Raw genomic sequence first — 49,459 nt, forward strand, 5'->3', positions numbered from 1 at the left:
CCGTCAGGCAATTGATGAGCGTGGATTTCCCGGCTCCATTAGGCCCGATCAGCGCATGGATGGTGGCGCCGTGTACGTCGAGATCGACGCCACGGACCGCAACCAATCCGCCGAACCGGACCGTGAGCCCTCGGCAGGAGAGAACTGGCTCGGCCGAAATTTGCGGGTTCTGCGTCATGCCATCACCAGCGACGGCCTTGCCCGGGCAGCGATCCCCTGGGGCCGATAGAGCATGAGCCCGATCAGTATGAGCCCCAGCATGGCATAGCGGCTCTCCGGGAAGGCCTGCACGATGGGCCACTCCTGCGCGACCTGAAGAAAAGTGACCCAGATGAAAGCCCCCACGAAAGGCCCGACGAAAGTGCCGAGCCCGCCGAGTACGATCAGCATGAGCAGTAGAATGTTGTCGAACAGCGTGAAGTTGAACGGGCTGATATATTGCTGGAAATGCGCAAAGAATACGCCGGTCATTCCGCCGATCAGACCGCCGGTCGAATAGGCCAGCAACTTATAGCGCCGGGTATCGATGGCCATGGCTTCCGCCGCCGTCTCGTTATCGCGGATGGCGACCCAGGCACGGCCGACATAGGATCTCACCAGTCGCGATGCGATAACGAGGATAAGCGCGCAAAGCGCTATCGCCAGCAATCCCAGCGAACGCGGCCTGTCGAGTGAGAAGCCGAACAGCGAGGGATTCGGGATGCCGCGTATCCCCATCGGCCCGCGGGTGAGGCCGACCCAGTTGGTGGTGACGATCCGGATCATCTCGCCGAAGCCCAGCGTCATGATCGCGAGGTAGTCACCACGCAGCCGCAGGGTAGGATAGCCCACGAAGGCGCCGAACAGTCCAGCAAGGAGGCCTCCGGCGACGAGGTTGACATAGAAGAGCCACCAGGCCGTCGCGGGATCGATCCCGTAGGAATTCTTGAGGACGAGGACGAACAGGATAGACGAGAAATACGCGCCTACCGACCAGAACGCGACATAGCCCAGGTCGAGCAGGCCGGCGAAGCCGACGACGATGTTGAGGCCGCTCGCCAGCATTCCGTAGATGAGAGCGACGATCACGACGCGTAGCCAATAGTCGGAGATCGGCAGGAACATCACTGCCACCGCCGCGACCAGCAGAAGGGCATTCCGGTGAGTCGGCGATGGCAGCACTCGATCCGCGATCGCAGCCAACCGGTCAACGAAAGCGGTTACTTTGCCGCCCTGCCGGCCGCCCATCAGGCTGCCGTCGCTGGTTTCGTTCAGCTCGGGACGTCCCAGGATGCCCTGCGGCCGGAAAAACAGCAGCAGCACGAGGATGGCGAAGCCGATCGCGTCCTTGTAGGCAGAACCGGACGGCAGGTAGCCGGCGCCGAAGGTCTCGACCAACGCCAGCAGCACGCCGCCGAGGGCAGCTCCGGGGATGCTGCCTATGCCGCCTAGCACCGCCGCGATGAGCGCCTTTAGGCCCGGCAGGAACCCCATGGTCGGGTGCGCGAAGCCGTAGGCGAGACAATAGAGAATGCCTGCCAGCGCTGCCAGGCCCGATCCGATGGCAAAGGTCAGCGCGATCACCCGATTAACCGGGATGCCCACGATATAGGAAGCGTCGGTATCGCTCGCGGTGGCGCGCATCGCGCGGCCGAACCGGGTCTGGTAGACGAGCAGCGTCAGCCCGATCATCGTGACGACGGCGACGGCGACGACAATGAGTTCGACCAGCGAGACATACACACCTCCGAACAACACGATCGGGGTGTCGGCGCCCACGGCAGATTCCGGAAGTCCGAGTTCTTCAGGGCCCCATATCGTCTGGGCGAGACTTTGCAACAGCACCGAAACCGCAATCGCGGTGATGAGCGGCGCAAGCCGGGGCGCCGTCCGCAGCGGACGATAGGCGATCCGTTCTATCGCCACGCCCATCAGAACGACGCAGACTATGGCAATCGGAGCCGCCAGGAAGACGGACAAAGCGGGCATGGGGACGTCGAAGCCGAACAGCCTAGCGCTAGGCAGCATCAACGTAATGGTCAGGAACGCCCCGAACATGAACAATTCGCCAAAGGCGAAGTTGATGAGGCGCACCACCCCATAGACGAGCGTATAGGCAACCGCCGCAAGCGCGTAGATCGCTCCCAGCATGAGGCCATTGGCAAGTAACTGGCCGAAGAAGATCATAGGGTCTCCGTCGTCTTCTGCCTCGTGCAGACGGGCAGGATGGGCACGGCGCGCTGGCTCGGGCCAGCGCGCAGCAGAGAGCTCAGTTGGAAACGGGGACGAACTTGCCGCCGCTGATCTTCAGGAAGTAGATGGAACCTTTCCGATCTCCATCCTCGTCGAAAGAGGTCGGGCCGGTCACGCCTTCGAGGCCTTTGATCTCGGCAAAGGCCGAATTCAGGGTTTCCCGATTCACCTCTCCCTTCGCCTTGGCGATCTTCACCGCATCGTCGAGCGTATACGCAGCGTCATAGGCAAGCGCCGCCCACGCATTGGGATCCTGGCCGAACTTGGCGCGATAGGCCTCGAGGAACTTGTCGGTGGCGGGCGACTTCAGGCTGGTATCGTACATTCCGTAAAGGACCATCCCCTCGACGGCATTACCGGCCAATTGGATAAGCTCGGGATTGAGCGACCCGTCCGTGCCGAGTAGGGCCGCCTCAAGCCCCATCCCCCGTCCCTGCGCCGCGATCTTGGCGGCTTCCGTGTAGAAGCCTCCGATAAAGACGGCATCGGGAGCGCTCTGGCGGATTTTGGCGATCTGGGTCTTGAAGTCTTTCGTGCCCAGCAGATAGCTGTCGGTCCCGATCACCGACGCGCCGGCTGCTTCCGCTGCCTTGGAAAAAGCCTCCGCGATGCCGAGACCGTAGTCGTCCTGCTGGTGAAGGACGTAGACTTTCTTATAGCCCGCCGTTTTCGCCGCATATTCGCCCATCAGCGCACCCTGCATCGCATCCGTGAGAAGATTGCGCCGGAAATAGGGGCTGGCTCCCGAGAGTTCCGGGCTGCCCACGGCCGATGCCAGGACAGGCAGCTTGCATTTATCGATGATCGGAACGGCCGCCAGAGCCACCGAACTGAAGGAATAACCCATGACGATATCGATGTCGGGATTGTCGCAGAGGTTTTGAGCGATCAGGACGCCCTCTTTCGGATCACCGCGGTCATCCATCGCAAGGATCGAGTAAGTCACGCCGCCGCGTTGGTTGAGGTCGTCGAACGCCAGGTCGAGGCCTTTGCGCATGTTGAGACCGAACGCGGCGAAATCCCCGGATAAGGCAGCGGTAAACCCGATCTTGACTTCCTCGGCCCGCACGGCACCTGCGACCAGCGTCAGCGACGCTGCGAGAGCAAGTGCGCACATACGTGAACTAAGCATGATTTTCATCGTCATAGAGACCTCCCATCTCCACAATCCGCCCCGGATCGTCGTCTGCTCAACGATCTTAACCTTCGCGGATGTCAGAACATTTTAATGTATTATTCCCCTAAGTGCAACTTAAATTTCCGATAATGAACAATCGCTTATTGGCGCTGCAACTCGTTGCACGCGCGCGCGATCCGGGAGAGCGCCTCATCCAGTTCGGCACGTGACGAGGCATAGGATGCCCGAAAAAAGGGGGACGCGCCGAAAACGCTACCGGGAACCACGGCGACCTTGGCGGCATTCAGCAGGTAGGCGCAGAAATCCCGGTCGCTGCCGATACGCCGACCATCCGCCGTGAGACGTCCAAGCATTCCCGCGCAACTTGCGAAAGTGTAGAATGCGCCCTGCGGACGGGGGCAAGCCAGCCCGTCGATCGCGTTGAGCGCGTCGACGACGAGATCGCGGCGCATACGGAAATCTTCACGCCGTTCGGCCAGGTAATCCTGAGGCCCGGTCAACGCTTCGATGGCCGCCGCCTGACTGATGGATGACGGATTGGAGGTAGATTGGCTCTGGACCACGGCCATGGCCTTGACCAGCGCCGCCGGCCCGGCTCCGTAGCCGATCCGCCATCCGGTCATCGCGTAGGCCTTGGATACGCCGTTGACGGTAAGGATACGGTCGCGCAACGCCGGCTCCAAACCCACCGGCGTGACGAAGCGGAAATCATCGTAGACGATGTGCTCGTAGATATCGTCGGCCAGCAGCCACACCTGCCTGTGCGCCAGGAGCACGTCGAGAAGCGGGCGATAGTCAGCTTCCGTATAGGCCGTGCCTGTCGGATTGGAAGGCGAGTTCAGCATCAGCCAGCGTGTGGCCGGCGTGATGGCGCGTTCCAGTTGATCGGCCGTCAGCCGAAAACCGTTGGCGGCGTCACAGGCCACCAGAACGGGTACGGCGCCGGCAATGCGGATGATGTCGGCATAGGACGTCCAGTAGGGCGTGGGGACAATCACCTCATCCCCGGGATCCAGCGTAGCCATAAAGGCATTGAAGATGACCTGCTTGGCGCCAGCCGCGACGCTGATCTCGTCCACCGAAAAATCGAGACCATTGTCGCGCCGGAATTTTTCCCGCACCGCTTCTTTCATGGCGGGAGAGCCGTCAAGCGCGGTGTATTTGGTTTCACCTCGCCGCGCGGCTCTCGACGCCGCCTCCTTGACCGCATCGGGCGTATCGAAATCCGGCTCGCCCGCGCCAAGGACGATGACATCGTGGCCCTGCTTGCGCATGGCGGCAGCAGATGCGCCGATCTGCAATATCTCGGAGACGCCGATCTCGGCGATGCGGGCTGCCGGCTTGAACGACCGGGCAGCAAAACTTGACTCGGTAAGCACCGCCAGCCCTCACTCGATATCGAAGGAGACGCCCTGTGCGAGGGGGAGTTCCCTGGAGTAGTTGATGGTGTTGGTGGCGCGGCGCATATAGGCCTTCCAGGCATCCGAGCCGCTCTCGCGGCCGCCGCCGGTCTCCTTCTCGCCGCCGAACGCCCCGCCGATCTCGGCCCCGGAAGTACCGATGTTGACGTTGGCGATGCCGCAGTCGGAGCCGTCGGCCGACAGGAAGCGCTCCGATTCCTGCAGGTCACGCGTGAAGATCGAGGACGAAAGCCCCGCCCCCACCGCATTATGGTTGTCGAGCACGGCGTCGAAGTCGGAATATTTCATCACGTAGAGGATCGGCGCGAAGGTTTCCTCGGTCACCGGGCCCTCCTGCTTCGGCATCTCCACCAGCGCCGGATGCACGTAGTAGGCATCCTTGTGGCCGTTCTCGAACCGCTCGCCCCCCGTCACCTTGCCGCCATGCGCCCTGGCGTCGGAAAGCGCCTTCTGCATGTTGTCGAAGGCGGCCTTGTCGATCAGCGGCCCGACCAGCGCCGAGCTTTCCAGCGGGTTGCCCACCGACACGCTCTGGTAGGCCTTCTTCAGCCGCGGCACGAGCTGGTCGTAGACGCTGTCATGCACGAACAGGCGGCGCAGCGTCGTGCAGCGCTGGCCGGCCGTGCCCATGGCGCCGAAGGCGATGGCTCGCAGCGCCATGTCGAGATCGGCCGACGGGCAGACGATGCCGGCATTGTTGCCGCCGAGTTCCAGCACCGCGCGCGCGAAGCGCCTGGCGAGCCGCGGCCCGACCTCGCGGCCCATGCGCGTGGAGCCGGTGGCCGACACCAGCGCTACCTTCGGATGATCGACCAGCACCTCGCCGACGGCGCGGTCGCCGACCAGCACGGTGAGCAGGTTTGCCGGCGCATCCTTGCCGAAGCGCGCGACGGCGCGGGCGAAGATCGCCTCGCAGGCGAGCGCCGTCAGCGGCGTCTTTTCCGAGGGCTTCCACACGACGCTGTCGCCGCACACCAGCGCAAGCGCTGCATTCCACGACCACACCGCCACGGGGAAGTTGAAGGCCGAGATCACCCCGACCACACCGAGCGGATGCCAGGTTTCCATCATGCGGTGGCCGGGGCGCTCGGTGGCGATGGTGAGCCCGTAGAGCTGGCGCGACAGGCCGACGGCGAAGTCGCAGATGTCGATCATCTCCTGCACTTCGCCCAGTCCCTCGGAAGGAATCTTGCCGACCTCGATCGACACCAGCCGGCCGAGCTCGGCCTTGTGGGCCCTCAACTCCTCGCCGAGCAGCCGCACCAGTTCGCCGCGCTTCGGGCCCGGCACCAGCCGCCAGGCCTTGAAGGCCTCGTGGGCGGCATCGATGGCCTTGCCGGCATCGGCCGGCGAAATCGTCTTCAGCGCCACGATCTGTTCGCCCGTCACCGGGCTATGGACCGCCAGATCGCCACCCGAAAGCGCCGCAGCGTCAACGCCAAGCTTCGAGAGAAGCGCCAAAGTTTCCTGTGCCAACATCTGCTCAATCCTCAAATGAATGTCTTGTCCCGTATCGCCATGCCAGTCGGCGCGAGTGGCGAGGTGCACTGTGTGCGGCCGCTGGCCCTGCTGCCATCCTGAAAGCCCGCTGTCCAATGCCGGAAACCGGCGAAGGCGGCTGCCGTCGACCAATGCGCCTAGCCCGCCAGCTCGACCTCTCCCAACCGTTCACGACACCGGGCAAGCGAGGCAGCCTCGATGCCACGGTAGTGCTCGAACTCATCGATGACCGCGGCGCCGAGCGCGTCTTCGAACATCGACCGGTTGGGGCTGGCCGCCAGTTCCGCGGATGAATCGTCGCCCAGATTCGACTGGAATATCCCCGCCGCACTTACGGGAAGAAAGTCTTCGTAGACGATTGGGTCGAAGTGGACGATGCCGGCAGCAATCAGCGCTTCGAGGCCGGCTCCACGATTGACATCACTGATCTGACTTTCATCCACACTGTATGAAAAATACCCCAGGCCCTGCCGGCGAATCTCATGCCAGTCGTCGGGGAAGGATTTGAACGCCTGCGACAACGCCTGGCGATAATCATCGACATTCGACCCGTCTGCCGCAGGCCGGACCACCGAGCGCGCCTCGGCCAGGAGCCGGTCGTACAGGGAGCGGCCCTTGGGGGTCAGCGCTATGCCGCGCTGCTCGATCTCGCCAAAGCGGGCGGTGTGCCGTCCTTCGACCATCCGGCCTTGTGCATCGGGAAACAGCACGGGCTCCTCGAGCGCCTTGAACGACGTCTGGCGCAACAGGATCGGACAGGCTCGCGAGGGCGGTCCCTCGATGACCGCCTTCGGCGTTATGCCATATTCCGGCATGAGCCGCTGCACGGCGTCGATATCGAGCGTCCGCGGCGTCAGATGGTTGATGTGCGGCCCCCTGAACGAAACCACATCGGCGATCAGCCGATGGGCATCATGCAGGCTGCGATACATCTCGGCGTCGACCGCGGCCCCTCGGTGCCAACGAAAGGTTTCCAATACCTCGGCGACGAAGCGCATGGCGTCGCCATCCCTCAATCCTCCGCCGGCCTCGGCACGGTCGAGCAGATCAAGCGCCTCGTCCGTGAATATCTGGCGATCGTCCAGCACTTTTCGGGCCCGCTCCCGCAGTCCCTTGTCCTCGATCAGATCGAGGCGCAGCAGAGAGGTGAAAACGCGAAACGGGTTCAAGCTTAGCGCCGCTGCGCCGACCGGGCGAAATGCTGTCGAATGCACGGGCACGCCCGCATCACTCAGGTCGTAGTAGCCGACCGGGTACATCCCCATTACCGCGAATATGCGCCGCATCGTTGCCAGTTCGCCCGGCGTACCCACGCGAATGGCGCCGTGACGTTCCTCGGAAATGCGGTCGAGAGAATCCGTCTTCTCGAGGCGGTCGCGCAATTCCGGCGAAGCCCTCAACGTCGCTTCGTTTACCTCGGCCACGAGTGTGAGAAGGGTGCCATAGGCAGGCACTTCCTTGCGATACATGTCCGACAGCGCCGCCGAAAAAGCAGCTCTTATTTCATCGCTGGAGAGGAATTCGGTTGGCATGACACCTGTGTCCCGGTGCGGGCTCGGCATGAAGGCGAGCCACTTGATGTTCGACGCTTGTCAGCTTCCCTGATCGAACCTACAATTTCCAACGCTGTTTCCAATTGAGTTGATGCGCAATTCACATGACCCTTCCACGCAGGCTCGTTCCGCAGATCGACACCCTTCAGGCCTTCGAATGCGCGGCACGCCATGGCAGCTTCACGCAGGCTGCCCGCGAATTGAGCCTCACCCAGAGCGCCGTCAGCCGTAAGATCAAGGATCTCGAGCTCCAACTCGGCTCGCTGCTTTTCGAGCGCGTGCGCCAGCGGGTGGTCCTGTCCGACCAGGGGCGGAAATTGCTGCCCGACGTCGTTCGGCTGATCGGGCAGGCCGAGGACACGATGATGCGGGCCATGGCGAACTCCCAAGCCGATGCCTCGCTCAGCCTTTCGGTGCTGCCCACCTTTGGTGCGCGCTGGCTGATGCCGCGTCTCCAGAATTTCCTGCGCGTCCAGCCCAACCTAGTCGTGAACATAGCTGCACGGGCCCAGCCGTTCGATTTCGACGAAGAGCCGTTCGACATCGCCATTCATTACGGCCAGCCCATTTGGGCCAAGGCCGTCTGCATCTATCTGTGCAGCGAAATCGTCGTTCCCGTGGCGGCGCCCGGGCTATCAACGGTGCAAAACGTCACCGACAGCCCTTTTGGCGATGCATGGCTGCTGCACCTCGCATCACGCGCCAAGGCCTGGTCCGAGTGGTTCGAGGCTGTCGGTCTCGCCCACCCGGCTCCTTATGCCGGACATCACTTCGACCAGTTCTCGATGCTGATCGAGGCGGCCATTGCTGGCATGGGAGTTGCCCTGCTTCCCCGCTACCTGATCGAAACCGAACTGGCGTCCGGGCGTTTGATCGTGGTGGACGATCGTCCCATCAAAACCGAAAACGCCTACTATCTCGTGGTTCCGGATCGCAAGAAGGAGAACCCCCTGTCGAAGGCTTTCTGTGCCTGGGCATTGGAGCAGGTGGGCCATCACGAGGGCGCATCGGATGGTTCCTGATCTTCATCAAGAGCGCCTCCGAGCCTTGTTCCCTGCACCGTGGCAAGTCGCTAACACTCGTTGATCGGATGCTACCGACGACGGGCACAATGGACCAGCTTGAACGATCTCACGGCCTCTGGAAGAAGACCGCGCCACCCGCGCCTGTAACGACCTCGCTTGAGGGTGATCGTTCGGTCGACGTCGCCATCGTCGGCGCCGGCTTTACCGGCCTGTCGGCCGCGCTCCATCTCGCCCAGCGTGGCGTCAAGGTGGCTGTCCTGGACGCCGAGGATATCGGCTTTGGCGGCTCCGGACGGAACGTCGGTCTGGTCAATGCCGGCATGTGGGTGATGCCGAACGATGTTCCGAAAGCGCTCGGAGTGACCCATGGAGAACGGTTGCTGAATGTGCTGGGAAATGCCCCCGACGAAGTCTTCGACCTGATTGGACATCACGGGATCGAATGCGAGGCGGAACGCCAGGGAACCCTTCACTGCGCGGTAGGCCAAAGCGGGTTGGAGGAAATCCGGCAACGTGCCGAACAATGGCAGGCACGGGGTGCACCCGTCCGGGTTCTGGACGCCGCGGAAACCGCTGCGAAGACAGGATCTGCCAGCTATTCCGGCGCGCTGCTCGACCTGCGTGCCGGCACCATCCAGCCGCTGGCCTATGTGCGGGGGCTGGCCAGCGCAGCGATGGCCGCCGGTGCCGAAATCTTCACCCACACGCAAGTGAAGGGCGTCCAACCCTCCAAGGCAGGATGGACTCTCGTTACACCAGGAGCGCTGGTCAAGGCCGACTGGGTGGTTATTGCCACCAACGCCTATACGCATGGTCTCTGGCCCGAATTGCGAAACGAGATAACCCACTTGCCCTATTTCAACTTTGCAACCGCGCCCCTCGACGCCCAACTTCTCAAGCAGATTCTGCCCGAACGCCAAGGCGCATGGGATACGAAAGAAATCCTCTCGTCGTTCCGCCTCGACCGGGCGGGGAGGCTCATCTTCGGCAGCGTCGGCGCCCTGCGCGGAACGGGTGCCGGTATCCACGAGGCTTGGGCAAGACGTGGTCTTCGCCGTCTGTTTCCCCAACTCGACGGGGTGAAATTCGAGTCGAGCTGGTACGGCATGATTGGAATGACCGACAACAGCCTCCCGAAATTTCATCGGCTCGCCCCGAACGTCGTCGCCTTCCACGGTTACAACGGCCGCGGCATCGGGACCGGAACCGTCTTCGGCCGGTTACTCAGCGACCACATCTGCGGCGCACCGGAGGCAGATCTGCCACTGCCGCCGTCGAAGCCGGCAACGCAGCGGTTCCGAGCGGGCCGCGAGCGCTTCTACGAACTGGGCGCTCAGCTTGCGCATTTCGTGTCGGGCCGGTTCTGACGCAGGCCGTTTCTCGATGTGCCAGGGCGGCGGTGCCGGAAATTAGCATGCGCCATTAGCGATCCGGGCGTGACACCGGCGGGCTTCCTACATAAAAGTCACCTATCGTGGAATTGGCGGGGCGACATCGGCGTTGCCCGCAAAAGGACAATCTGCTGCGCATGACGAGCGAACCGAAAACCAAGCTGCGCGAAAGCGGGCTCGATCGCGCGATCGATATACTGGAGTGCCTGCACGAGGCCGGCGAGCCGATGTCCATTGCCCAGATGTCGGAACGCTTGGGCGCTCCACGCTCCACCATCTACAACATCGTCAAGCGCTTCATCCGGTCCGATATCCTGGAGGATTACGGGCCGCGCGGCAGGATATTCTTCGGCCGGGCCGTCCACTTCTATGCCGCCGCCTATCTGAGGCGGAACGACCTCATGCGCCGGGCGCGCGACGAGGTCGATCGGCTGGCAAGCGAAATCGGCGAAACGTTCGAGTTCTGCACCTTGCAGGGCAACAAATACACCATCGCCTATGTACAGACGGGCTCGCGCATGTTCCGCATCAGCTCGGAGGTAGGCGTCAGGCTGCCGATCCCGTGGACGGCGTCCGGGCGCTTGCTGCTGGCCGGCATGACGCGCGAGGAAATCATCGCCCTCGTTCCGCCGGAGGATTTCATCCTGCCGGATGGCCGCAGCATCGGCGTCGATGCGTTCTGCAACGACGTGCTCGAGGCGGGTGCCGCCGGCTACGCCATCACATCGGGATTGATCGACAGTCTCACGCAATGTCTCGCCGCGCCGATCCGCGACGAGACAGGCAAGGCGATGGCGACATTGTGCGCGGTCGTGACCATCGACCGGAACCAGGACGAGGTAGAGGCGCTTGTCCGGCGCCTGACCGCAAGCGCCGACCGCCTGTCCCTCACCCCCGTTTCGCGCGCGGCCGAGTGATCGCTGCGCTTGATACGCGTCTCCCGGAAACGGGGAACCGCGTCGTTTTCCCAGAAGTCCGTCAGGCAGCGGAAGGAAGGATCGCCGTGCAGTCTATCTCCACCATGATGTCCACGAGCTGGCAGCCGACGGTGGTTCTGGCGGGGGGGTCATCGGCAAAGAAATTCCGGTAGACGGCATCGAATTCGGAAAAATTGGCGACGTCGCTGAGATAGGCGTTGATCTTGACCGCGTTCTTCAGTTCCGTACCGACACCCCGCAGGATCGTATCCAGGTTGCGAAGGGTCTGCCCTACCTGCCCGGCGAATGTCGCAGGCATTTCGCCTGTCCGGGGATCGACCGGCCCCTGTCCGGAAACGTAGACCAGGCCATTGGCGATAATCGCATGGGAGTAATGGCCTGCAGGCGCTACGGCCTCGTCGATCATCGCGGTCTTGCGCAAATTCCGTCTCCTTTGATTGTCTTGTCGGCGGGCAGTACCCGTCAGTTTGCCGGCGGCTGCAAGGTCCCGGCAGAATATGCGGTGGCCGCAGCAATGAAATCGAGCGGCCCCTTGCCGTCCCTGGCCGAAAGGCGCGGCGACGTGGCTGGAAGCGCGCCGGGATCCTTCAGCGCATGACCCGAGATAACGAGGGTAATCGGTCGTGGCAGGTCATGGTGGCCGATCAGCCTCCGCAGCGCTGCCAAGGGAGCCGCGGCGGCCGGCTCGGCGGCGATGCCTTCGTATCGGGCGAGATCGCTCATGGCGGCCTGTATTTCCGTGTCTTCCACAGCTACCGCAAAGCCGCCCGTACGGCGGATGTCCCGCAGGGTACGGGTCCCGTCGGCCGGATAGCCGCGCAGCGGATCGTTGATCGAGCCCGCGATACCGAAATCGGCGCCAGTCCATTCCTCCACGGTCTCGCGACCCGCCTCAAAAGCCCGGGCGATTGGCGCGCAGCCTGCCGACTGCACGCCCACCAATACCGGAAGCCGTGATATCTCGCCCCGACGCAGCAGATGTTCCGCGCCCTGCAGGATGCCGCCCAGCATCGGCCCGGCGCCGATGGGCACGATGATGGTTCCGGGGGCGCTGCCAAGTTGCCGGCAAAGCTCGTAGAAGATCGTGGCATGCGCCGCCGTCATGTACGGATTGGCATAGGTTGAGGTAAGATTAGCCCAGCGCGGCGCGGCCAGCCTGATGGCCTCGGCCATGTGATAGGCATCGCTGAAAGTGCCGTCCACCTCCACCAGCGTCGCGCCATAGGCTCGCGCATGCGCGACCTTGCTGGCGGGCGTGGACGACGACAGCGTGATGATGCAGGGCAAGCCAGCGCGTGCGGCGTAAGCGCTGACGGAAGTGGCGTTGTTGCCCGTCGAGGCGCAAACTACGCCTTCGGCGCCGAGGCCGAGTGCAGCCGACACAGCTACCGCGGCACCGCGATCCTTGAAGGATCCGGTCGGGTTCATCCAGTCAGCCTTGGCATGGACCGTGTCTTCACCGCAAAGGCGGGCAAGAGAAACCAGCGGCGTATTGCCCTCGCCCAGGCTGACGAGTTTGCCGCCGGCCGGCAGCAGTGACGCGATTTCGGAAAAACTCTTCCAGCTTTCCAGCAGTGCGGCCGCACCGTCATTCTCCGCGACCAGCGAGCCGCCGCAGACATGGCACCAGGGATCGAGATCGGCCGGGCGGCCAGCGCCGCACCACGCGCAAACCAGCCGCACTCTCTCGAGACCTTGTCCGCCGCTGAAGTTCACCGCGTCGCCTCCTGCCTGTCCGTCACCGGTGCAGCACGGCGCCAAGGAACGCCTTGGTGCGCTCATTGCGGGGATTTGCGAAAACCTGCTCGGGGTCGCCGTCCTCCACGATACGGCCGCCTTCCATGAAAAGTACGCGGTCGGCGACTTCGCGCGCGAAGCCCATCTCGTGCGTGACGATCAGCATCGTGGTGCCGGTCTCGTTCGCCAGGTTGCGCACGATCGTCAAGACCTCGCCCACCAGTTCGGGATCGAGGGCCGAAGTGATCTCGTCGAAAAGCAGGATTTTCGGCTCCATGGCCAGCGCGCGGGCAATCGCCACGCGCTGCTGCTGCCCGCCCGAGAGCTGGCGGGGGTAGGAATCGGCCTTCTGCCTCAGCCCCACCTTGGACAGGAGATCGAGCGCGTGGGCGCGCGCCTTTTCCTTCGGCAGGCCGCGCACATGCACCGGCCCGTCCATGATGTTTTGCAGCGCGGTCATATGCGGGAAGAGGTTGAAATGCTGGAAGACCATGCCGATCTTGCCTCGCACCGATCGCAGGTGGACGCCCCTGTCCTTGACCAGCTTGTCGCCGGCCCGCCTCAGCCCCAGAAGTTCCCCCTCCACTTCGATCGTGCCGGCCTCGGGCGTCTCCAGCGTCATCACCAGCCGCAGCAGCGTGGTCTTGCCCGACCCGCTGGGGCCGATAAGCGCGATACGCTGGCCGGCGCCGACATCCAGGTCGATCTCCCGCAGGATCTGGACGCTGCCGTAGGATTTGGAGACGCCGCGCAGGCTGAGGATCGGTTGACGGGATTCAGCGCCCATTGCGGTTCTCCGCGTTTATGCGTTTTTCGAGGAGCCGGACCAGAGAGGCCGAAGGCCAGCTCAGAACAAGGAAGATCAGCCCGACCAGCGTATAGGGCTCGAGGTAGCGGTAAGAGATGGCCGCTTCCGCCTGCGCCGTGCCGAGCAGTTCAAGCAAGGTGATGGTCGCCAAAAGCGGCGTGTCCTTGAACATGGCGATCAGGTAGTTGCCGAACACCGGAAGCATCGGCGGCACCGCCTGCGGCAGGATGAGGCGCGCCCAGGTATGGGAACGCGAGGCATTGAGCGCGACGGCCGCCTCCCACTGTCCTTTCGGCACGCCGTCGATGCCGGCGCGGTAGACTTCCGACAGATAGGCACCATAGTGCAGGCCCAGCCCGAGAATGCCGGTCGTCAGCGTATTCAGCGTCAGCCCGTAGAGCGGCAGCACGTAGTAGAGGAAATAGAGCTGGATCAGCAGCGGCGTGCCCCGGATGAAGGAGACCACTCCACGCGTCGCGTAGACGACGGGCGGAATGCCGGAGCGGCGCAGCAGTTCCAGCATAAGGCCGAGGATCATGGCGAGCAGCATGCCGCCAAGGGTGGCCTGAAAGGTGACCAGCGTGGCCTGCAGGAGCACGGGCAGGATCTGCCAGACATAATCGAAGTCGAAGCTCATCGCGCCGCCTCCTTCGCGACGGCGCCGGGCACCCGCCGTTCGGCCGCCTGCATCAGCCGGCCGAGCGCCAGGGCCATGACGAAATAGATGACGAGCAGCAGCGAGTAGACCTCAGTGACGTGGCCCTGGCCCTGCACCAGCGTCTTGCCGGCGAAGGTGAGGTCGCCGATGGTGATGAGCGACAACAGGGAGGTCGCCTTCAGGAGGTCGATCAGCAGGTTGCCGAAAGGCGGCAGCATGGCGGCCAGCGCCTGCGGGAAGACGATGCGGCGCATGGCCAACGCAGGCGAGTAGTTGAGCGCGACGGCCGCCTCGTGCTGGCCACGCGGCACGTTGAGCACGGCGGCGCGCACGACCTCCGATCCGTAGGAACCGAAATTGAGCCCCAGCGCCAGCACGCCGGCGGTCATCGGGGAAAGATCGATGCCCAGAAGCGGCAGCACGAAGAAGAAATAAAAGAGCTGCACCAGGGCGGACGTGCCTCGGAAGACCTCGACATAGACCAGCGCCACGCCCCGCAGGACGCGGAAGCGCGACAGCCGGACAAGGCCGACGACGACCGACACCACAAGGGCAACGGCCGCCGAAAACACCGTGGCCTCGAGCGTGACGAGAGCGCCGCGAAGGAGCGTGGGAAGAAAATCGACTAGCGTCATCGGTAATCCGAAGGCGACACGGCCTTGCAGCCGCGCCGCGCCATGATGATCATCAGGCCTGGCAGAGCTCGGCCGAAGTGACGTCCGCAGGCGGGACCTGCGCGGCCGTGAAGCCGTAGGGTTCCATCAGTTCCAGCAGCTTGCCGCTGTCCCTGATCTCGGCAAGCTTGCCATTGTAAGCCGCGACCAGTTCCTCGTCCTCGCGGCGGAACCAGGCCGAGCCGTAACCGCGCGAGGGCTTGCCCTTCTCGTCGAGTGGATCCTCGAACGGCTGTACCAGCTCGAGGTTCGCATCGTTGGTCTTGCGCAGCACGTCCTGCAGCGAAATGATGCTCATGGTGACGCCATCGACGCGACCGCCTTGCAGCCCGGCAATGGCAGAGGGCAGGTCGGGGAACAGCACGATCCGCGATGTCGGCACCTTGGCCGCCGCCAGGTACTGGGCGTTGATGGAACCGGCGAGCGTGCCGATCTTCACGCCGTCGTCCTTGGCGATGTCGGCATAGCTGTGGAGGTTCTTCGGGTTTCCCTTCTTCACCGCGATCGATTCCGTGACGACATATTGCGGATTGGAGGCCGCGACCTGCTTGCAGCGGACCGGGGTGACATAGAGCCCGGCGCCCAATATGTCGAAGCGCTTGGCCAACAGGCCGGGAATGAGGCCACCGAAGTCGGTCAGCACACCCTCCAGCTCCGGCACGCCAAGCTCCTTCATGATGTAGCCGATCACGTCCGGCATCAGGCCGGTCAGCTTGCCTTCCGGCGAGGCGAACGCGTAAGGCGCCTCGTTGGCGAAGCCGACCCGGATGCGGCCATCGCTTTTTGCCGCCGCCAAAGAGCTCGCCGCGTTCGCGACTGTCGACAACAAGCCGGTCGCACCGACGCAAAGGCCGCCGGCTCCCAGCAGCAGGTGCCTTCTGTTCAACACAAATTTCTCCATCCCATGCTCCTCAATCCCAACCAACCACCGTTTTATTGTCCACTGTAGTGTACATATATCTGTAGTAGTGGACTTCCTGAGGTTTAGCCACATTCAGATCGATGTGCAACCGTTTTCGGGCGCAGATGCGCAGCCCAGATACCCGACAGTCGAAATGCAGGCGCCAAGGCAGCTCAGCCCAGTCGAGGTCGTCATCAAAGGAGCGATTCAAGGTAATCCACGCCCGGCTCTCGTCCAGCGGCTCGCGATCTTTTGTCCCCCCGATATCCGCGATGGAGCTATCGAGGCGGAAAGCTGCCGCCTCGTCTCCGGGCTGATCAACAGCGCACCGGTCAGGATCTAAACGATGCCGTCTGGGCTTCGGACGGGGACGGCGTGCCATCGGCGTCCTTCCGCAAGCATCCCCTTGCGGGCCGGACGGGAACTGCGGCCGACGTCATGGCCACCGGTTACGATGACCTGACGGGCGGGTTATCGCCGATACGCCGTATAGGTCACAGGCGGCGCGGGGCTTTCCCCGCTTTCAGCGGCCGGCAAGCGAACGGAACAATTGGTACCGCTTTTCCAGAAGCAGGCAGAAGGCGGCCGTCACCACGATCACCGCCGTGCTCGCCGCGGCGACCGACGGCTCGGCCAGATTCTCCATGCGGGAGAAAATCACCACCGGCAGCGGGCTGGTTCCAGGCTGCACCAGGAAAACCGAGATGACGACGTTGTTCACCGATGCAAGAAACGCGAACAGGCCGCCGGAAACGAGGCCCGGGCGCAGGGATGGCAGGACGACGTGCCAGATCACCTGCGACGGCCGTGCGCCATGGATCGCCGCCGCACGCGGCAGAGACGGATCGCTGAGCGACATGCTGGCCAGCGCCGAACGCGTGACATAGGGCACGGAGATCACGGTGTGACCGATGATGAGGCCAAGCTGGTTGAGCAGGCCCATCTGCGTCAGCAGGACCAGCAGGGCAAAGCCCGTCAGCACCATCGGCACGCTGAGCGGCGAGGCGAAGAAGGTCACCAGGATGTTGCGCGCCCGGATCGGAATCTGGCCCAGATAGATCGTCGCCAGCGCCCCAACCGGAACCGAGATCAGAACCGTCGCAACGGCGACATAGGCGCTGATCCAGAAGCCGCTCATCATCTCGCGGTCGCCGATCATCACATCCCACCAGCGCAGCGACAGTCCCTGCGGAGGAAAGCTGAGATAGCCGGCGGAGGTGAAGGAGGCGCCGATGACGAAGAAGACCGGCAGCGCCAGGGCGGCATAGGCCAGGAGTGCCGTGACCGTAAGGAGCCGGTTCATCGCGGACGCTCCCACGGCATCGCCCGCTGGGCGGTCGCCGTCAGCAGCCACGAGGCGAACAAGGTGACGAGCAGCAACAGGATGCTGAGCGTCGCGGCACCGGGCCAGTCAAAGAACTGGACGGTATATTGATAGATGAGAAGTGGCACCACGTTGACCCGTCCGCCGCCGATGAGGAAAGGAATAACGAATGCCGCCATCGAGAGCGAGAACACGATCGACGCGCCGGCGACGATGCCGGGAAGGCTGAGCGGGAGAATGACCCGCCAGAGAACCTGGCTGTCCGTCGCCCCGTGGATGCGCGCAGCGCGCGACAGGCTCGGGTCGATGTTCTCCAGCGCCGCGAAGATCGTCAGCACCGCATAGGAGATGTGGCTGAACACCGTGACGACGACTACGCCCGTCATCGTGTTCATCATGCGGATGGGGCTGTCGATGATGCCCAGTTTCATCAGCAGCACGTTGATAACGCCGTTATTGCCAAGGATCAAAACCCAGGAGAACGAGGCGACGACGAGACTGATCATCAACGGCAGCAGCACCACGAGCGTCAGCCACAGGCGCGCGGTCCCGGACTTCACGCCATGGAGATGCCAGGCGAGGGGAAACCCGAACACGATGCACAACACGGTCGCGGCCGCGGAAATTCCGAGCGTGCGCGCCATCGTCCACATGTGGTCCGCATTGCCGAGGAAGCGGTCGAAATTGGCAAGCGTATAGCCCGCGCCCGTCAGCGTGACCGGATCGTAGGGCTTGAAGGCCAGCGCCAGCACCATGGCGATCGGCAACACGAAGAAGACGCCGAGCAGCATGAACATCGGCAGCGCGAGAACGGCCTTCCCGCCGGAGGCACGCAACCTGCTCATTCGCGCGCCTCGCTGGGGAAGACCATCCAGTCCGCCGGGGCCGCGGCGATGCAGACGGTCTCGTCCGGGGCCGGCAGCCGGTCCGTCGCTTCAACGATCATCAGCATCTCGCTATCGTCGGCCAGCCGCACGACGAGGCGCTGGTGCGAGCCGACAAAGGCGCTGGCGACGATCTTTCCGGTGAGGGCGCCTGCATCCGAAGCCGTCGCCGGGCGCAGGCGGCTCGGCCGGACGGCGAGGTGGACCTTCCCGCCAGAAGATACCGACGGCGGCGCCGCCGCCACGATCCGTTCGCCGGTCGCGAGCATGATCCGCGCCTCGCCGCCACGAACCTCGTCGAGAACGGCCTCGAGAAAGTTCGACTCGCCGATAAAGCCGGCCGCGAACCGGGTTGCCGGGCGCGCATACATTTCCTCGGGCGCCCCCGACTGCTCGATCCGCCCCCTGTTCATGAGCACGACGCGGTCGGACAGCGACAGCGCCTCCTCCTGATCGTGCGTGACATAGAGCGCCGTGATGCCGACGCTCTTCTGGATGCGGCGCAATTCCACCTGCATCTCACGCCTCAACTTCGCATCCAGGCTGGACAGCGGCTCGTCCATGAGCAGGACCTTGGGCTTGACCGCAAGCGCGCGGGCAATGCCGACTCGCTGCTGTTGGCCGCCCGACAGTTCTCGCGGATAGCGGTCCTCGAAACCCTCGAGGCGCACGAGTCGCAAGGCCTCGCGAGCGCTTTCGACGGCGTCGGCGCGCGGCGTGCCACGCATCCTGAGGCCGAAGCCGACATTATCGAGGACCGTCATGTGGGGAAACAGGGCATGGTTCTGGAAGACCATGCCCAGCCCTCGCCGATAGGACGGCAACGCCACCACCGAGGTCCCGTTCAGGCGGACGTCGCCGCTGTCGGGATACTCGAATCCACCGACGATGTTCAAAGTCGTCGTCTTGCCGCATCCGGACGGACCAACCAGGGAGATGAACTCTCCCTGCCGGGCCCTGACGGTCATGCCCTTGAGAACCTGAACAGAGCCGAAGGACTTATGGAGATCGTTGACCTCGAGAGCGGCGGTGTCACCCATTACGATACGATCCTCACTCAGCCGTCAGGACTGGATTTCGCGCTGCCAGCGCTCGCTGAGCTGAACCCGCTGGAGGTTGTACTCGCTCCAGGAGACGGTGCGCGCCTTGGCCGAAATCTCCGGCGTGACCGGGAAGGATTCGGCAAAGGCGGGATCGAGCACGGTCTTCGTATTGGCGGGTACCATGAAATCCGTCTCTGCCAGGACCTTCTGGTAGTCGGGAGAGAGCATCATGTCGATGATCTTGAGCGCGTCTTCCGCGTTGGGCGCACCCTTCGGGAGCGCGAGATATTGCGACATGGCGACGGCGCCATCGGTGGGAGCAGCCCACTTGACCGGCAGGCCGGCCTTGGCCGCCTGGAGGGCGGAGAGCTGCGGCGCAAACGCCAGCCAGATTTCCTGCTGCTGGAAGAGCTGGATCAACTGCCCGAGCGGACCGATGAAGGTGCGGATGTTCGGCCGCAGCTGCGCCATCTTCTCGAAGCCCTTGTCGAACGACACGGCCGGATCCTCCCCGAGCAGGCGGGAGGTGTTCTCCAGCGTGACGTAGGCGAAGGTGTTGGTGAACTGCGGCACCGCGATGCGGCTGCGGAACTCTTCCTTCCACATGTCGAAGAAGGCCTGCGGCGCGGCAACGCCCGCCTTGTCCAGCGCTTCGGCATCGTAGCAGAAGCCGGTCATGTAGTTGAACAGCGCCGACCCCTGGCCATCGGCGTCGCGGTAGGTTTCCGGAACGTCGGCGACGTTGGGGACGCGGTCCGGGCCGAACGTATCCCAGATACCGAACTGCTTGCCCTGCTCCCACGGCCCCTCGTCGAGGGTGAACATGCTGATCTGCGGGTTCTGGCGTTGCCCCAAAGCGCGCGCCAGCGCCTCGGCCGACAGCATCGTAACGAGCGACACGTTGATGTTGTGCTGCTCCTTCATCTTCGGAACCACATATTCCTCGAACGACTTGCGATAGATCGCAGAAATCGAAACCGACAACTCGCGCGTCTGGGCTCGGGCAATCGAAGGCATCGCCAGGGCAGAGCCCATGCCGAGGGCGAGGCCGCCGAAGGTGCGGCGGGTGATTTTCAGGCCATTGCTCATCTGGTTGGTTCCCCTTGTTTGGTCGGCTTGATTACCGTTTCGCCCCGGCCCCGAAGGCCGTCAAAACCCGTTTCCGGAATTTGCATACAACATTTATTCATTTTTTCAAGCAAGATCGCCACGATCGCCTGCGGGCTTATCGGCATATCCAGATGCGCGACGCCGTAAGGTTGGAGAGCGTCGACGACGGCATTGACGACCGCCGGCGGCGCACCGATCGTGCCGCTTTCACCGCCGCCCTTTGCGCCAAGCGGATTGGTGGGCGAGCGCGTGGGCAGGAAATCCACAATGATTTCCGGCAGATCGGAGGCGCGAGGCAGCGCGTAGTCCATCAGCGAACCGGTCGACAACTGGCCGGCATCGTCGTAGCGGCAGGCTTCCCAGAGCGCCTGCCCGATGCCCTGGACGATCCCGCCGCGCGTCTGCCCATGCACGATCGTCGGGTGCATGACGATTCCCACATCATCCACCGCGACGAAACGCGTCACCCGGATCACCCCGGTCTCGGGGTCGATCTCCACCTCGCATATGTAGCAGCCGCTCGGATAGCAGTTGACCGATTCGAAAGTCGCCGTGGCCGCCAGGCGCGAATTGCCGATCAGTCCCATCGTCTCGGAGAGCGAGATCGGCTGCTGCCCCGCAATGGCGAACAGGCCTCCACTTTCCTCGATCCGCTCAGGCCCAACGCCGAAACGCTTCCCCAGCGCCTGGCGCGCCTCGTCAGCCAACCGGTCAAGCGCAAGCGCAAGCGCGCTGCCGGCAATGTAGAGCGAGCGGGAGCCATAGCTGCCCTGTCCCTTCGTCGCGACCACGGACGTATCGCCCCGAAACACCTGCACGGCATCCAGCGGCACGCCGAGGCGGACAGAAGCCATCTGGGAAAACGTCGTTTCGAGGCCCTGCCCCATCGCCTGGACGCCGCAATAGATTTCTACCGAACCGTTGCGGGTGAACGCCACTTCCACGGTCTCGGACGGCACCATGCTGCTGGTGGTGTCGATGTGGCAGGCGACCCCGCGGCCAAACAGCATGCCGCGCCGGCGCGCATCTTCCCGGCGACCGGTCACGCCCTGGGAGTCGGAAAGGGCCAGGGCGCGGTCCATCAGCGCGCCGAAGTCACCACTGTCATAGGTGGCGCCAGACGCGGCGGTGTAAGGCATGCTCTCGGGCCTCACCAGATTGCGGCGGCGGATTTCGACCGGATCGATCCCCAGTTCCGACGCGGTGACGTCCAGCACGCGCTCCAGCCGGTGGATCGCCTCCGGCCGTCCGGCACCGCGATAAGGCCCTGTCGGCACGGTATTGGTGAGAACGACCTTCACGTTAACGTGCAGCAGCGGAATATCGTAGACGCCAGTGGCGACGCGGTTGCCCGTATGCGTGGCGATATTGGCGCCGAAATAGGAAAGGTAGGCGCCCATATTGGCGAGCACGTCGAAGCGCGCGGCAAGAATGCGTCCCTCGCCATCCGTCGCCAGCGTGCATTCCGTCAGATGGTCGCGCGCATGCGTGTCGGACAGGAATTGCTCGCTGCGATCGCTTTGCCATTTGACGCTGCGGCCAAGTTGCCGCGCGGCATATAGAAGAGCCGCATCCTCCGGGTAAGGGACGATGCGAGCGCCGAACGCGCCCCCCATATCGCCGACGACGACGCGAACGCCCTCTTGGCCAACGCCGAGCACTTCCGCCAGGATCGCCTGGCTGAGATGCGGCGTCTGGGTTGCGCCGTTCCATACGAAGCCTTCGACCGGATCGTAGGAAGCCACCGCCGAGCGCAGTTCCATCGGGTTGACGATGACCCGGTTGTTGACGACGCGCAACCGCGTGACATGCGGCGCAGCAGCGATGGCGGCGTCGACCGCAACGGCATCGCCCAGCCGAAAACTGGCAGCAAGGTTGTCGCTCAACTCCAAGCTCGCACGCGGAGCACCTACCTCCACGGCAGTCGCGAGGTCGACTACGCAGGCAAGTTCCTCATAATCCACCTGAACGGCCTCGGCGGCGTCCCTCGCCTTCGCGGCATCGTCGGCCACGACGAGCGCCACCGGATCCCCGACATAGTGAACTTCCCCCACCGCCAGCGGCCATCGCGTCGGCGACGCCATCGGCGCGCCGTCCTCGCGCTGCAGCACCTTCGCGAAGGGAAACGGCCTGACGCCATGCTCCGAAAGATCCCTGCCGGTCAGGACTAGCCGGACGCCGGGCATCGCCAGGACCTCGCTGCGATCGATTCCGAGAACCCGGGCATGCGAATAGGGCGAGCGCACGAAGGCGGCATGCAGGTCGCCTGGGAGGTTGGCGGCATAACGCCCCTTCCCCGTCACCAGCCGCAAATCTTCCACCCGCCCCGACGACAGGCCGGCCCCAAAGCGGGCACCGAACGCACGATCCATCAGCGATTACTCCTATCGCATAGGTTGGATAACATTTGGAGATATTGGATGCAATATTGACATGTTGGATATAAAGTCAGATGGAGGCGAAACCTTTTGACAGAATCCCACGGGGAGCGGCAGTGCGATCGACCTTTCGCCAGATAAGCAATGACGAGGTGTCGAGAGCCGTTTCGCTGGACGATGCGGCGCTGATCCTGCGCTACGCCTATCTGGGCCTGCATAACGGCGCGACGCGCAATCACGCGCGCACGCGCACGGCGGTCGGAGGGGCACGCCTGAGCACGCTTGGCGGCGTTCTTCCGGATTGCGGCTACCTCGGCAGCAAGTCCTATGCCAGTTGCGGCAGCGAAACCGGCTTTGCCATCGCGCTCTTTTCAAGCGAAACGGCGCGGCCGCTGGCCTTTCTCGAAGGCGAGGGCGTCACGCGGCTGAAGGGCTCGGTCACCACCGCGCTCGTCGCGGAACGCTGGGCGCGAAAGGACGCAGCGGTGCTGTCAGTGTTCGGCACCGGCGTGCAGGCGCGCGCCCATGTCGAGGCGCTGCGGCGCGTACGTCCCATCCGGCAGGTCAATGTCGTCTCGCGGGGTGATGCCAGCGACTATGTCCGCTGGGTCGAAACGCATGCCGGAATCGGCGCCTGGCAGGTAGCGGCGGATGAAGCCGCCGCAAATGGCGATGTCATCGTGGCGGCCACGCGCGCGGCCTCCCCCCTCTTCGACGGCAATCTCGTCCGGCCGGGCACCTTCGTCGCGGCGCTCGGCACCAGCACGCTTGACCGGCGCGAACTCGACCAGACGCTGATCGACAGGGCCGACCGAATTGGTGTCGAGCTCAAAATTTCGGCTCAGGCCGAGGCGGGCGATCTGACCGGACTCGGCGATTGGGACACCGTGGCCGAACTGCCGGACATCCTGCGCGACCAACCGGCGACGAGCAGCGCCGACCAGGAAATCCGGGTGTTCAAGTCAACCGGGCTCGGCATAGCCGATATCGCCGTCGCAATCGCCGCCTATGCGCGCCTTAGCGGCGAATGGGAACCGATGCGCGCGCAGCTGACCGACAGGTCACGGGACCTCCCTCCACAAGCATGAGAACCGAGAAGGCTGCAATGACGATCGAACTATCGCACATCGACCACCCTGTAATCGCCGTAGCCGACATGGAGAACGGGCATGAGCTTTACACGAAGCTCGGCTTCACCATACCGCCTCGCGGCAGCCACCTCGAATGGGGGACGGGCAACTGGTGCATCATGTTTGCCGACGATTACCTCGAATTGCGCGGCATCGTCGACGGCTCCCGCTACACGCATAATCTCGACAAGCATCTCGCCACCAAGGGCGAGGGTCTCATGGGCCTGGCCTTCGCTCCGTCGGTCTCCGCAGAGGTCAGTTTCAAGCGCGCCGAGGAGGCCGGCCTGAAACCGACGGGGCTCAAGGCGTTGACGCGGCGCTTCGAATTGCCGGAAGGCGACGCCTTCCCCAACTTCCGGATCTGCTATCTCAACGAGGCGGAGATCCCCGAACTGCTGACAACCGTCGTGTGCGAGCACCGGACACCGGAAATCATCCGGACGCCTGCCTGGCTTGCCCACGAGAACACCGTGACCGGCGTACGCTCCATGACCGGCGTCAGCGACGACCTAACAACGCTCGCCGAGCGCCTTGCGTTGCTGGTTGGTGCTGACAACGTACACGTGACGGAAACAACTGTAAGAATAACCCTACCGCAAGGCGCCTACCTGGAGTATGTCACGCCGGCCGTCGCGGCGGAGCGGGGGATCGCCGACCCCAAGGCTGCCATCCCCTATCTACCCGCCATGACGCTCGGCGTGGCCGACATCGCAGCGACGCGCTCCGTTCTTCGCCGTAACGAGGTCGGCTATGACGAGCTTGGCGAAGACGCGCTGCGCGTTCCGGCTTCCTATTGCTGCGGGGTGATTCTCGACTTCGTCGAGAACAAGGAGGCCTGATGGGCTTCGGCATCTTGCGTCCGACGGGAAACACGTCGACACCTGTGCATGAGGTCGACAGACACGAGAACGAGGATGCCAAGAAGACTCAACGCTGAGGCCGCCGAGGACCGGCCGGAACGCCTCCCGGCACCGGAGATGGTCCGTATCGGCCTGCGCGAAGCCATCATGGCGGGCGACATCCTGCCTGGCACCCAACTCCGGCAGGACGAGATTGCCGCGCGCTTCGGCACCAGCCGCATCCCGGTGCGCGAGGCCCTGCGCGAACTGGCGGTAGAGGGGATCGTGGAATTGCTGCCCAACCGGGGCGCGGTCGTCAAAGCCTTTACCGTCGAGGAGATCGTCGAGATCCTCGAGATCAGGATCGGCCTCGAGACCCGCGCCTTGCGCCTCGCCATACCGAACATGGCGCAGGAAGACATCGAGGCCGCAGCAGAGATCCTTCGCTCCTACGACGATGAGCCGAGACCTGAACGGTGGAGCCAGATGAACTGGCAATTCCACAGCGTGCTCTACAGGCCCTGCAACATGTCGCGGATGCTGTCCCTGATCGAGCGTAACTGGGCCCAATGCAGCCGGGTGGCGCAGTTGCAGGTGTCGCTGGCGGCCGGGAAGGAGAACCCGAACCGCGAACACTGGGCAATCCTCGAAGCCTGCGCGGCGGGCGCGGTCGACAAGGCGGCCGCGCTGCTGGAGCAACATATCGTCAACACGCAGAAATCGCTTTCCGCGCGCATGCGCCGCTTTAGCGGCTGATCCCGCCAGGGGTTCCCGACAGCAGGATCGTCGCCGAGATGGCGGCGATCCTGCTTCGGGTGGCGGCCGGCCGCTTACGCCGTGGCCGTTCCGGTGACGAACTTGCCGTAGCCCCGCGAACCCTTCAGCTTGCCGTCCTGCGCTACGACTTCGCCGCGAACGATGGTGTAGGCGGCGAGGCCCTTTACCTTCATGCCTTCCCAGCTGGTGTGGCCCGACTTGCTCAGCATGTCGGCCTTGGTGAAGACGGCCTCGCGCTTCATATCGGCGATGGTGAAGTCGGCATCGGCGCCCACCTCGATCACGCCTTTCTTCGGATAGATGCCGAAGCGGCGAGCGGGCGCCTCGGCGGCGAGTTTGGCGATCTGGTTCAGAGTGAGACGCCCCTCGTTGACCGCATTAAGCATCGAGGGAACGAACTCCTGCGCGCCAGTCATGCCGAGCGGGATCGAGAACATGTCCTGCCAACCGGGCTGCACCTCTTCCCAGGTGTGCGGGGCGTGCTCGAGGACGATAAAATCCGCTACGCCGTTGCGAATCGTTTCCCAGCCGGCTTCCGGATTGTAGCCCCAGTTGTAGGTCGCCGGCCCCACCTTCTCCATTTGCTCGCGGGTCATGAACAGCGTACCCAGTTCCAGTTCGGAGGAGACGTCCTGGCCAAGGTCGAATTTTGCGTGGCGGATCATCTCGTTGGCGCCCTCGGGCATGACGCCCAGATGCAGCACATGCAGCTTCACCCCGACGATGCGCGCGTAATAGAGCGACGCCGCCAGGCCGGCGACCATGCCGTGGCCGTACATGTAGCCCTTCGAGAAACTCTCCTGATAGGCAAGCGCATCGGTACGGCCCTGGTTGATATAATCCCGGAATGTCAGGCGCTTGCACCACTCCGGATCATCGTGGTGCACCGAAGCCACCAGGCCGACGTCGCGCGTCGCCTCGTAAAGCTCGTACAGGATGCCGTGATCGAGCACGCCCAGTTCGGAGATGTAGGGATAGACCTCCTTGATGTGGCGCGTGTTGAAAATCTTGATGCCGACAGCGCCTGCCTTGGCAAGCGCCTCGACGGTGCGCGGATAGAGCCCGCCGCCGTAGAGGGCGTAGTCGATATGAGCCTTGGGCGCGACCAGCGCCTTCTTTTCCTCGAACATGTCGAGCGTCGTAGGCAACGGCGTGTTGTTGGTCATGTCGATGCACATGGTGACGCCACCGACGGCTGCCGCGGCGGTGCCGCTGGCGAAATCCTCCTTGTAGGTATGCCCCGGCTCGCGGAAATGGCAGTGCACGTGCCAGATGCCCGGCAGGATTTCCAGTCCGCCTGCGTCCACCCGGCGAGCGGCATCCTCGAAGGCCCCACCGATGGCCGCGATCTTCCCGTCGCGAACGGCGATATTGGCCTTGTAGGTACTTGTGGGAGTGTGAATCGTCCCGTTCTCGATCACGAGATCGTAGGGGTGTGCCATATCAGTCTCCTGTTGGGGCTTCACCTGACAAGAAGCCGCGAACGTCATAAGAAGGCCGGTCGGACCCCAGCCGCCGGACTTCATAGGTCAAAACGACTGGACACACCAATGATTTATACATAATTTATGCAAAAAGGAATTTCGAGTTGGCCGACAAACCAAGACCCGCAGGCACCGTCAGGCCGGAGCGCCCCGGCAAGGGCGAAAGCGCCGAGTACGCCTACCGCGTCCTGCGCGACGAAATCATGTCTCTCCACTTCGCGCCGGGCAGCAGTCTCGACGAGGCTAAGGTCGTGCGCGAACTCGGCATCTCGCGAACGCCGCTGCGGGAAGCGGTAGTTCGCCTCGCCGGCGAAGGCCTGATCCGCCTCCTGCCCAACCGGGGCGCGCGCGTCGCTCCCATGGAGTGGGAAGACATTCGCGAGCATCTGGAGGCCTTCGATATCACGCAGCGCCTGGTCTGCCGCTGGGCGGCCGCGAGGCGCACGGAGGCGGACCTCAAGGAAATCCGCGAGCATTGCCAGTCATTCAGGACGGCAGCGGAAAAGCAGGACGACCGCGCGATGGCAAACCTCAACTGGGATTTCCACGCCAGGATCGCGCACAGCATCCGCAACCGCAGCCTCGAACGGTTCTACTTGCAGCAACTCACCGAGAACCTGCGTATCTCCCACCTGGCGATGGCGACGCGGTTCTACGGCAGCGGCGACGAATACCAGGCCCACGTCAAGCTGATCCTGGACGAGCATGACGCGATCGTCGAGGCCATCGCCGCGCAGGATGGCGATCTCGCCGAACGGCTCGCCCGTTCCCATACGGGGCTCGCCAAGAAGCGCGTGGTCGAAGTGCTGACGCAAAGCGTCTCCGATTCGATGCAGATCAGCCTGGCCGACGACGAACTGAAAGGGGTGTCCCATGTGTGAGGTTTGCGCGATCTTCGGTGCCGGCGAACACTGGAGCGATTTCGCCCGGTTGCGGGACGAGCGCTTTCCGTTCGACGACATCATGCACTACCGCAAGGAACGCGCGCGCCGGCTCGACCTTCTCAACCGTATCCTCGGGCAGTTCGACCTGTCCTGCGAGGACTGGGACGGCGAAGCCTTCGCCGTCTACGACAAGAGCGGCCGCATGGAACTCGCGCCGGTGCTGAACGATGTATGGGAAGCTGCCGAAAGGCTCGGAGCCGTGCCGGCCGACCCGCTATCGGACCGGTTTTTTCCGCAGGCCGCTTCCCGATTTGTCGCAGAAGGGGTCTGACATTGGACGATCGCCTCGCCATAACCCTGGTCACCGGCTTCCTCGGCAGCGGGAAAACGACTCTAATCCGCCGCTATATCGAGACGCCCGCGGGCGCGGATACTGGCATCATCGTCAATGAGTTCGGAGAGGTCGGCGTCGACCACAGCCTTTTCGTCCACGCCGCCGAGCAGGTCGAACTGGTCGATGGTGGCTGCCTGTGCTGCGCCCGCCGGGAAGACGTCGCGAAGGCGATGTACAGGCTGGTGCAACTGTCGCAGAACGGGCGGTCTTTCTCGCGTGCGATCCTTGAGACGTCGGGGCTCGCCGACCCTGCCCCTATCATTGCGACGCTCGAACGCGACCCCTGGCTGCGTACCCATGTCCGGCTCGCTTCGGTGGTCGCGGTCATCGACGCGGTAGCGGGCCTGGACAACTTGAGATCGCAGCCGGAGGCGCGACGGCAGATATCGATCGCCGACACCGTCGTGCTGACCAAGACCGACATGCGGAACGCCGCTTCGGCCGAAGAACTGTCGGCCGCCGTGCTCAAGATCGCGCCCGACGTGACGGTGCTGGAAGCGCAGGAACACGATTTCCGTGCCGACGCGGTACTGGGCGGCAGCGGCAACCCGGCCACCAACCGGCTCGCCTTCAACGAAGCCCAGTCCAGTCACAGCCAGGACGTTTCGTCGTTCACGATACGGCTCAAGGAAAAGATCGACTGGCCGGCGTTCACGATATGGCTGACCGCCCTCCTCCACGCCCATGGCGACAGGATTCTCCGTATCAAGGGACTGCTCGAGACGTCTTCCGCAAATACCCGGTTGGCCATTCACGGCGTCCAGCACGTCATGCATCCGCCGACCCACCTGCCCAAGGGCGACGACGAAACGGGGTCCTTCCTCGTTTTCATAACACGGGGCCTCGAACAGCAGGCAATCAGCAACAGCCTGCAGCGTCTTCTGCGGGTGTGATCCTGGGCCGCTGAGGGCACGGGCCTTCGGCATGTCGGTATGAGCGGGCGTCTGCAGCCCGCCAGCAGGGATCGCTGGCGGCGCCGCAGGAGACGTCCTTCGATATTGGAGTTCAGGCGGCCTTGTCGCGGCCGACGGCCTGAAGCCGCTCCAAGACGTGCCCGGGATCGGGAACATCGAGGTCGAAGATGGTTTCGAACGTCTCGGCCAGATGGTCGGCGCTGACGATGCGTCTCTCGCTGAGGCTTCCTGCCGTCACGCGGCGCAGGCAGTCGTTCTGCAGGGAGACATAGCCGTCAGCCCTGTGCCGGAAGACGGCGAGTGCGTTGGTGAATGGCGAACCGGCGTCCTGCATCAGCCAGCCATGCGTCGAAGCCATGGCCGCCTCGTCGCTGTGGTCGGGCCGGAAATCGAAGCTTCTGGCGACGCCATGCGCATGGTTGTTGAAGCGCAGCCAGCCGCTATCGGCCTGCGTGATCGAGAAGTCGAAACCGCGCTGGCGGATCGGCCCGAGGACCAGCGGCACCGGCTCGACGATGGCGTCGCCCACGCCGACTTCGGCGAGATACGGGCGATCGAGGTCGATGCGCAGGGTCAGGTGGTTGCCGATGGCCATGTCGCCGAGCCGTTCCCGGTCGACGCCGCCGCAAAGACGGGTGACGCGAAAACCGAGCGCTGCAAGCGCCGCGCCAAAAAGGCCGTTCATCTCGTAGCACCAGCCGCCGCGCCTGCCCTCGACCATCTTGGTAAAGGCGGCCGCCGGCGTGACCGAGGACCGCCATCCCATGAAGGCGTCCAGGGCCTCCCAGGTAAAGGCCATCAGGTGGGCGCGGTGCAGTTTCGATAGGCTGTGGATGTCGAGGCGGGCCGGCCACTCCACCCCGATCCGCGCGAGATAGGCCTCGAGCTGGCCAGGGCTCAGCGTCATTCCGTTTTCATTTGAAGGGACGTGCGTCATCCTTCGGTCTCCTTTCGATGGACCGTTTTCGTGTTCTCAAAGCTGTCTTTCGAAGGGGCCTGCCGCCGGATCAGGCGGCCTCGCCCCTGGAAGTGCGCGCCGGAAAGGGCCATCGGGCAAACCGATACTGCCCGTTCTCCTGCCGCCCGGCGGGTGCGGCGCTTCCATAGCGCATCGGGAAAACGGGCGTTCCTAAATGAATGTGCAAAGCCTGCCGGATATCCTAAAAGTTTGCTAAGCAGGCTTGGGACAGGCGACGGGGACGTGGGTGCGGCTCGACGACAAGCTTCTCGAATTTTTCAGGCGGCCGCTGATGTGCATCATCGCCGGGGCGGATGCTGCCGGGCGACCGTCGGCGGGGCGCGGCGTCGGCTTCGACGTGCTCGAAGACAGGGAGACCGTGGACGTCATCTTCTCCGCCTGGCAATGGCCGCGCCTGGCGGCCGACATCCGCCAGACGGGACGGATGGCCGCCACCTTCGTCAGCCCGTCGGACTATGTCAGCTTCCAGCTCAAGGGCGCGGCCGCTATGCAGGATACAGGAATGCTCGACCTCGACCGCGCCGACCGGTTCATGACGGCGGCGACGGATGAACTGGAATCCCTCGGGGTGTCCCGGCGGCTCATCGCGCCCTGGCTCACGGCCCACGAGGCGCGGGTCGCCCGGCTCGCGATCAGCGAAATCTATGTCCAGACGCCCGGCCCGCTCGCCGGCATGCTGGCCGGCGCGAGATCGCAATGAGCCTGCGCCTGTCCGATCTTTCCGCCTGCTTCGAGGGCGTCATCCCGTCCATCATCGCCACCGCATCTGCCGACGGCATGCCAAACATCTCCTACCTCTCGCATGTCGTGCGGGTCGATGACGGGCATGTCGCGCTCTCCAATCAGTTCTTCGCCAAGACGGCGGCGAACATACGCGCCAATCCCAAGGTCACGCTGATCCTCGTCGACGGCTTTACCGGCGACCAGTACCTGCTCGACATCGGCTTCATGCGGTCCGTCGACACCGGCCCGCTGTTCGACAAGATCGCCCTCCAGCTCAAGGCGAGCAGCGCGCAGGTCGGCATGTCTGAAGTCATGCGGCTCAGAAGCGCCGACATTTTCCGCGTGTACGGGATCGAGAAGGTCCCTTCCCTGGTGGAAACGGCACCGGCCATACCGGGCCGCGAACCAATCGGTCTCCCCGCCCTTTCAGAGGCGATCAAGGCCATCGAACAACAGGCCGAGGCGGGCGAGATCATCGACAGCCTGCTCAGCGGCGTCCGACACGTTCTCGGCTACGACAATGCGCTCGTGCTCATCCACGACAACCATCGCGGCCGCCTGGTCACCACCGGCAGCATCGGCTACGAGCGCTCCGGCCTCGGCTCCGAGATCGCCGGCAGCGAAGGGTTGATCGGCGCGGCGGCGACAAGCGGCCAGACGATCAAGGTCAGCGACATGAGCCGTGTGCGCCGGTTCGGCGAGGCGATCGGCGTCGAGGCGGAGCCATCGGAAAACGCCACCCGCACCGTGGCCTTCCCGCAGCTGTCCACGGCCATGAGCCAGATCGCCGTTCCCATGACGTGTCGCGGCACGGTGGCGGGCGTGCTCTTCGTCGAAAGCGGAGAGCGGCTGGCCTTTCGCGAGGAAGACCAGGCCGCCCTTGAAATCCTGGCGAGGCAGGCCGCCAGTGCGCTGCGGGCAAGCGAGATGGAAGCCGCCGCCACGGAACCGAGGCAGGCCGCTCCGCTACCCGCACCGGCCGCCGCCGGCCGGGAAATCCGTATCGGGCATCACCGCTTCGACGACAGCGTGTTCGTCGACGGCGTCTATATCGTCAAGGGCGTTGCCGGCGCGCTGCTGCGCCTGATGCTCGAATGGCACCTGAACGAGGGCCGTAGCGAGTTCACCAACCGGGAAATGCGGCTTGCCGCCGGCGCCAGGATGCCGGAGATCAAGGACAACCTCGAAACCCGGCTGCTGCTCCTGCGCCGCCGGCTCGAAGAAAAGCAGGCCCGGCTGCGCCTCATCCGTGTCGGCAGAGGCCGCGTCCGCCTGGAGGCGGAAGGGCCGCTGGTTGTCGAGGCCGCACGGTAACACATGCACGGGGAACGGCTTCACGCACCCGCGCGCAGGAACCTGAGACGGTTCCGCGAGCAGGAGAGTCCTCATGCCGCGGCCCAGCGAGGCATAGGCATCAACGGCGACGGCCGGTCCCACCTGCCATCGACGGGACCGGCCGGGTTCGCAGCAAACCCTATTGGCCGATCAGGCTCTTGACGGAGGCCTCGGCGTCCCCGCCGTCGAACGTGGTCACCCCGTTCAGCCACGGCTTGATCACGTCGGGATGGGCCTGCAGCCATTCGGTCGCGGCCGTCTTCGGCGCCTTGCCGTCGTCGAGGATCGCGCCCATCATCTGGTTTTCCATGTCCAGCGTGAATTTCAGGTTGGAGACGAATTTGGTGACGTTCGGGCATTCCTCGCCATAGCCGGCGCGGATGTCGGTCAGCACCTCGGCGCCGCCGTAGTTCGGCCCGAAATAGTCATCGCCGCCGGAAAGATAGACCATGTCGAAGCGCGTGTTCATCGGATGCGGCGCCCAGCCCAGGAACACGATCCAACTCTTGTTGCGGACGGCGCGCTCGACCTCGGTCAGCATGCCCTGCTCGGAGGACTCGACAAGGTCCCAGCCCTTCAGGCCGAAGGCGTCCTTGTCGATCATGTCCTGGATCATGCGGTTGCCGTTGTTGCCCGGCTCGATGCCGTAGATCTTGTGGTCGAACTTGTCGGCGAATTTCTGCAGGTCGGCGAAATCCTTGACGCCGGCATCGGCGACATATTTCGGCACCGCGAAAGTGTATTTGGCACCGGTAAGGTTGGTGGCGACCACCTCGATCGACTTGTCGTCCAGATAGGGCTTGCGGTCAGCCTCCATGCTCGGCTGCCAGTCGCCGAGATAAACGTCGATATCCTTGTTCTTCATGCCGGAATAGGTGACCGGGATCGACAGGACCTGCGTTTCCGGCTGATAGCCGAGCGCTTCCAGGATCAGCGAGGCGGTCGCGGTGGTGGAGGTGATGTCGGTCCAGCCAACATCGGAGAAGCGGACCTTCTGGCAACTCGCCGGTTCCGTGGCCTGGGCCACACCTCCGGCGACGAAGAAGAATGCCAGGAAAGCGAAAATGGTTCTGCGCATGCTATTCCTCCCTTTTTTGTTGGCCGAGAGGCGCGCTACCAGAGAGCGCCACCCGTGATCTGAATGTTCTCCATGGTGATGCCCCTGGCGGCGTCCGAGCACAGGAACAGCGCCAGCGCCGCGATCTCCTCCGGCTGCATCATGCGGCCTTGCGGATTGGCCTTGCGGAACTCGTCCATCAGGTCCTCGGCGGAGCGGCCCTTGCCTTCGCGCTCGACGACCTGCGCCACGTTGCGGCGCATCAACTCGGTCTCCACCCAGGTCGGGCTGATCATGGTGCAGGTCACGCCGTGCGGTGCGCCTTCCAGGGCGACGCAGCGCGTCAGCCCGAGCAGGCCGGACTTGGAGGCGCAGTAAGCGGGGTTGTCCTTCCAGCCGACGCTGGCGGCGGTGGAGCCGATATTGACGATGCGCCCCCATTTGCGCTCGATCATCCCCGGCAGCACGGCGCGGATGGCACGGAAGGCGCCGGTCAGGTTGGTATCGACGATCTTTGCCCAAAGCTCGTCGGAATGGCCGACAACCGGCTGCTCCGCCGTCGTGCCGGCGGCGTTGACGAGAATGTCGATCGGCCCGATGGCTCGCACCGCATCCTCGACGAAACCGTTGATCCTATCGCTGTCGCGCACGTCGAGATGGGCAGCATGGACGGTAGTTCCATACCCGGAGAGTGCTGAGCGCACACGTTCGATCTCGTCGGCGTCCGGATAATAGGCGGCATCGTTCTTCACCATGCCGGCCGGCGCGATGTAGGAGCCCACGGCGACCTTCGCCCCGGCTTCGGCCAGCGCCGAGGCGATGGCGAAACCCATGCCGGAAAAGCCGCCGGTGACGATGGCGCTGCGGCCGCTGAGATCAGTCATCGCAACAGTACTCCCCTGAAAGACGAACGCGCCGGAACCCGCTTTCAGCAAGGCGGCTGAAGCGGGTTCCGGCGACGAAGAAAAGCTTGCCGACGACGCGGCCCATCTGCGGCATCAGCCTCCCTTGGTTTCCTCGGGCAGCGGCTGGCCCAGCCAATCGCGATAGAAGCCTTCGATGTCCGGCTCGAAGTCGTGGACGATCGGATAGCCCGGAGCGGCCGCCTCCACCTCGTGCAGCGTGCCGCATTCGGGGCAGATGAATTCGCGGATTTCCATCCATTCGGGATCGGGAAGATCGCTGTTCGGATAGATTTCCCGTAGCGATTCCTCCGAGTCGCGAACGATGATCGAGGCGGCCAGCTTCCAGTTCCTGCGGTAGTCGCCGAAGGAGTGGCCGCACTCGCATTTCGTCACCCGGCCCTCGGCGCTCTCGCAGATGAACAGATGGTCGGAGACCGGCAAAAGGATGCGGTCGCTCCAGCCGACGCGATCCTGCAGCACCGCGACATATTTGAAGAAGCGGTCGTCGTCCTTGTAGGCGCTCATGATGCGCCGGGTCTGCGGCCATGGCAGCTTGCCGGCAACCAGGTCGCCGATCACTTCCTTGGAATAGCTGGTCATCACACCTTCTCCTCAGTGAAGACCGACCGGGCATCGATGCACCAGAAATCGGACATGTCCTTGGCAAAGCGCGCCGAAAGACGGATGGCGCTGGCGTACATATTGCGGACTTCCGGCGCGAAGTCGGCCTTGGCCACCCGCTCGCGCTCGCTCGCGATCCATTGCGAAACCGGCCTCGCGCGCGCCAGCCGCCTGGCGCGCATTTCCTCGCGGCGGCGTTTCGTGGCCTCCAGATTGGCGACTGGATAGCCCTCCGCGTCCTCCTCGATGACGATGCCGAACACGCCCTCCGCCGCCTCGCGCGTCAGGAAGCCGTTCTCCACGTCCCACGCGGTCTTGACCGGGTCGCGCTCCAGCACGTCGCCATAGCCGCCGCCGCCGTTATAGGAATGGGTGAAGACGTCGCCGGCCTTGTGCGGGGCGGTGATATAGGGACCCTCGACCGTGACGTGCTCGCCCTCCAGCCGCATTTCCAATTCCGACCGATAGGGGTTGGTGCCGGTATGATGCGCCAGTGGCGCGCCCTTCTCGGCCAACTCGAAGATGTTCGAGTCGCGCACGGCGCGGTGCTTCTGGCAGGTCGGCGCCGGATAGCCGCCGCACAGGCCGCCATTGTCGAAGACGCGGCTGGAATGCTCGGAGGTGACAAGGCGCAGGTGATCGGTCTTGTTGACCAGCCATGTCGAGAGGAACGAGCAGCCGCCGCGATATTTTCCCGCGCCGCCCGAGTTGGGAACGATGGAGCGGCCGATATAGAGCATCGGCATCGACTGTTCCCACACCTCGATATTGCCCATGTCGCTTTCCGGGTTCCAGCCGACATAGGCGGTGTCCAGCCCGTCCTTGATGGCAAGCGCGCCGGAACCGGCGGCGGCGCATTCGAAATGCGCCATGCCGAAGAGCGAGCCATACTGGCTGGTGCCGCCCATCTCGATCATCGGCGAGTTGACCTGGCCGACGAAGGCTTCCTCGACGAAGCCGCGGGCGATGAAGGAGCGAGACAAGAGGCGCTGGAACACGCCGTAAGCCGGCAGAAGCAGCGCCCATGAGGTGGCGGTCGCCACCATTTCGCTGTCCGGGTTGGTCCAGGTGCCGTGCGGCAGCTTCAGTTCGGTCGCCATCCAGGCGCCGTCATTGACCAGGCCCTCGAAATTCATGTGCTGAGTCAGCGTCACGAACATGCCGCCGTCCATGCCGGCCGGCGTGCAGTTCATGGAGTGGTAGCCCCAGGGCTGCGTGCCCTCGAAGTCCATGGTGATCTTGCCGTCGGTCGAAACCGTCATCTCGATCGGCATGTTGTAGAGCCAGTCGGCGGGCCCGAGCGGCTGGTAGCCGGGCTTGCCGGCGGTGACGTGGCCATAGAAGGTGTGGCCGCGATAGATGCCGGGAACGGTAAGCTGGCGCGTGCGGGCAAGCTGGGCGCGGCGGCCTTCCTCAATGAATTCCTTGGAAACGCGCATCCAGGTGTCGAGGCCGATCTCGTCGATCAGCGCCTTGACGCTCTCGCGCATGTCGATGCAGGAGGCGACCTTGGCCTTCTCGTCGAGCACCCAGTAGATCGGCATCCTGAGATTGCGCTCGCAGCGGATGACGTAGTCGCGGCGCAGTTCGTCGTTCTCGCCGACCTTTTCGGCGCAGACGAACAGGCCCTCGGTGAAGCGCTCCTGCGCCAGCGCCACGTCGCCGCCGGGCGTGATGCCGCCGGCTTCCAGTTCGTGGCAGACCGCGCCCGCCCAGCCGACCAGCTGGCCCGAGTGGAAGATCGGCACCACGTCCATCACGTCCGGCACCTGCACGGTGCCGATGAAGGCGTCGTTGTTGGCGAAGATGTCGCCGTCGCGGATGCCGGGGTTCTCCTCGTAGCCCTCGCGGATCATCCACTTGATGAAGCGGCTCATGGTGTGCACATGCACCATGATGCCGTTGGAAAGCGCGATCGCATCGCCCTCCGGCGTGTAGATGGCGACCACCATCTCGCCGACTTCGCGCACGCCCGGCGAGGCCGAGATGCGCCGCGCCATCTCGCGCGCCGACACGCAGGAGGCGCGAAGCTTGGTGTGCAGCGTCTCGAACTTCAGCGGGTCCTCGTTGCGCAGCTTCAGCTCGGTGATGCCGTCGTAGCAGCCGGTCTCGGCCATTAGCCGCTCGGATTCGATCAGGCGTTCGCGGATCGGCGCAGTGGGTCTGTTCAGCATGGGGCTCAACCTTTCATGCAAGGCGCGACGGGAGGGACACGGGTATTCGCTTCTTGTCCGCTCACGCATGTTGGTAGTGCAGCAGCGTCCATTCATCGACGAAGACGCGGTCCTGCGGATGGACGACGAGCGTGGTGGCAGGGTGCTCGACGATGGCCGGCCCGATGATCTCGTGGCCCGGCTGCAGAAGGTCCATCTCGTAGAGGTTGGCCTTGTGCCAGCGGCCGCCGATATAGGCTTCGCGCACGCCCTTGTGCGCCGGCGACGGATCGGACTTGCCGAGTGGCCGCTTGACCAGCACCGGCTTGACCTTGTCGGCGGTGGCGATCAGCCCCAGTTCCGTGATCGAGAAGCCGGCCTCGCCGTAGCGGGAGACGCGGTGGTTGACCTTGGCGTAGACGGCCTCGAATTCCTCCAGCACCTTGCGCATGTCGTCGGCCGAGCGAATGGCGGACAGCGGCGCCATCACCTCGACGTCCTCGAGCTGGCCGGTGTAGCGCATCATCAGGAACGGCGTGGTGCTGATCTTGTCGCGGGCATGGCCGTCTGCAATCATCTCGTCCACCGCTGCCCTGGTCAGGTCGTCCCATACCGCCGTCACGCGCTCGCCGAAGGCCTCCAGTTCGGCATCGCCGGCGCGCGCGCTTATGTCGATCTGCGTCGAAACGGAATGGCGGCGCATGAAGTCGGCCGTGGTGCAGCCGAAGGCCGAGAAGGCGGCGGCGAACTGGAAGGTGATGATGTCCTTGAAGCCGATGCCCTTCGAGCAGCCGGCCAGGTGCAGCGGCCCCGAGCCGCCATAGGACAGCAGCGTGAATTCGGACGGGTGGATGCCCTGCCCCGAGATGACGCGGCGCAGCGCGTTGTTGGCGTCCGCCTCCAGCATGTCGATCATGCCCTCGGCCGCTTCCTCGACGCCGACGCCGAGAATGTCGGCGCATTTCTGCTTGAAGGCCGCCCTCGCCTTGTCGACCTGGAGGACGACCTTGCCGCCGAGGAAGTAATATGGGTTAAGCCGCCCCAGAATGGCGTCGCAGTCGGCGATGGTCGGCTCGGTGCCGCCCTTGGCGAAGCAGATCGGGCCCGGATCGGAACCGGCGCTTTCCGGCCCGAGCGAAACCTTCTTGGTCAGCGGATCGACCTTCAGGATCATGCCGGCGCCGGCGCCGATGGTGTCGAGATGCAGCGTCGGCACGTTGAGCTTGAAGCGGTCCATCAGCGGCTCGTTCTCGATGCGCGTCTGGCCGCGGGTAATCACCCCCATGTCGAAGGAGGTGCCGCCCATGTCCGAGCAGATCAGCGAATTGTTGCCGATCAGCTTGCCGACATAGGCCGCGCCGAGGATACCGCCGATGGGGCCGGAAATCATCGTCTCGTGCAGGCGCGGATGATTGATCGAGGTCAGGCCGCCGAAGGACAGCAGCGTCTGCACGCCGTATTTGAAGCCGTATTTCTTCGAGACGTCCTCGATGCCCTTGAGCTGCATGCGGCCGCGAGAGGTCGCATAGGCTTCGATCAGCACGCTGTTCAGCCGCGACTGCTCGCGGATGACGGGGCGCACCTTGTGGCTGCTGTAGACGCGGACATCAGCGCCCGCCTTGTCGATCTCCTGCCGGCAGATTTCGGCGATGCGCTTCTCGTGCGCCGGGTTGACGTGGGAGAAGATGGTCATGATGCAGATGGCGTCGACGCGGTCGGCGATCAGCTTCTTCGCCGCCTCGTGCACCTCGTGCTCGTAGAGCGGCAGCACGATGTCGCCGAACTGGTCGATGCGCTCGGTGACGCCGTGGGTGCGGCGGCGCGGCACCAGCGGGTCGGGATGCGCATGGGTCACGGCATGCAGCCGGTCGGCATAGGAATAGTCGGCCCAGGCCTGCAGCCCGCGCCCCATCAGGATCATGTCCTCCAGGCCCTTGGTGGTGATCAGGCCGAGCTTCTTGCCGGTGCGCGACAACAGCGTGTTGAGCATGCCGGTGCCGGAATAGAGCACCACGTTGACGCCGGAGAACAGCGCCTCCAGCGAGATGCCCCAGGCATCCGCCGCGTCCTCGGCCGAGGCCAGGAAGCCCTCGGATTCGTTTTTCGGCGTCGTTGCCGACTTGCCGATCTTGAAGTGTCCGTCGGCGTCGACAAGGATGGTGTCGGTCATGGTGCCGCCGGCGTCGATGCCTATAACGATGGGCTGGGTCACGGTCGCCTTCCACAAGACTGCCTAAGTTGGCTCAAGCGTAGATCGGGGCGGCGGCCGAGCGCCATATGCCCAAAGACACAATGACGGAGCGGGATGGAACACGCACAAAACACCATGCGCGCGGGGCAAATCTGGGAACAACTGGCGAAAGCGATAGCGGCAACCGGCACCGACGAACACGTCGACCGCCTGATCGACCTGATCGGCGCCGACGTTCCGCACGACCTGGTCACCGTCACCCGCTATTCGGCCACCAGCATGCCGGAATTCGTCAAGCACCGCCGCTTCTCCGACGAGATGGTGCAGCGCTATCTGGAAAATTACTACGTCTACGATCCGTTCTACGCCTACTGGCGGCGCAAGCGGCGCGGCGGCATCGTGCCGCTGAAGCGGCTTGCCGACGACGAGGTCAAGCGCGGCCGCTACATCGCCGAGTTTCTGGCGCAGTCGGCGATCTGCGACGAGGTCGGCATCCTGTTCGCCGACGGCGGTGACTGGTGCCTCGGCATTTTTCTCGACCGCTCGACCAGGCCGTTCCGTGAGAACGAACTGGCCCTGCTGAGCCAGCGGCTGCCCGTCTTCGCCGCCCTGCATGCGCTCGACCTCAAGGCGCGCGGGCCGGAATTCTCGCGCACCGCCGCCCCATCGGTGCCCGGCGCCTCCCCCCGCAAGGAACCAAAGGTGCCGGAGGAACTGTGGCCCGAACTCAGCGCCCGCGAGCGCGAACTGGTGCAGCTCGCGCTGGCAGGCCACCCGACGGCGACAATCGCCCAGCGGCTCGGCATCACCGTCGGCACCGCCAAGAACCACCGCCGCCGCATCTACGAAAAGCTCGACATCACCACGGAGCGGGAACTGTTCCTGCAATTCTTCCAGCACCGCATGGCGGCCGGCTGAACGGCAGCCCGTGCTTGCGTCCCGACGGGCTTATGATGCCCTGACCAGGTCGATCATGCCGTCACGCGGGTTAAGACACACCGGTGGATGCCGCGCTCTGGCTCTTGGAGATGGAGATGATCCAGGCGCGCAGGTCGGGACCGAAAGGCTTCGACAGCGCAGCCCGGTCCCAGGCAAGAAAATATGCCTGGGGGAGCTTGACCCGCAGGTCGAAGGGGACGACGAGGCGGCCTGCTTCGAGATCGTCCGCCACCATCGCGATCTGGGCCAGGACGAAGCCGCGTCCGTTGATCGCCGCGTCGATGGCCGAACTCGACAAGGAAAAAGCCATTTCACCGCGCGTCATGCGCGGTTCCGCGCCGATCCTTACCGCCCAGTCGGACCAGGTCGGCGCGGCCTTGTGGTCGCGGTCCCACTCGATACCCAGCAGGGGCTTGGCGAGGATATCGATCGGCTTGGCGACCGGGTTGGCCTTCAGGAATGCCGGCGAGCATGCCGGCACCACCCAATCGGTAAAAATCTCGATGTAATGATCGTATTCGCGTATGCGGTCGCCGTAGGAAATGCGGAAATCAATCGAATCTTCCCCGAGTTGCGGCTCGGAGCCCTTTCCCAGAAGCCGGACATTCGCATCTGGGTGCGACATTTGCCAATCGGCCAGCCGTGGCGCCAGCCACTTGCCGGCGAGAGAAGGAAGGCAACTGATAACGATCCCGCTCGTGCTTCTTATCCGGTTGAGCTTCTCCTGCGCGTGGCGCAATTGCTCGAAAGCGGGGCGGATTTCGGAATAATAGATACGCCCCCAGGACGTGAGCTCGACGTGGTTACCGCGTCGTTCCAGCAATCGCAGGTTCAGCGACTCCTCCGCCTTGCGCAATTGCTGGCTGATGGCGCCGGGCGTCACGCCAAGCTCTGCAGCCGCGCCGGCCACGCTGCCCAGTCGCCCGAACGCGTCGAACGCCTGCAGAGCTTTCAACGGAGGCAGCTTGGCCAACGTTTCCCTCTCCGGTTACGTCGCGTCTACATTAGTATTTCTAAATCACAATGCAATTCTAATCGCTGTGTCCGATGTCCACCCGGCGATATCGTTGGTTTCACGAACTGGCCCTGTCGTAGCCGATCGACCGAAATTTACTGGAGGACAAAATGGTGAATGTCAGAAACGTACGTGGGGGGGACGGGCTGGTCGGGATCAGCGACGAGGTCGACGAGATTCTCGATTCCGTGGTCGAGTCGACCAGGCAGGCGACCGAGGCGTTTTTCGCAACCTACGACAACAATCCCGATCCCAAGGTCCTGGCGGCCTGGCTCGAGCCGCGTGCGTGGCGGGAAATCGACTATGTTTTTCTGCTGAACGAACAGATCCGCCGTTACGGAATGGGCTTTTCGCGCACCCACATCACATTGCTGGCAAAGCAGTCGTTCCAGGAAGCAGAGCACTACGAGGCGGTCGGCAAGGCCATCGAATCGCTCGGCGGCACCGTTCCGGTCGCGGTGCCCGAGGAAGCCCGTCCGTGGAGCGAGTTCCTGTGGGACTGCCTCGAGCGCCATCCGCTGGCAGCGATCGCTGCGTGGAACGTGTCGGAAACCTCGGCATCGGGCAGCTTCGAGCCGACTTTCCGGGCCGGCGAGCGGCATCAGTTCGACGAGGTGGTGCGCGTCTACCGGCAGATCGAGATCGACGAGAAGTTCCATGTCGGCCTAGGGCGGCAGATTCTGTCCAGCTATGCCAGGACCGATCATGATCGCGAGGAAATCCTGCGGGCGATGAGGGGCATGCGCGACATCGCGTGGAAGACCTTCACGCCTGAATCCGTCGCCCAGCGCCGCCGTGCCTGACACGGCCGCAACGCGCACGGTTACCCGGCCCGTGTCCGGGCAACGTCACCGTCGTGGTCGCCCATTCGGAAGGTCGAGCTTATGAACGACATAGCCATGAGGGACTCCATGGGCCTGCCCGGGGCCGGCGCGGTCTTCGAGGTAGCCGTGACGGCTGTGACGGCCGAGGCTGACGGCGTGGTTTCGCTCGAGATGAGGCCCGCACATGGACAGTCCCTGCCGGGCTGGACCCCGGGCGCCCATATCGACGTCATCCTGCCGAATGCCTTGGTGCGGCAGTACTCGCTGTGCGGCGATCCGCGAAATCCGGAAGCCTGGCGCATCGGGGTGCTGCGCGAACCCGCCAGCCGGGGCGGCTCGTGTTGTATTCATGAGGAGGTCCGCGTCGGGAGCCGCCTTCAGGTCACGACGCCCAAAAACAACTTCGCGCTGGTCGATGCCGGGCGCTACCTGTTTATTGCCGGCGGCATCGGCATCACGCCGATCCTGCCCATGATCCGTCAGGTGGCGGATGAGGGAAAGCCGTGGACGCTTTTATATGGCGGCCGTACCCGCAATTCGATGGCATTCCTGGAGGAGATTTCCACACGTCGCGGCGGCGAGATCCATATCATGCCGCAGGACGAATTCGGCCTCCTGGACCTGCCGCGGTTCCTGGGCAAGCCGAGTGCCGACACGGTCGTCTATTGCTGCGGCCCAGGCCCGTTGATCGATGCGGTCGAAGAAAACTGCCGGACCTGGCGCGCGGGCGCGCTGCATCGCGAGCGCTTTGCGCCGAGCGCCAAGCCCAGGCTGGAGAAAGGCGCTTTCGAAGTCGAGCTTGCGTGCTCCGGGAAACGGCTGACGGTGCCGGCCCACACCAGCCTGCTTTCAGTTCTCGAAAATGCGGGCCTCAAGATCACCAATTCCTGCAGGGCCGGCATTTGCGGCACCTGCCTCGTCAAGGTCCTGGCCGGAACTCCGCAACACAACGACGACGTGCTCGGCGATGCCGACAGGGAGTCGGGGACGGTAATGCTCGTCTGCGTGTCGCGTTCAGAATCCGACCTTCTCGTACTCGATCTCTAGGGTCGGCTCATGCCATCGCACGCACGATAACGGTAAGAAGAGCACGCTGCTCACACAGGATCGCCGGCACCGCGGGGGAGCGACGTGCCGACGGAGGCCGTGGCGATAGAGGTTGCCTGATCCGCACCTCGCTTCATGGCCCTGACCGACTGTTGGCCGGGGCCCCAAACAGCATCTGCATTGGGAGTTTCAGGAGGAGGAAACCAAATGACGAGGCAGAAAGACACAAGCAAATCGAAGGTCGCGATAGCCAGCCTGGTCGGCACGACCATCGAGTTCTACGATTTCTATATCTACGGCATCGCAGCTGCGTTGGTGTTCAAGACCATTTTCTTCCCGACGCTCGATCCCGTCACGGGCACGATCGCCGCTTTCGCGACATTTGCCGTGGGCTTCGTTTCCCGGCCGCTCGGCGCGATCGTATTCGGCCATTTCGGAGATCGGATCGGGCGCAAGGCGATGCTCGTCGCCTCGCTCCTGACCATGGGCATCGCCACTGTCCTGGTCGGCTTGCTACCAACCTATTCATCCATCGGCATCGCCGCACCGATAGCGCTTTGCCTGCTGCGCTTCGCGCAGGGGTTTGGCCTGGGCGGGGAATGGGGAGGCGCCGCCCTGCTGGCAACGGAATATGCGCCGAAGGGCAAACGCGGCATGTTCGGCGCCCTGCCCCAGCTTGGAAGCGCGCCGGGCTTCCTGCTCTCCAACGGAATCTTTTTGCTGCTCAGCATGACGCTTTCGGAAGAGCAGTTCCTAGGGTGGGGTTGGCGCATTCCTTTCCTTCTCAGCATCGTCCTGATCATGTTCGGCCTCTACGTTCGCCTCACCATTGCCGAGACGCCGGTATTCCAGAAGGTGCTCGAGCAGGAGAAGCAATCCAAGGCGCCAGTGATGGAGGTGATGAGGACGCATTTCCTCCAGGTCGTGCTCGGCGGCATGGCCACGGCCATTACCTATGTCCTGTTCTTCACGACAGGCACGTTCGGCCTGAGCTACGGCGTGGACGTTCTGGGCTTCAGCCGTTCTCACATGCTTTCCCTGACAATCGTCGCGGTCCTGGCCATGGCGGCATCCACATTGTACTGCGGGATGCTGAGCGACAGGTTCGGCCGCGCCCGGGTAATCGTCATCTCGGCAGTGATCGCGGCAGTCTGGGCGTTCTTCTTCTTCCCGCTTCTGGACACGAAGAACACGGTGGTCATCATGCTGGCGATGTCGGGCACGCTGGCGATCATGGGGGGAATCTATGGACCCATGGGCGCCTACCTGCCGGAACTGTTCACGGCAAATGTGCGCTATACGGGAGCGGCTCTTTCCTACAGCCTGGGCGGCATCTTCGGCGGCGCGCTCGCACCCATCATCGCGACCGACTTGGCCGCCAACTACGGATCTCATTCCATCGGCTGGTATATATCGGGCATGGCCCTTTTGAGCATCCTGTCGGTTTCCATCCTGCGCGGCCGGATGCCGAAGAGCTTCGAAGACACCAGCCATGACGGGGCGAAACCCGCCGCGACCGTTCCCGCAGCAGCTACCAGCATCCGGTAACTTCCACGGGGATTGCCACCCTGCCTCCCAGGCGAGCGCAACAGGCTCGCCTGGGAGCCTGGCGGAAAGCATGTCGCCGTTTACCGGCAAAGCCATTGCCGCTGCGTCATCTGACCAAGGGTCGAGACAGCATGGCAAACAGCCGGCAACTTACACGTGCGATGGCGGCCTCCGGTCTAGGCGAAATAGACACCGTCAAATGTGAACGTAGATATCTTCGCCTTCGAGCGTCACCGGAAAAGTCTTCGTCCGAACGCTTCTGTCCACCAGGAATTCGCCGCTACGTATGTCGAACTCCCAGCCGTGCCAGGCGCAGCGCACGAGTTCCCCGGCGCGCTCGTAGACGAATTCCCTCTCGTCGGTCTGCTTCGTGGTGCCGCAGACCGGGCCCTCGCAAAGCGCCGCACCCTTGTGCGGGCACACATTGAGAAGAGCATGATAGCCGTCGTCCAGCTTGAACAGACCGAGGGAAAGCCTCCCGAATGTAACGATCTTCGCGGCATCGGACGGAACTTCGGACGCTTTGCAGGCGAATTGCTTCTCTGCCATGTCGCTCTCCTTACTCGGCTGCAATCGCTGTAGGGCGCTTGATGCGAGCGTAGACCTCGAGCGCATTGAGGCCGAGGATCTTCTCGCGCCACGCCGGCGGAATGTGGAGCTTGGTCACATCGTCATAATCCCAATGCGGATAGTCCGATGCGAAGAGCAGCGTATTCTCGCCGTCCATCGCCTCGAGCGTAGCCCAGAGGTGCTGGACGTTGGCAGGCTGTTCCAGAGGCTGCGTGGACATGCGGATGTTCGACTTGAAATACTCCGAAGGCAGCCGCTTCAGCCAGGGCGTTTCCTTGCGCAGCGCCCGGTAATTTGAATCCATGCGCCAGAGAACGGACGGCACCCAGGCAACGCCGCATTCGATGATGACCACTTTCAGATCCGGCCATTTCTCGAACACGCCCTGAGCGATGAGCGAGGCCAGATGGGTCATTGCGGATTGCGGCAGGATCGCATGCGTTTCCCAGAAGAAGGTCGACGGGCCGGCGCCGATCGGTGTCGCGTTAAGGCCGCCCTGCCCGCCCAGATGCATGGCGAAGGGCAGGCCCATTTCCGCGCACGCTTCGAAGATCGGGTGATAGAAAGGATCACCATAGGGCCGCTGCGCGCCATGGCTCACCAGAACCTGGACGATACGCGGGTGGGAGCCGACGCGGCGGATTTCCTCCGCAGCCAGCTTCGGGTCTTGCGGTGCAACGACCAACGCCCCCCAGAAGCGGGCGTCCTTGGGAAGCCAGTAATCGATCAGGTAGTCGTTGTATGCTTTGCAAAGCGCGTTGGCGTAGTAAGGATTGGCGAGCGTCGATGCCTCGATGGGCTCGTCGCCGGTCAGGATCGCCGCGTCGATATTGTACTTGTCGAGGTGCTTCTCCTTCATGATGAGGTAGTTATCGTCTTCCTCGACCGGGTTGACGTCGTGGCGGGCGAATCCTTCCGGATGGAACCACGGGCGATGACCGTGGGGGAACGCACCGCGCGGCCCCGTCCTTTCGCCACGGACAAACATGTCCTTGAACACGCCCTCCATATAGGGTTCGAGCACGGTGGCGCTGCACCAGTAATTGTGACAGTCGGTATCGACGATAAACATCAGAGGCTCCAGCTTCGCAGGCCCGGTCGATCGGCCAGTTGCATCCAAGGCACAGGCTATTGACCGAAGTTCGATCGGGAAATATCAGTCATTCTTGATTATCGATCGAGATATGCGATTGAACCTATGAACATCGCCCTGCTGTTGACATTCCTGGACGTGATGGAGACGGGCAACTTCAAGCGGACGGCAGAGCGCATGAACATCATGCAATCCACGGTCAGCGCACGAATCCGCCAGTTGGAAGAAACCTTGGAGGCGAGGCTTTTCGAGCGAGGACGCGGCGGGGCCGAACCCACGCCTGCGGGGCGACGCTTCGAAGGGCATTGCCGAGCATTCCTGACGCTTTGGGGGCACGCGCGACGTGACCTCCACGCGAGTGCCTCAACCCGCAAGCGGCGTTTGCACATCTCTTGCCAATACAGTCTCGTCAGAGCCTATCTGATCGACTGGATCGACGGGCTTCGAAGCGACGAGGAGCTCGATCTCCATGTCGAGATCAATTTTTCGTCGCAGATCCAGCGCGACATCCTTTCAGGCGAGACCGACATCGGCATCATGTTCGCGCCCCAGCTTACACCGGACATCCAGATCGCCGGTCTCGGTGCGTCCGAGTTCATCATGGTCTCGACCGACCATGACCATCTGGCGCAAGTGGACGTCGACCGTTACGTCAAGGTCGCCTACACTAGCGCCTTCGAGCGGGCCCTCGATGACGTTCTTCCCGAGCTTGCTTTCCCAAGCATGGTCATCGGCAGCGACGATCTCGCCATCGAACTTCTCAAGCGATATGGAGGCACGCTCTATCTGCCCCGTTTCGCGTTCCCGAGCGCACAGGACAAAATCCCGCGCCTTCGGCTCGTCGACGATGCTCCGATCGTCCCGCAACCGGTATTCTCCGCGGTCCATATGCGCCGCCGTCGAGATCCGCTGGTGGTCTGGGCGCTCAAGCTCCTGAGGGAGCTCATCGAGCATCGATGATCGGATTTCCCGATTGAAACCGCATCTTCATCGAGTCACGGCAGATCGATAAACTTGATACGATTCGCGCACTCGTCGGAGGTGCGCGATGCTGATGAATTTTCCTTTTCGCTATTCCCTGTCGACCGCCAACCGGCAGCCCTGCTACCGGGGCGGCCCGGCCACGCTCGTCTGCAAGGCGGTAATGGAGGAAACGCACGACGCTAGGACATTCGTCTTCGAGGACAGGCAAAGCCGGACCTTCGACTTCAAGCCCGGCCAGTATGCGACCTTCAAATTCGAGATCGGCGGGAAGCTTTGTCCGCGCGCCTATTCGATCTGTTCCACGCCGACCCGGCCGCACAATATCCAGATCACGGTGAAGCGGGTGCCGGGCGGCGTGGTGTCGAACTGGCTCAACGACGAAATGCGGCCCGGCATGGAGGTCGAGATCGCCGATATCGGTGGCACCTTCAATTATCTCGACCTGCCATCGAGCAAGCCGCTTTTTCTTTCCGGCGGCTCGGGGGTAACTCCGGTCATCTCGATGCTTCAATACATCAACGATGTCGTGGATCCCACGGACGTCGTTTTCGTCTATTTTTCGCGGACACCCAGGGACATCATTTTCCGCGACCAACTCGAGTTCATCGCCAAGCGCTTCAAGAATGTGACGATACACCTGGTAGTTGGCGACGATAGCGAGGAGCCGCACTTCCCCGGCGCGAAGGGACATATCGGAGCGGCCTTGATGCAGTCGCTCGTCCCCGATCTGCAAGAACGGGAAATCTTCATGTGCGGGCCGGAAGGTTTCATGAAGGCGGCGCGCGAGATGGCCAGGCAGATATCGGTCACCGCGCTCCATGAAGAAAGTTTCGGCGAAAAGATCACGATCGACGATACGGGTGATCCCGGCGGTGAAGTCTATTTCGCACTGTCGGGCAAGCACGGCAAATGCGCGCCGGGCGAAACCCTGCTGGAAGCCGCATTGAATGTCGCGATCTGGATCGAAAGTTCCTGCCAGCAGGGCGTGTGCGGCAGTTGCAGGATCAGGATGACCCAAGGCGCGGTCGACATGAACGATCTGGGCGGCCTGTCCGACGAAGAGAAGGCGGGTGGCTATGTCCTGGCATGTTGCAGCCGGCCGAGGGGCGCGGTCTCAATCGAGGCCTGAACGACCCAGCACCTCTTTTCCGATGGGCGCACCTTGCCATCGCTGCCTCCAGTGCCATCGCCGGCACGGTCAGGATTTCGGCGAACTCCGAACCTGTTTCTCCTTTTCGGGCCGATGCTCCGGTTCAGAGCCGTATCCGCTCGCCACCCGGATCATAGGCGCAGCGCTCGACCAGTGCGGCGCGGCTGCGGCGTCCGAACGCCTCGACCTCGATCTCCTTCAGCGCCATGTCGTCGCCGCAAAGGTAGCCGAACACCAGCGACGCGCCTGCCGTATGGCCGAAATCGCCGCTCGTGGTCATGCCGATGAAGCGGCCCCCGGCCGCCATCGCTTCGCCGCCATAGACCGGCAGCGGCTCGTCGAGCCGGAAGCAGGCTAGTTTTCGCGAGAGACCCCGCTCCTTTTGCCCCGCGAGCACATCGCGGCCCAGGAAATCCCCCTTCTTCATCGACACGGCAAAGCCCAGGCCCGCCTCCAGCGGCGTGTCGTCCGGGGTGATGTCCGCGCCCCAGTAGAGATAGCGCTTTTCTATGCGCAGGCTGGATATCGCCTTGTAGCCGACATCGGCGATGCCGAATTCGGCGCCCGCCTCGCGCAGCACCTCGTAGACATAGGCCATGTATTCGCACGGGATATGCAGCTCCCAACCGAGTTCGCCGACATAAGTGACGCGCGCGGCCATCACCGGCGCCCAGCCGATGCGGATGTCGCAGCAGGCCATGTAGGGGAACGCCTCGTTGCCGACGTCGTTTTCGCTGACCTTTTCCAACACCTTTCGCGCCAGGGGACCGCACAGATTGATGACGCCATGCGCACTGGTGACGTCGCGCATGGTCACAGAGCCGTCGCGGGGCATGTGGTGGCGGATCCAGCCGCCGTCACGCGTACCGAAACCCGAGCCGGTAACGACATAGAACACATTCTCGCGCGGGCGCATGACGGTCAGGTCGGATTCGATGCCGCCGCGCTTGTTGAGCAGTTGCGTGTAGATGACCGAACCGATGCCGCGGTCGAGATTGGCTGCCGCCAGCCATTGCAGGTAGGCGAACGCGCCGGGACCCGAAATCTCGAATTTCGAGAAGGACGACTGGTCGACCAGCGCCACACCCTCGCGCACGGTCTTGTGCTCACGGCCGATGACTTCCACATAGGGCGCGCGCTCAAAGGTTTCCAGCGGGGGTTTCTGCTCGCCGGCCTGCAGAAAATAGT

The 49,459-nt window shown here is 63.7% G+C and carries 46 protein-coding genes (1 of these 46 cut by a window edge); 17 read left to right on the top strand and 29 right to left on the bottom strand.

Features of this window, described 5'->3' with window-relative positions; translation table 11 throughout:
* From ACFOHJ_RS04955 to hglS, 6 genes are all read right to left on the bottom strand, one after another.
* Positions 1-178, bottom strand: the beginning of a protein-coding gene (locus ACFOHJ_RS04955) for an ABC transporter ATP-binding protein (protein ID WP_378219109.1). It extends 626 nt beyond the left edge of the window; the window shows 178 of its 804 coding nt (coding positions 1-178); it begins with the start codon at positions 176-178; the stop codon falls past the left edge of the window.
* Positions 175-2,166: an ABC transporter permease gene (locus ACFOHJ_RS04960; protein WP_378219111.1), complete on the bottom strand. Its 1,992-nt coding sequence runs from the start codon at positions 2,164-2,166 to the stop codon at positions 175-177. The genes ACFOHJ_RS04955 and ACFOHJ_RS04960 overlap by 4 nt, the downstream gene beginning before the upstream one ends.
* A gap of 82 nt (positions 2,167-2,248) precedes the next feature.
* Positions 2,249-3,379: an ABC transporter substrate-binding protein gene (locus ACFOHJ_RS04965; protein ID WP_378219113.1), complete on the bottom strand. Its 1,131-nt coding sequence runs from the start codon at positions 3,377-3,379 to the stop codon at positions 2,249-2,251.
* A 131-nt stretch (positions 3,380-3,510) separates the two neighbouring features.
* The gene (locus ACFOHJ_RS04970) at positions 3,511-4,749 is read right to left on the bottom strand and encodes a pyridoxal phosphate-dependent aminotransferase (RefSeq protein WP_378219115.1); all 1,239 of its coding nucleotides are present in this window, start codon (positions 4,747-4,749) and stop codon (positions 3,511-3,513) included.
* Positions 4,750-4,758: 9 nt separating this feature from the next.
* The gene (gene amaB / locus ACFOHJ_RS04975; RefSeq protein WP_378219117.1) at positions 4,759-6,270 is read right to left on the bottom strand and encodes an L-piperidine-6-carboxylate dehydrogenase; all 1,512 of its coding nucleotides are present in this window, start codon (positions 6,268-6,270) and stop codon (positions 4,759-4,761) included.
* Between the two features lie 158 nt (positions 6,271-6,428).
* A complete protein-coding gene (gene hglS / locus ACFOHJ_RS04980) occupies positions 6,429-7,823 on the bottom strand; it encodes a 2-oxoadipate dioxygenase/decarboxylase HglS (protein WP_378219119.1) in 1,395 nt (464 codons plus the stop codon).
* Between the two features lie 125 nt (positions 7,824-7,948).
* Here hglS and ACFOHJ_RS04985 point away from each other — a divergent pair, with 125 nt between their 5' ends.
* The 3 genes from ACFOHJ_RS04985 to ACFOHJ_RS04995 all read left to right on the top strand — a co-directional run bounded on the left by ACFOHJ_RS04985 (position 7,949) and on the right by ACFOHJ_RS04995 (position 11,177).
* On the top strand, positions 7,949-8,866 hold the full coding sequence (locus tag ACFOHJ_RS04985; protein WP_378219121.1) for a LysR family transcriptional regulator: 918 nt from the start codon (positions 7,949-7,951) through the stop codon (positions 8,864-8,866).
* 89 nt (positions 8,867-8,955) lie between these two features.
* Positions 8,956-10,236 (top strand): NAD(P)/FAD-dependent oxidoreductase, encoded by a 1,281-nt coding sequence (locus tag ACFOHJ_RS04990; RefSeq protein ID WP_378219123.1) that lies wholly within the window; start codon positions 8,956-8,958, stop codon positions 10,234-10,236.
* Between the two features lie 161 nt (positions 10,237-10,397).
* A complete protein-coding gene (locus ACFOHJ_RS04995) occupies positions 10,398-11,177 on the top strand; it encodes an IclR family transcriptional regulator (protein WP_378219125.1) in 780 nt (259 codons plus the stop codon).
* A 61-nt stretch (positions 11,178-11,238) separates the two neighbouring features.
* On the opposite strand, the gene ACFOHJ_RS05000 is transcribed toward ACFOHJ_RS04995, so the two are convergent.
* The 12 genes from ACFOHJ_RS05000 to ACFOHJ_RS05055 form a co-directional block, all read right to left on the bottom strand.
* Positions 11,239-11,619, bottom strand: a complete 381-nt coding sequence (locus ACFOHJ_RS05000) for a RidA family protein (protein ID WP_378219127.1) — start codon at positions 11,617-11,619, stop codon at positions 11,239-11,241.
* A gap of 41 nt (positions 11,620-11,660) precedes the next feature.
* A complete protein-coding gene (locus ACFOHJ_RS05005) occupies positions 11,661-12,914 on the bottom strand; it encodes a pyridoxal-phosphate dependent enzyme (RefSeq protein ID WP_378219129.1) in 1,254 nt (417 codons plus the stop codon).
* 22 nt (positions 12,915-12,936) lie between these two features.
* On the bottom strand, positions 12,937-13,722 hold the full coding sequence (gene ehuA / locus ACFOHJ_RS05010) for an ectoine/hydroxyectoine ABC transporter ATP-binding protein EhuA (protein WP_378219131.1): 786 nt from the start codon (positions 13,720-13,722) through the stop codon (positions 12,937-12,939).
* Complete coding sequence (gene ehuD, locus ACFOHJ_RS05015) at positions 13,712-14,380, bottom strand: ectoine/hydroxyectoine ABC transporter permease subunit EhuD (RefSeq protein WP_378219133.1); 669 nt, start codon at positions 14,378-14,380, stop codon at positions 13,712-13,714. The genes ehuA and ehuD overlap by 11 nt, the downstream gene beginning before the upstream one ends.
* Positions 14,377-15,036: an ectoine/hydroxyectoine ABC transporter permease subunit EhuC gene (ehuC, locus tag ACFOHJ_RS05020; RefSeq protein WP_378219135.1), complete on the bottom strand. Its 660-nt coding sequence runs from the start codon at positions 15,034-15,036 to the stop codon at positions 14,377-14,379. Before ehuC ends, ehuD begins: the two co-directional genes overlap by 4 nt.
* Before the next feature lie 52 nt (positions 15,037-15,088).
* Positions 15,089-15,961: an ectoine/hydroxyectoine ABC transporter substrate-binding protein EhuB gene (gene ehuB / locus ACFOHJ_RS05025; RefSeq protein WP_378219136.1), complete on the bottom strand. Its 873-nt coding sequence runs from the start codon at positions 15,959-15,961 to the stop codon at positions 15,089-15,091.
* A gap of 25 nt (positions 15,962-15,986) precedes the next feature.
* Positions 15,987-16,358 (bottom strand): hypothetical protein, encoded by a 372-nt coding sequence (locus ACFOHJ_RS05030; RefSeq protein WP_378219138.1) that lies wholly within the window; start codon positions 16,356-16,358, stop codon positions 15,987-15,989.
* A 141-nt stretch (positions 16,359-16,499) separates the two neighbouring features.
* The gene (locus ACFOHJ_RS05035) at positions 16,500-17,279 is read right to left on the bottom strand and encodes an ABC transporter permease (protein WP_378219140.1); all 780 of its coding nucleotides are present in this window, start codon (positions 17,277-17,279) and stop codon (positions 16,500-16,502) included.
* A complete protein-coding gene (locus tag ACFOHJ_RS05040; RefSeq protein WP_378219142.1) occupies positions 17,276-18,145 on the bottom strand; it encodes an ABC transporter permease in 870 nt (289 codons plus the stop codon). The genes ACFOHJ_RS05035 and ACFOHJ_RS05040 overlap by 4 nt, the downstream gene beginning before the upstream one ends.
* Complete coding sequence (locus tag ACFOHJ_RS05045) at positions 18,142-19,224, bottom strand: ABC transporter ATP-binding protein (RefSeq protein ID WP_378219144.1); 1,083 nt, start codon at positions 19,222-19,224, stop codon at positions 18,142-18,144. Before ACFOHJ_RS05045 ends, ACFOHJ_RS05040 begins: the two co-directional genes overlap by 4 nt.
* A 24-nt stretch (positions 19,225-19,248) precedes the next feature.
* Positions 19,249-20,316 carry an extracellular solute-binding protein gene (locus ACFOHJ_RS05050; RefSeq protein ID WP_378219145.1) on the bottom strand — a complete coding sequence of 356 codons (1,068 nt, stop codon included), beginning with the start codon at positions 20,314-20,316 and terminating at the stop codon, positions 19,249-19,251.
* Entirely contained in the window at positions 20,313-22,709 is a 2,397-nt protein-coding gene (locus tag ACFOHJ_RS05055) for a xanthine dehydrogenase family protein molybdopterin-binding subunit (RefSeq protein ID WP_378219147.1), read from the bottom strand. The genes ACFOHJ_RS05050 and ACFOHJ_RS05055 overlap by 4 nt, the downstream gene beginning before the upstream one ends.
* Before the next feature lie 122 nt (positions 22,710-22,831).
* Between ACFOHJ_RS05055 and ACFOHJ_RS05060 the strand changes: the two genes are divergently transcribed.
* The 3 genes from ACFOHJ_RS05060 to ACFOHJ_RS05070 all read left to right on the top strand — a co-directional run bounded on the left by ACFOHJ_RS05060 (position 22,832) and on the right by ACFOHJ_RS05070 (position 25,440).
* Positions 22,832-23,803 (top strand): ornithine cyclodeaminase family protein, encoded by a 972-nt coding sequence (locus tag ACFOHJ_RS05060; protein WP_378219149.1) that lies wholly within the window; start codon positions 22,832-22,834, stop codon positions 23,801-23,803.
* Positions 23,804-23,820: 17 nt separating this feature from the next.
* Positions 23,821-24,684: a VOC family protein gene (locus ACFOHJ_RS05065; protein WP_378219151.1), complete on the top strand. Its 864-nt coding sequence runs from the start codon at positions 23,821-23,823 to the stop codon at positions 24,682-24,684.
* A 75-nt stretch (positions 24,685-24,759) separates the two neighbouring features.
* Complete coding sequence (locus ACFOHJ_RS05070; RefSeq protein WP_378219152.1) at positions 24,760-25,440, top strand: GntR family transcriptional regulator; 681 nt, start codon at positions 24,760-24,762, stop codon at positions 25,438-25,440.
* Between the two features lie 74 nt (positions 25,441-25,514).
* Here ACFOHJ_RS05070 and ACFOHJ_RS05075 read toward each other — a convergent pair whose 3' ends face one another.
* The gene (locus ACFOHJ_RS05075; RefSeq protein WP_378219154.1) at positions 25,515-26,903 is read right to left on the bottom strand and encodes a dihydroorotase; all 1,389 of its coding nucleotides are present in this window, start codon (positions 26,901-26,903) and stop codon (positions 25,515-25,517) included.
* 146 nt (positions 26,904-27,049) lie between these two features.
* On the opposite strand from ACFOHJ_RS05075, the gene ACFOHJ_RS05080 reads away from it, so the two are divergent.
* Genes ACFOHJ_RS05080 through ACFOHJ_RS05090 form a run of 3 tightly spaced genes read left to right on the top strand, consistent with a single transcriptional unit; the run spans position 27,050 to position 29,116 of the window.
* On the top strand, positions 27,050-27,826 hold the full coding sequence (locus ACFOHJ_RS05080) for a GntR family transcriptional regulator (protein ID WP_378219156.1): 777 nt from the start codon (positions 27,050-27,052) through the stop codon (positions 27,824-27,826).
* On the top strand, positions 27,819-28,160 hold the full coding sequence (locus tag ACFOHJ_RS05085) for a hypothetical protein (RefSeq protein ID WP_378219158.1): 342 nt from the start codon (positions 27,819-27,821) through the stop codon (positions 28,158-28,160). The genes ACFOHJ_RS05080 and ACFOHJ_RS05085 overlap by 8 nt, the downstream gene beginning before the upstream one ends.
* Positions 28,161-28,162: 2 nt before the next feature.
* Positions 28,163-29,116, top strand: coding sequence for a CobW family GTP-binding protein (locus ACFOHJ_RS05090; protein WP_378219160.1), 954 nt, complete (start codon positions 28,163-28,165; stop codon positions 29,114-29,116).
* A gap of 112 nt (positions 29,117-29,228) precedes the next feature.
* Here the strand turns inward: ACFOHJ_RS05090 and ACFOHJ_RS05095 are convergent, their stop codons facing one another.
* The gene (locus tag ACFOHJ_RS05095; RefSeq protein ID WP_378219162.1) at positions 29,229-30,074 is read right to left on the bottom strand and encodes an arylamine N-acetyltransferase family protein; all 846 of its coding nucleotides are present in this window, start codon (positions 30,072-30,074) and stop codon (positions 29,229-29,231) included.
* A gap of 244 nt (positions 30,075-30,318) precedes the next feature.
* On the opposite strand from ACFOHJ_RS05095, the gene ACFOHJ_RS05100 reads away from it, so the two are divergent.
* Together ACFOHJ_RS05100 and ACFOHJ_RS05105 are read left to right on the top strand one after the other, a co-directional pair.
* Positions 30,319-30,816, top strand: coding sequence for a pyridoxamine 5'-phosphate oxidase family protein (locus tag ACFOHJ_RS05100; RefSeq protein WP_378219164.1), 498 nt, complete (start codon positions 30,319-30,321; stop codon positions 30,814-30,816).
* Complete coding sequence (locus ACFOHJ_RS05105; RefSeq protein ID WP_378219166.1) at positions 30,813-32,153, top strand: GAF domain-containing protein; 1,341 nt, start codon at positions 30,813-30,815, stop codon at positions 32,151-32,153. Before ACFOHJ_RS05100 ends, ACFOHJ_RS05105 begins: the two co-directional genes overlap by 4 nt.
* A 160-nt stretch (positions 32,154-32,313) precedes the next feature.
* On the opposite strand, the gene ACFOHJ_RS05110 is transcribed toward ACFOHJ_RS05105, so the two are convergent.
* The 5 genes from ACFOHJ_RS05110 to ACFOHJ_RS05130 form a co-directional block, all read right to left on the bottom strand.
* The gene (locus ACFOHJ_RS05110; protein WP_378219168.1) at positions 32,314-33,252 is read right to left on the bottom strand and encodes a choline ABC transporter substrate-binding protein; all 939 of its coding nucleotides are present in this window, start codon (positions 33,250-33,252) and stop codon (positions 32,314-32,316) included.
* A gap of 35 nt (positions 33,253-33,287) precedes the next feature.
* Positions 33,288-34,115, bottom strand: coding sequence for an SDR family NAD(P)-dependent oxidoreductase (locus ACFOHJ_RS05115; protein WP_378219170.1), 828 nt, complete (start codon positions 34,113-34,115; stop codon positions 33,288-33,290).
* Positions 34,116-34,229: 114 nt separating this feature from the next.
* Complete coding sequence (locus tag ACFOHJ_RS05120) at positions 34,230-34,736, bottom strand: acetone carboxylase subunit gamma (protein WP_378219172.1); 507 nt, start codon at positions 34,734-34,736, stop codon at positions 34,230-34,232.
* Positions 34,736-36,931: a hydantoinase B/oxoprolinase family protein gene (locus ACFOHJ_RS05125; RefSeq protein ID WP_378219174.1), complete on the bottom strand. Its 2,196-nt coding sequence runs from the start codon at positions 36,929-36,931 to the stop codon at positions 34,736-34,738. Before ACFOHJ_RS05125 ends, ACFOHJ_RS05120 begins: the two co-directional genes overlap by 1 nt.
* Positions 36,932-36,992: 61 nt before the next feature.
* Positions 36,993-39,122, bottom strand: coding sequence for a hydantoinase/oxoprolinase family protein (locus ACFOHJ_RS05130; RefSeq protein WP_378219176.1), 2,130 nt, complete (start codon positions 39,120-39,122; stop codon positions 36,993-36,995).
* A gap of 114 nt (positions 39,123-39,236) precedes the next feature.
* On the opposite strand from ACFOHJ_RS05130, the gene ACFOHJ_RS05135 reads away from it, so the two are divergent.
* On the top strand, positions 39,237-40,019 hold the full coding sequence (locus ACFOHJ_RS05135) for a helix-turn-helix transcriptional regulator (RefSeq protein WP_378219210.1): 783 nt from the start codon (positions 39,237-39,239) through the stop codon (positions 40,017-40,019).
* A gap of 70 nt (positions 40,020-40,089) precedes the next feature.
* Here the strand turns inward: ACFOHJ_RS05135 and ACFOHJ_RS05140 are convergent, their stop codons facing one another.
* Positions 40,090-41,013 (bottom strand): LysR substrate-binding domain-containing protein, encoded by a 924-nt coding sequence (locus tag ACFOHJ_RS05140; RefSeq protein ID WP_378219177.1) that lies wholly within the window; start codon positions 41,011-41,013, stop codon positions 40,090-40,092.
* Between the two features lie 152 nt (positions 41,014-41,165).
* On the opposite strand from ACFOHJ_RS05140, the gene ACFOHJ_RS05145 reads away from it, so the two are divergent.
* The 3 genes from ACFOHJ_RS05145 (at position 41,166) to ACFOHJ_RS05155 (ending at position 44,474) form a co-directional block, all read left to right on the top strand.
* Positions 41,166-41,858 (top strand): hypothetical protein, encoded by a 693-nt coding sequence (locus ACFOHJ_RS05145; RefSeq protein WP_378219179.1) that lies wholly within the window; start codon positions 41,166-41,168, stop codon positions 41,856-41,858.
* 108 nt (positions 41,859-41,966) lie between these two features.
* The gene (locus ACFOHJ_RS05150) at positions 41,967-42,926 is read left to right on the top strand and encodes a PDR/VanB family oxidoreductase (protein WP_378219181.1); all 960 of its coding nucleotides are present in this window, start codon (positions 41,967-41,969) and stop codon (positions 42,924-42,926) included.
* Positions 42,927-43,061: 135 nt separating this feature from the next.
* Positions 43,062-44,474, top strand: a complete 1,413-nt coding sequence (locus tag ACFOHJ_RS05155) for an MFS transporter (RefSeq protein ID WP_378219183.1) — start codon at positions 43,062-43,064, stop codon at positions 44,472-44,474.
* Between the two features lie 195 nt (positions 44,475-44,669).
* Here ACFOHJ_RS05155 and ACFOHJ_RS05160 read toward each other — a convergent pair whose 3' ends face one another.
* Both ACFOHJ_RS05160 and ACFOHJ_RS05165 read right to left on the bottom strand, forming a co-directional pair.
* Positions 44,670-45,023 (bottom strand): Rieske (2Fe-2S) protein, encoded by a 354-nt coding sequence (locus ACFOHJ_RS05160; protein ID WP_378219185.1) that lies wholly within the window; start codon positions 45,021-45,023, stop codon positions 44,670-44,672.
* 10 nt (positions 45,024-45,033) lie between these two features.
* Entirely contained in the window at positions 45,034-46,116 is a 1,083-nt protein-coding gene (locus tag ACFOHJ_RS05165) for an amidohydrolase family protein (RefSeq protein WP_378219186.1), read from the bottom strand.
* A 126-nt stretch (positions 46,117-46,242) separates the two neighbouring features.
* Between ACFOHJ_RS05165 and ACFOHJ_RS05170 the strand changes: the two genes are divergently transcribed.
* Positions 46,243-47,097: a LysR family transcriptional regulator gene (locus tag ACFOHJ_RS05170; RefSeq protein WP_378219188.1), complete on the top strand. Its 855-nt coding sequence runs from the start codon at positions 46,243-46,245 to the stop codon at positions 47,095-47,097.
* A 94-nt stretch (positions 47,098-47,191) separates the two neighbouring features.
* Positions 47,192-48,250 carry a 2Fe-2S iron-sulfur cluster-binding protein gene (locus ACFOHJ_RS05175; protein WP_378219190.1) on the top strand — a complete coding sequence of 353 codons (1,059 nt, stop codon included), beginning with the start codon at positions 47,192-47,194 and terminating at the stop codon, positions 48,248-48,250.
* 124 nt (positions 48,251-48,374) lie between these two features.
* Here the strand turns inward: ACFOHJ_RS05175 and ACFOHJ_RS05180 are convergent.
* On the bottom strand, positions 48,375-49,459 hold a 1,085-nt coding region (locus tag ACFOHJ_RS05180; protein ID WP_378219192.1), incomplete at its 5' end, for an aminomethyltransferase family protein.

The sequence above is a fragment of the Aquamicrobium soli genome, assembly GCF_042646345.1.
GTDB lineage: Bacteria > Pseudomonadota > Alphaproteobacteria > Rhizobiales > Rhizobiaceae > Mesorhizobium > Mesorhizobium soli_A.

Coding starts and splice junctions, on each gene's coding strand:
- ACFOHJ_RS04960 (WP_378219111.1), bottom strand. CDS start 2,166: ATGATCTTCTTCGGCCAGTTACTTGCCAATGGCCTCATGCTGGGAGCG.
- ACFOHJ_RS04965 (WP_378219113.1), bottom strand. CDS start 3,379: ATGACGATGAAAATCATGCTTAGTTCACGTATGTGCGCACTTGCTCTC.
- amaB (WP_378219117.1), bottom strand. CDS start 6,270: ATGTTGGCACAGGAAACTTTGGCGCTTCTCTCGAAGCTTGGCGTTGAC.
- hglS (WP_378219119.1), bottom strand. CDS start 7,823: ATGCCAACCGAATTCCTCTCCAGCGATGAAATAAGAGCTGCTTTTTCG.
- ACFOHJ_RS04985 (WP_378219121.1), top strand. CDS start 7,949: ATGACCCTTCCACGCAGGCTCGTTCCGCAGATCGACACCCTTCAGGCC.
- ACFOHJ_RS04990 (WP_378219123.1), top strand. CDS start 8,956: ATGGACCAGCTTGAACGATCTCACGGCCTCTGGAAGAAGACCGCGCCA.
- ACFOHJ_RS04995 (WP_378219125.1), top strand. CDS start 10,398: ATGACGAGCGAACCGAAAACCAAGCTGCGCGAAAGCGGGCTCGATCGC.
- ehuA (WP_378219131.1), bottom strand. CDS start 13,722: ATGGGCGCTGAATCCCGTCAACCGATCCTCAGCCTGCGCGGCGTCTCC.
- ehuD (WP_378219133.1), bottom strand. CDS start 14,380: ATGAGCTTCGACTTCGATTATGTCTGGCAGATCCTGCCCGTGCTCCTG.
- ehuC (WP_378219135.1), bottom strand. CDS start 15,036: ATGACGCTAGTCGATTTTCTTCCCACGCTCCTTCGCGGCGCTCTCGTC.
- ACFOHJ_RS05030 (WP_378219138.1), bottom strand. CDS start 16,358: ATGGCACGCCGTCCCCGTCCGAAGCCCAGACGGCATCGTTTAGATCCT.
- ACFOHJ_RS05035 (WP_378219140.1), bottom strand. CDS start 17,279: ATGAACCGGCTCCTTACGGTCACGGCACTCCTGGCCTATGCCGCCCTG.
- ACFOHJ_RS05040 (WP_378219142.1), bottom strand. CDS start 18,145: ATGAGCAGGTTGCGTGCCTCCGGCGGGAAGGCCGTTCTCGCGCTGCCG.
- ACFOHJ_RS05045 (WP_378219144.1), bottom strand. CDS start 19,224: ATGGGTGACACCGCCGCTCTCGAGGTCAACGATCTCCATAAGTCCTTC.
- ACFOHJ_RS05050 (WP_378219145.1), bottom strand. CDS start 20,316: ATGAGCAATGGCCTGAAAATCACCCGCCGCACCTTCGGCGGCCTCGCC.
- ACFOHJ_RS05055 (WP_378219147.1), bottom strand. CDS start 22,709: ATGGATCGTGCGTTCGGTGCCCGCTTTGGGGCCGGCCTGTCGTCGGGG.
- ACFOHJ_RS05065 (WP_378219151.1), top strand. CDS start 23,821: ATGACGATCGAACTATCGCACATCGACCACCCTGTAATCGCCGTAGCC.
- ACFOHJ_RS05070 (WP_378219152.1), top strand. CDS start 24,760: ATGCCAAGAAGACTCAACGCTGAGGCCGCCGAGGACCGGCCGGAACGC.
- ACFOHJ_RS05075 (WP_378219154.1), bottom strand. CDS start 26,903: ATGGCACACCCCTACGATCTCGTGATCGAGAACGGGACGATTCACACT.
- ACFOHJ_RS05085 (WP_378219158.1), top strand. CDS start 27,819: ATGTGTGAGGTTTGCGCGATCTTCGGTGCCGGCGAACACTGGAGCGAT.
- ACFOHJ_RS05095 (WP_378219162.1), bottom strand. CDS start 30,074: ATGACGCACGTCCCTTCAAATGAAAACGGAATGACGCTGAGCCCTGGC.
- ACFOHJ_RS05105 (WP_378219166.1), top strand. CDS start 30,813: ATGAGCCTGCGCCTGTCCGATCTTTCCGCCTGCTTCGAGGGCGTCATC.
- ACFOHJ_RS05110 (WP_378219168.1), bottom strand. CDS start 33,252: ATGCGCAGAACCATTTTCGCTTTCCTGGCATTCTTCTTCGTCGCCGGA.
- ACFOHJ_RS05115 (WP_378219170.1), bottom strand. CDS start 34,115: ATGACTGATCTCAGCGGCCGCAGCGCCATCGTCACCGGCGGCTTTTCC.
- ACFOHJ_RS05120 (WP_378219172.1), bottom strand. CDS start 34,736: ATGACCAGCTATTCCAAGGAAGTGATCGGCGACCTGGTTGCCGGCAAG.
- ACFOHJ_RS05125 (WP_378219174.1), bottom strand. CDS start 36,931: ATGCTGAACAGACCCACTGCGCCGATCCGCGAACGCCTGATCGAATCC.
- ACFOHJ_RS05135 (WP_378219210.1), top strand. CDS start 39,237: ATGCGCGCGGGGCAAATCTGGGAACAACTGGCGAAAGCGATAGCGGCA.
- ACFOHJ_RS05145 (WP_378219179.1), top strand. CDS start 41,166: ATGGTGAATGTCAGAAACGTACGTGGGGGGGACGGGCTGGTCGGGATC.
- ACFOHJ_RS05150 (WP_378219181.1), top strand. CDS start 41,967: ATGGGCCTGCCCGGGGCCGGCGCGGTCTTCGAGGTAGCCGTGACGGCT.
- ACFOHJ_RS05155 (WP_378219183.1), top strand. CDS start 43,062: ATGGCCCTGACCGACTGTTGGCCGGGGCCCCAAACAGCATCTGCATTG.
- ACFOHJ_RS05160 (WP_378219185.1), bottom strand. CDS start 45,023: ATGGCAGAGAAGCAATTCGCCTGCAAAGCGTCCGAAGTTCCGTCCGAT.
- ACFOHJ_RS05165 (WP_378219186.1), bottom strand. CDS start 46,116: ATGTTTATCGTCGATACCGACTGTCACAATTACTGGTGCAGCGCCACC.
- ACFOHJ_RS05170 (WP_378219188.1), top strand. CDS start 46,243: ATGAACATCGCCCTGCTGTTGACATTCCTGGACGTGATGGAGACGGGC.
- ACFOHJ_RS05175 (WP_378219190.1), top strand. CDS start 47,192: ATGAATTTTCCTTTTCGCTATTCCCTGTCGACCGCCAACCGGCAGCCC.